The organism is Streptomyces sp. NPDC005648 (assembly GCF_040605395.1).
Taxonomy (GTDB): domain Bacteria; phylum Actinomycetota; class Actinomycetes; order Streptomycetales; family Streptomycetaceae; genus Streptomyces.
On the sequence record NZ_JBEXCS010000021.1, the window covers coordinates 1 to 56,401 of the forward strand.

Annotated in this window: 53 protein-coding genes and 2 pseudogenes (1 of these 55 cut by a window edge); 35 read left to right on the plus strand and 20 right to left on the minus strand. The window is 71.9% G+C overall.

Going from position 1 to position 56,401, the window contains the following annotated elements:
- Together ABZT17_RS14875 and ABZT17_RS14880 are read right to left on the minus strand one after the other, a co-directional pair.
- A pseudogene (locus ABZT17_RS14875) lies at positions 1-95 on the minus strand (MBL fold metallo-hydrolase); the annotation flags it as partial.
- Between the two features lie 550 nt (positions 96-645).
- Entirely contained in the window at positions 646-2,103 is a 1,458-nt protein-coding gene (locus ABZT17_RS14880) for an MFS transporter (RefSeq protein WP_356348374.1), read from the minus strand.
- Between the two features lie 456 nt (positions 2,104-2,559).
- Here ABZT17_RS14880 and ABZT17_RS14885 point away from each other — a divergent pair, with 456 nt between their 5' ends.
- From ABZT17_RS14885 to ABZT17_RS14925, 9 genes are all read left to right on the plus strand, one after another.
- Entirely contained in the window at positions 2,560-2,958 is a 399-nt protein-coding gene (locus ABZT17_RS14885) for a nuclear transport factor 2 family protein (protein ID WP_356348377.1), read from the plus strand.
- Between the two features lie 58 nt (positions 2,959-3,016).
- Complete coding sequence (locus tag ABZT17_RS14890; protein ID WP_356348380.1) at positions 3,017-3,424, plus strand: nuclear transport factor 2 family protein; 408 nt, start codon at positions 3,017-3,019, stop codon at positions 3,422-3,424.
- Positions 3,425-3,621: 197 nt separating this feature from the next.
- Positions 3,622-4,014, plus strand: coding sequence for a carboxymuconolactone decarboxylase family protein (locus tag ABZT17_RS14895; RefSeq protein WP_356348383.1), 393 nt, complete (start codon positions 3,622-3,624; stop codon positions 4,012-4,014).
- A gap of 58 nt (positions 4,015-4,072) precedes the next feature.
- A complete protein-coding gene (locus ABZT17_RS14900) occupies positions 4,073-4,813 on the plus strand; it encodes an SDR family NAD(P)-dependent oxidoreductase (protein ID WP_356348385.1) in 741 nt (246 codons plus the stop codon).
- 56 nt (positions 4,814-4,869) lie between these two features.
- Positions 4,870-6,066, plus strand: a complete 1,197-nt coding sequence (locus tag ABZT17_RS14905; RefSeq protein WP_356348388.1) for an FAD-dependent oxidoreductase — start codon at positions 4,870-4,872, stop codon at positions 6,064-6,066.
- Positions 6,067-6,107: 41 nt separating this feature from the next.
- Positions 6,108-6,302, plus strand: a complete 195-nt coding sequence (locus ABZT17_RS14910; protein WP_356348390.1) for a ferredoxin — start codon at positions 6,108-6,110, stop codon at positions 6,300-6,302.
- 45 nt (positions 6,303-6,347) lie between these two features.
- Complete coding sequence (locus ABZT17_RS14915) at positions 6,348-7,586, plus strand: cytochrome P450 (protein WP_356348392.1); 1,239 nt, start codon at positions 6,348-6,350, stop codon at positions 7,584-7,586.
- 119 nt (positions 7,587-7,705) lie between these two features.
- The gene (locus ABZT17_RS14920; RefSeq protein ID WP_356348394.1) at positions 7,706-8,638 is read left to right on the plus strand and encodes an SDR family NAD(P)-dependent oxidoreductase; all 933 of its coding nucleotides are present in this window, start codon (positions 7,706-7,708) and stop codon (positions 8,636-8,638) included.
- 531 nt (positions 8,639-9,169) lie between these two features.
- Positions 9,170-10,642, plus strand: coding sequence for an LCP family protein (locus ABZT17_RS14925; RefSeq protein ID WP_356348603.1), 1,473 nt, complete (start codon positions 9,170-9,172; stop codon positions 10,640-10,642).
- Between the two features lie 63 nt (positions 10,643-10,705).
- Here the strand turns inward: ABZT17_RS14925 and ABZT17_RS14930 are convergent, their stop codons facing one another.
- Complete coding sequence (locus tag ABZT17_RS14930; protein WP_356348397.1) at positions 10,706-12,022, minus strand: MFS transporter; 1,317 nt, start codon at positions 12,020-12,022, stop codon at positions 10,706-10,708.
- A 164-nt stretch (positions 12,023-12,186) separates the two neighbouring features.
- On the opposite strand from ABZT17_RS14930, the gene ABZT17_RS14935 reads away from it, so the two are divergent.
- On the plus strand, positions 12,187-12,546 hold the full coding sequence (locus tag ABZT17_RS14935; protein ID WP_356348399.1) for a metalloregulator ArsR/SmtB family transcription factor: 360 nt from the start codon (positions 12,187-12,189) through the stop codon (positions 12,544-12,546).
- A gap of 65 nt (positions 12,547-12,611) precedes the next feature.
- On the opposite strand, the gene ABZT17_RS14940 is transcribed toward ABZT17_RS14935, so the two are convergent.
- From ABZT17_RS14940 to ABZT17_RS14950, 3 genes are all read right to left on the minus strand, one after another.
- Positions 12,612-14,240, minus strand: a complete 1,629-nt coding sequence (locus tag ABZT17_RS14940; protein ID WP_356348401.1) for a CocE/NonD family hydrolase — start codon at positions 14,238-14,240, stop codon at positions 12,612-12,614.
- On the minus strand, positions 14,237-14,839 hold the full coding sequence (locus ABZT17_RS14945) for a TetR/AcrR family transcriptional regulator (protein WP_356348404.1): 603 nt from the start codon (positions 14,837-14,839) through the stop codon (positions 14,237-14,239). Before ABZT17_RS14945 ends, ABZT17_RS14940 begins: the two co-directional genes overlap by 4 nt.
- 73 nt (positions 14,840-14,912) lie before the next feature.
- Complete coding sequence (locus tag ABZT17_RS14950; protein ID WP_356348407.1) at positions 14,913-15,545, minus strand: TetR family transcriptional regulator; 633 nt, start codon at positions 15,543-15,545, stop codon at positions 14,913-14,915.
- Positions 15,546-15,609: 64 nt separating this feature from the next.
- Between ABZT17_RS14950 and ABZT17_RS14955 the strand changes: the two genes are divergently transcribed.
- From ABZT17_RS14955 to ABZT17_RS14970, 4 genes are all read left to right on the plus strand, one after another.
- Positions 15,610-16,485, plus strand: coding sequence for an ABC transporter ATP-binding protein (locus ABZT17_RS14955; RefSeq protein WP_356348409.1), 876 nt, complete (start codon positions 15,610-15,612; stop codon positions 16,483-16,485).
- Positions 16,472-17,233 (plus strand): ABC transporter permease, encoded by a 762-nt coding sequence (locus ABZT17_RS14960; RefSeq protein ID WP_356348412.1) that lies wholly within the window; start codon positions 16,472-16,474, stop codon positions 17,231-17,233. Before ABZT17_RS14955 ends, ABZT17_RS14960 begins: the two co-directional genes overlap by 14 nt.
- A gap of 314 nt (positions 17,234-17,547) precedes the next feature.
- On the plus strand, positions 17,548-18,651 hold the full coding sequence (locus tag ABZT17_RS14965; RefSeq protein WP_356348414.1) for a GNAT family N-acetyltransferase: 1,104 nt from the start codon (positions 17,548-17,550) through the stop codon (positions 18,649-18,651).
- Positions 18,652-18,754: 103 nt separating this feature from the next.
- Complete coding sequence (locus ABZT17_RS14970; RefSeq protein ID WP_356348416.1) at positions 18,755-19,738, plus strand: trypsin-like peptidase domain-containing protein; 984 nt, start codon at positions 18,755-18,757, stop codon at positions 19,736-19,738.
- A 21-nt stretch (positions 19,739-19,759) separates the two neighbouring features.
- On the opposite strand, the gene ABZT17_RS14975 is transcribed toward ABZT17_RS14970, so the two are convergent.
- Both ABZT17_RS14975 and ABZT17_RS14980 read right to left on the minus strand, forming a co-directional pair.
- Complete coding sequence (locus ABZT17_RS14975; RefSeq protein WP_356348418.1) at positions 19,760-20,329, minus strand: hypothetical protein; 570 nt, start codon at positions 20,327-20,329, stop codon at positions 19,760-19,762.
- Between the two features lie 115 nt (positions 20,330-20,444).
- Positions 20,445-22,271 carry a glycoside hydrolase family 15 protein gene (locus tag ABZT17_RS14980; protein ID WP_356348420.1) on the minus strand — a complete coding sequence of 609 codons (1,827 nt, stop codon included), beginning with the start codon at positions 22,269-22,271 and terminating at the stop codon, positions 20,445-20,447.
- Between the two features lie 219 nt (positions 22,272-22,490).
- Between ABZT17_RS14980 and ABZT17_RS14985 the strand changes: the two genes are divergently transcribed.
- Together ABZT17_RS14985 and ABZT17_RS14990 are read left to right on the plus strand one after the other, a co-directional pair.
- The gene (locus tag ABZT17_RS14985; protein ID WP_356348422.1) at positions 22,491-23,372 is read left to right on the plus strand and encodes an SIS domain-containing protein; all 882 of its coding nucleotides are present in this window, start codon (positions 22,491-22,493) and stop codon (positions 23,370-23,372) included.
- 65 nt (positions 23,373-23,437) lie between these two features.
- Positions 23,438-24,331, plus strand: a complete 894-nt coding sequence (locus ABZT17_RS14990; RefSeq protein WP_356348424.1) for a class II fructose-bisphosphate aldolase — start codon at positions 23,438-23,440, stop codon at positions 24,329-24,331.
- Here ABZT17_RS14990 and ABZT17_RS14995 read toward each other — a convergent pair whose 3' ends face one another.
- Positions 24,332-25,462 (minus strand): methyltransferase, encoded by a 1,131-nt coding sequence (locus tag ABZT17_RS14995; protein ID WP_356348426.1) that lies wholly within the window; start codon positions 25,460-25,462, stop codon positions 24,332-24,334.
- A gap of 342 nt (positions 25,463-25,804) precedes the next feature.
- Between ABZT17_RS14995 and ABZT17_RS15000 the strand changes: the two genes are divergently transcribed.
- The 6 genes from ABZT17_RS15000 to ABZT17_RS15025 are packed head-to-tail and all read left to right on the plus strand — an operon-like array spanning position 25,805 to position 31,198.
- Complete coding sequence (locus ABZT17_RS15000) at positions 25,805-26,872, plus strand: ThiF family adenylyltransferase (RefSeq protein WP_356348428.1); 1,068 nt, start codon at positions 25,805-25,807, stop codon at positions 26,870-26,872.
- The gene (locus ABZT17_RS15005; RefSeq protein WP_356348430.1) at positions 26,869-28,086 is read left to right on the plus strand and encodes a hypothetical protein; all 1,218 of its coding nucleotides are present in this window, start codon (positions 26,869-26,871) and stop codon (positions 28,084-28,086) included. The genes ABZT17_RS15000 and ABZT17_RS15005 overlap by 4 nt, the downstream gene beginning before the upstream one ends.
- A gap of 17 nt (positions 28,087-28,103) precedes the next feature.
- Entirely contained in the window at positions 28,104-28,715 is a 612-nt protein-coding gene (locus ABZT17_RS15010) for a DUF6879 family protein (protein WP_356348432.1), read from the plus strand.
- Between the two features lie 40 nt (positions 28,716-28,755).
- Positions 28,756-29,418, plus strand: a complete 663-nt coding sequence (locus tag ABZT17_RS15015) for an alpha-ketoglutarate-dependent dioxygenase AlkB (protein WP_356348434.1) — start codon at positions 28,756-28,758, stop codon at positions 29,416-29,418.
- Positions 29,419-29,454: 36 nt separating this feature from the next.
- On the plus strand, positions 29,455-30,693 hold the full coding sequence (locus tag ABZT17_RS15020) for an ROK family protein (RefSeq protein ID WP_356348436.1): 1,239 nt from the start codon (positions 29,455-29,457) through the stop codon (positions 30,691-30,693).
- A 49-nt stretch (positions 30,694-30,742) separates the two neighbouring features.
- Entirely contained in the window at positions 30,743-31,198 is a 456-nt protein-coding gene (locus tag ABZT17_RS15025) for an RpiB/LacA/LacB family sugar-phosphate isomerase (RefSeq protein ID WP_356348438.1), read from the plus strand.
- Between the two features lie 35 nt (positions 31,199-31,233).
- On the opposite strand, the gene ilvY is transcribed toward ABZT17_RS15025, so the two are convergent.
- Positions 31,234-32,082 carry an HTH-type transcriptional activator IlvY gene (gene ilvY, locus ABZT17_RS15030; protein WP_356348440.1) on the minus strand — a complete coding sequence of 283 codons (849 nt, stop codon included), beginning with the start codon at positions 32,080-32,082 and terminating at the stop codon, positions 31,234-31,236.
- Positions 32,083-32,287: 205 nt separating this feature from the next.
- Between ilvY and ABZT17_RS15035 the strand changes: the two genes are divergently transcribed.
- The 4 genes and pseudogenes from ABZT17_RS15035 to ABZT17_RS15050 form a co-directional block, all read left to right on the plus strand.
- A complete protein-coding gene (locus ABZT17_RS15035) occupies positions 32,288-33,712 on the plus strand; it encodes a ketol-acid reductoisomerase (RefSeq protein WP_356348605.1) in 1,425 nt (474 codons plus the stop codon).
- A 40-nt stretch (positions 33,713-33,752) separates the two neighbouring features.
- Positions 33,753-34,280 carry an SMI1/KNR4 family protein gene (locus ABZT17_RS15040; RefSeq protein WP_356348442.1) on the plus strand — a complete coding sequence of 176 codons (528 nt, stop codon included), beginning with the start codon at positions 33,753-33,755 and terminating at the stop codon, positions 34,278-34,280.
- A gap of 221 nt (positions 34,281-34,501) precedes the next feature.
- Entirely contained in the window at positions 34,502-34,792 is a 291-nt protein-coding gene (locus tag ABZT17_RS15045) for an SHOCT domain-containing protein (protein ID WP_356348444.1), read from the plus strand.
- A gap of 25 nt (positions 34,793-34,817) precedes the next feature.
- Positions 34,818-34,898, plus strand: a pseudogene (locus ABZT17_RS15050) (ABC transporter ATP-binding protein); the annotation flags it as partial.
- Positions 34,899-35,044: 146 nt separating this feature from the next.
- Here ABZT17_RS15050 and ABZT17_RS15055 read toward each other — a convergent pair.
- The gene (locus ABZT17_RS15055; protein WP_356348447.1) at positions 35,045-35,575 is read right to left on the minus strand and encodes an ATP-binding protein; all 531 of its coding nucleotides are present in this window, start codon (positions 35,573-35,575) and stop codon (positions 35,045-35,047) included.
- 218 nt (positions 35,576-35,793) lie between these two features.
- Entirely contained in the window at positions 35,794-36,117 is a 324-nt protein-coding gene (locus ABZT17_RS15060) for a hypothetical protein (RefSeq protein ID WP_356348449.1), read from the minus strand.
- Between the two features lie 326 nt (positions 36,118-36,443).
- On the opposite strand from ABZT17_RS15060, the gene ABZT17_RS15065 reads away from it, so the two are divergent.
- Positions 36,444-37,568 (plus strand): PLP-dependent cysteine synthase family protein, encoded by a 1,125-nt coding sequence (locus ABZT17_RS15065; RefSeq protein WP_356348451.1) that lies wholly within the window; start codon positions 36,444-36,446, stop codon positions 37,566-37,568.
- Positions 37,569-37,700: 132 nt separating this feature from the next.
- Here the strand turns inward: ABZT17_RS15065 and ABZT17_RS15070 are convergent, their stop codons facing one another.
- Together ABZT17_RS15070 and ABZT17_RS15075 are read right to left on the minus strand one after the other, a co-directional pair.
- Complete coding sequence (locus tag ABZT17_RS15070) at positions 37,701-38,183, minus strand: SRPBCC family protein (protein ID WP_356348453.1); 483 nt, start codon at positions 38,181-38,183, stop codon at positions 37,701-37,703.
- A 98-nt stretch (positions 38,184-38,281) separates the two neighbouring features.
- Positions 38,282-39,100 carry a DeoR/GlpR family DNA-binding transcription regulator gene (locus ABZT17_RS15075; protein WP_356348455.1) on the minus strand — a complete coding sequence of 273 codons (819 nt, stop codon included), beginning with the start codon at positions 39,098-39,100 and terminating at the stop codon, positions 38,282-38,284.
- A gap of 291 nt (positions 39,101-39,391) precedes the next feature.
- Between ABZT17_RS15075 and ABZT17_RS15080 the strand changes: the two genes are divergently transcribed.
- Entirely contained in the window at positions 39,392-41,734 is a 2,343-nt protein-coding gene (locus ABZT17_RS15080; RefSeq protein WP_356348458.1) for a hypothetical protein, read from the plus strand.
- On the opposite strand, the gene ABZT17_RS15085 is transcribed toward ABZT17_RS15080, so the two are convergent.
- The 4 genes from ABZT17_RS15085 to ABZT17_RS15100 form a co-directional block, all read right to left on the minus strand.
- Complete coding sequence (locus tag ABZT17_RS15085; RefSeq protein WP_356348461.1) at positions 41,704-44,145, minus strand: right-handed parallel beta-helix repeat-containing protein; 2,442 nt, start codon at positions 44,143-44,145, stop codon at positions 41,704-41,706. The genes ABZT17_RS15080 and ABZT17_RS15085 overlap by 31 nt on opposite strands.
- Positions 44,146-44,256: 111 nt before the next feature.
- Positions 44,257-44,862 carry a hypothetical protein gene (locus ABZT17_RS15090; RefSeq protein WP_356348463.1) on the minus strand — a complete coding sequence of 202 codons (606 nt, stop codon included), beginning with the start codon at positions 44,860-44,862 and terminating at the stop codon, positions 44,257-44,259.
- Between the two features lie 256 nt (positions 44,863-45,118).
- Positions 45,119-45,946 (minus strand): MOSC N-terminal beta barrel domain-containing protein, encoded by an 828-nt coding sequence (locus ABZT17_RS15095; protein ID WP_356348466.1) that lies wholly within the window; start codon positions 45,944-45,946, stop codon positions 45,119-45,121.
- 43 nt (positions 45,947-45,989) lie between these two features.
- Positions 45,990-46,418, minus strand: a complete 429-nt coding sequence (locus ABZT17_RS15100; RefSeq protein ID WP_356348468.1) for a DUF6643 family protein — start codon at positions 46,416-46,418, stop codon at positions 45,990-45,992.
- Positions 46,419-46,720: 302 nt separating this feature from the next.
- Here ABZT17_RS15100 and ABZT17_RS15105 point away from each other — a divergent pair, with 302 nt between their 5' ends.
- Positions 46,721-48,013 (plus strand): TerD family protein, encoded by a 1,293-nt coding sequence (locus tag ABZT17_RS15105; RefSeq protein WP_356348607.1) that lies wholly within the window; start codon positions 46,721-46,723, stop codon positions 48,011-48,013.
- Between the two features lie 43 nt (positions 48,014-48,056).
- On the opposite strand, the gene ABZT17_RS15110 is transcribed toward ABZT17_RS15105, so the two are convergent.
- Positions 48,057-49,256, minus strand: coding sequence for a glycosyltransferase (locus tag ABZT17_RS15110; RefSeq protein ID WP_356348471.1), 1,200 nt, complete (start codon positions 49,254-49,256; stop codon positions 48,057-48,059).
- A gap of 39 nt (positions 49,257-49,295) precedes the next feature.
- Between ABZT17_RS15110 and ABZT17_RS15115 the strand changes: the two genes are divergently transcribed.
- Together ABZT17_RS15115 and ABZT17_RS15120 are read left to right on the plus strand one after the other, a co-directional pair.
- The gene (locus ABZT17_RS15115; protein WP_356348473.1) at positions 49,296-50,081 is read left to right on the plus strand and encodes an aspartate/glutamate racemase family protein; all 786 of its coding nucleotides are present in this window, start codon (positions 49,296-49,298) and stop codon (positions 50,079-50,081) included.
- Between the two features lie 90 nt (positions 50,082-50,171).
- Positions 50,172-50,705, plus strand: a complete 534-nt coding sequence (locus tag ABZT17_RS15120; protein ID WP_356348475.1) for a hypothetical protein — start codon at positions 50,172-50,174, stop codon at positions 50,703-50,705.
- 9 nt (positions 50,706-50,714) lie between these two features.
- Here the strand turns inward: ABZT17_RS15120 and ABZT17_RS15125 are convergent, their stop codons facing one another.
- A complete protein-coding gene (locus ABZT17_RS15125) occupies positions 50,715-51,782 on the minus strand; it encodes an O-antigen ligase family protein (protein ID WP_356348478.1) in 1,068 nt (355 codons plus the stop codon).
- A 245-nt stretch (positions 51,783-52,027) separates the two neighbouring features.
- On the opposite strand from ABZT17_RS15125, the gene lnt reads away from it, so the two are divergent.
- The 4 genes from lnt to ABZT17_RS15145 all read left to right on the plus strand — a co-directional run.
- Positions 52,028-53,650 (plus strand): apolipoprotein N-acyltransferase, encoded by a 1,623-nt coding sequence (gene lnt, locus ABZT17_RS15130; protein ID WP_356348480.1) that lies wholly within the window; start codon positions 52,028-52,030, stop codon positions 53,648-53,650.
- Between the two features lie 10 nt (positions 53,651-53,660).
- Positions 53,661-54,140 carry an NUDIX domain-containing protein gene (locus ABZT17_RS15135; protein WP_356348482.1) on the plus strand — a complete coding sequence of 160 codons (480 nt, stop codon included), beginning with the start codon at positions 53,661-53,663 and terminating at the stop codon, positions 54,138-54,140.
- A gap of 55 nt (positions 54,141-54,195) precedes the next feature.
- Complete coding sequence (locus tag ABZT17_RS15140) at positions 54,196-54,996, plus strand: 3-hydroxybutyrate dehydrogenase (RefSeq protein ID WP_356348484.1); 801 nt, start codon at positions 54,196-54,198, stop codon at positions 54,994-54,996.
- 76 nt (positions 54,997-55,072) lie between these two features.
- Positions 55,073-56,401 carry the 5' portion of a GAF domain-containing protein gene (locus ABZT17_RS15145; protein ID WP_356348486.1) on the plus strand. 615 nt of this gene lie beyond the right edge of the window, so the window shows 1,329 of its 1,944 coding nt (coding positions 1-1,329); its start codon is at positions 55,073-55,075; the stop codon falls past the right edge of the window.

A 56,401-nucleotide genomic window follows, 5' to 3' on the forward strand; every position in this document is an offset into this window, starting at 1 on the left:
AGGGCCTCGGTCTCGCCGGTGACGAGGGTGGCGGTCTTGTTCTTGCTGCCGGCCGGGAAGTCCAGGTCCAGGACCTTGAAGGACAGAGTGCTCATCAGTGGCTCCTACACGCGATCGCGTTCAAGGAAGGGCGCCTCGCCCGCACGGAGCCGAACGCGTGGGTCGGCGTGCCTGGGCGGCGGCTATGTCTGATGAGACAGTATCTGAGGATTCAAGCAATCGCCCGTCGAGGTGGGAAGGTTCGCGTGGTCTTGGCGTGATGTTTAACGCGAGGCGATGCCTCGCGGGGACCCTGCAGCCGGCCACGCCAGCGTCCGCGCCCACGTCCGCGCCAGCACCCACGCCCGCGCCAGCGCCCACGTCCGCGCCCGCGGCCCGCCCGGGGCGGCGTTCGCGATCGGAGTGGCAAGGAAACCGTTGTGGCGATGCCCGCGACGGCCTCGGCCGCGGACAAGTGTGACTGGGTCGGCTCCCAGTTCTGGGACGTCGCACCGCACGGTTGCACCCTGGGCACAGATCCTCCCGGCCGACGGCCAGAGCGATGGCAGCACGATCAGGACAACCGTGAGGTAGCGGTAAGGGACGGGGTCAGCGCGCCGGTCCGCAGGGCTCGAACGAGTCCTGCGGACCGGGCGGTTGCGCTCGTCAGGCGGCCTGACCGACCTCCGCCTCGTCGAGACGCTCGGCCTTCGGGACCAGGGCGACGAACAGCGCGCCGACGACGACACAGCCGATGACCAGCCAGAGTCCGTTGGTGAACCCCTTGTCGAGATAGAACTGGGTGCCCTTCAGCACCATGCCGTGCTGCGCCATCACCACATAGGCCAGCTGGGAGACGATGATCTGGGCCACGCCCTGGGTGAGGTTCTGGGCGCCGTTGGCCAGGGCCTGCTCCTCGGGGCTGACGACCTCGATGACCATGATGGGTACGACGGCGACGACGATGCCCGTGCCGAGGCCGGCGACCACGCCCCAGGAGATGATCTGGGCGGCGGTGTCGTGGTACTGGGTCGCGATGCCGTATCCGATGGCCGCGAGCGCGGCGCCGACGGCCAGCAGGAGCCGGCTGTCCGCGCGGCGGGCGATCACACCGGTGCCCACGGCGCCCACGATGATCATCGCGCTGATCGGGCTGGTGACGATGGCGTTGTGCGTCCCGGACCAGCCCAGTCCGTCGGAGACATGAGGGATCTTCGGCATCAGGATGAGCAGCTGGATCACGATGCCGACGGCGCTGAGCGAACCGGCCGTGACCGCGGTGGCCAGCAGGGCGGACCACACCGTGCGCCGCCGTGTCATGGCCAGCGGGAACAGCGGCTCGGCGACCCGGCGCTCGACGAGCACGAAGGCGATGAGCACGATCACCGCGCCGACGACGAAGCCGATGAACTTGCCGCTGCCCCAGCCCCAGTCGGAGCCTTCTCCAACGGCGTAGATGAGAAGGGTGACGCCGCCGCCGAGAAGGATTCCGCCCGCCCAGTCCATCCGGCCGCCCCGCTCACGGACCGGGCTCTCGGGGACGAGGGTCAGCACCAGGAGGAAGCTGACGGCCGTGCTGACCGCCATGAACCACAGGATGCCGCGGAAGCCGTGGTTGTCGAGGAGCCATCCGGACAGGAAGGGCCCGCCGAAGGCGACGAGACCCACGCCGCCGGCCATGATGCCGTTGGCGAGTCCGACCCAGCGGCGGGGGAAGACGTCGCGGGTGATGGCGTAGGCGAGCGGAGTGGCGGCGATATAGACGCCGGCGATGCCACGTCCGATCAGCAGGGTGCGGTAGTCCGTCGCCACCGCGGCGACCAGGTCGCCCACGAGGCCCAGCCCGGTGGCCACGAGCAGGGCGCGCTTCTTGCCGAAGAGAGCAGCTCCCTTCACCACGAAGGGCAGGAAGAAGGTGCCCGTCAGCAGGGTCATCAGGGTGAACCAGGCGATCTGCGTGGTCTGGAAGTGGATCGCGATGGCGGCCTGTGTGGTGCCGGACAGCGCCGCGATGAGCGAAACCAGCTGAACCGTCCACAACAGGGCGGCGACGATGACCCCGTTGCGCGCGGTGGAGCGGGATCTCTCCGGTGTCTGCGCCGGTGTGATCTGTGTCTGGGACATGGAAGGGCCTTCCGTGCTTGAGCGGAGGTCCGGGGGAGCGGCTCTGGTCCGGGCGGCCCGAGGACCGTGCGGCGCAGGATCGTCCCTGCGGAGGGTGAGGTGCCGAATGATGCGGAGTCAGTGGCGCGGGGTGCCGCGCGGTCCAGGCTCGGGCGGGTGTCGCCCGGGGTGTCAGCGGTGATCCACAGGGAACATCTGGGTCTCTCCCGGCAGCAGCGATGCGGCTGCGGGTAAAGTAGACCTATCGGTCGGTACAATCAATGGATCGGTCAGAAAACGCGTGCCCCCCCTGGTGGGGGCGGTGCGGAGGCGGCGCGCCGGGACGGCGGCGCCGGATGATATTTGCAATGTACCGATCGGTCAACAAAGTGGATTGTGCGGTTTCGGGGGCTTCATCTTGGTCGCACTTCAGCAATAGACTGACCGGTCGAAACACCTGAACCTCTTGGAGGGGCCATGAGCGAATCCACACAGGCGTGGGTCGCGGCGGGTGTGCGCGCCGTGATCGGTACGCACACCCAGGCGCAGGACGCCGGCCGCACCGACGACATCGTCGCGCTGTACACACCCGACGCGGTTCTGGAACTTCCCGGCACCGACCCCCTCCAGGGGCACGACGCGCTGCGCGCCGCCTTCAAGGGCTGGGAGCCGACCCAGCCGCAGCTGCACGTGGTGACCAACACGGTCGTGACGTCCACCGGCCCCGACGAGGCGAGGGCCGTCAGCGACGTGCTCTTCCTGCAGCGCGGGGACGAGGGCTGGGCGCCGCAGCTGGTCGGCCACTACGACGACAGCTTCCGCCGGGTGGGCGGTTCCTGGCTGATCCAGCACCGCAAGACGGAGTACCAGGTTTAGCCGCGCACCTGCCCTTTCCGCCGTTTCACCCTTCCGAGAGTTTCGACCGAGGAGAGAGATGAGTACGAGTTCCGCCGACACCGAGGCGTCGGTAGCCGCCGGGGTCCAGGCCGCCGTCGCCGCCTACGCGCAGGCGCTGGACGCCGATCGCACCGACGACCTCGCCGACCTCTTCGTCCCCGACGGCGTGGCCGAGATAGCCGGTGTGGCCACCTTCGAGGGCCGCGACGCGATCCGTGAGGGGTACAAGGCCTTCGCCTCCCCCCAGCCGCAGCTGCATCTGGTGGCCAACACGGTGGTCACCTCGTACACCGAGGACGAGGCCACGGCGGTCAGCAACCTGGCGTTCATCCAGCGCGGCGAGACGGGCTGGGGGGTGCAGCTGGTCGGGCGCTATGACGACACGCTGCGTCAGGTCGACGGGGTCTGGAAGTTCTCGCGCAGGGTCACGACCTTCCTGCCGTAGCGCGTGCCGCGGTCACGACGCCCGTACCGCCACCGGCGGTGCGGGCGTTCGCGCGACGATCGCGGATTGCGGGACCGGTCGATTCGGTCCGTGTGTATGAATCTCGGCACGTATGAATCTCGGCACGAAAGATTGATTGTACCGACCGTCTGGTCTAACTTTCGCTCAGAGACGACACTGCGCAACGGGAGTCAGTCATGAGCGACAAAGGCGTCGAGGAAACCACCGATCTGCGGGCCGCGGGCTGGAAGGCCATGAGAGCCGCACTGCCCGGGGTGTTCCCCGAGGACGACGTCGACCTGCGGGACGGGCGGTTCGGGGAGGATCTCGTCGACATCGGTCTCACCAGTGTCTGGGGCGCCCTGTGGGGCCGAGAGGGCCTCGCGCCCCGCGACCGCAGCCTGGTCACGCTCGGCGTTCTCATCGCCCTCGGTGCGGAGACCGAGCTGAAGACCCACGTGCGTATCGCACTGACCAACGGGCTGACCAAGGAAGAGGTCGCCGAGGTCATCTACCACTCCGCCGGATACGCCGGCTTCCCGCGGGCGGTCGGCGCCCGCACCGCCGCCCGCGAAGCACTGGAGGGCTGACCGCCCCCTCCGGGGCGTCGGCCGAACAGACCCACACCGAGCACCACGAGGAGCACACATGTCACTGCAGGGAAAGGTCGCGGTCGTCACGGGCGGCGCGCGCGGCATCGGAGCCGGGATCGCGACCGTGCTCGCGGCCAAGGGAGCCGCCGTGGCCGTATGGGACCTCAACGCCGAGGGCGCCGAGAAGACCGCGGCCGAGATCCAGGCGGCGGGCGGCAGGGCCGTCGCCGTCGCCGGTGACGCCGCCGAAGCGACCGCCGTGGCCCGCGCCGCGGCCCGCACCCGCGAGGAGCTCGGACCGGTCTCCATCCTGGTCAACAACGCGGGTACGACCGCCTACGAGCCCTTCACCGGCATCAGCGAGGCCTCGTGGGACCGCATGATCGCGATCAACCTCAAGGGCCCGTTCCTGGTCACCCAGGAGCTGATCCCCGACATGGTCGAGGCGGGCTGGGGCCGCATCGTCAACATCTCCTCGTCCTCCGCCCAGACCGGCGCCCCCGCCATGGCCCACTACGCCTCCTCCAAGGGCGGCGTCATCGCCCTCACCCGGGCCCTGGCGGTCGAGTACATCGCGCAGGGGATCACCGTCAACCACGTACCGCCGGGCTTCATCGACACCCCGCTGGTGCGCCAGGGCCCCATCGACGTGGAGGCCGCCGCCGCCACCATGCCGATGAAGCGGGCCGGCACACCCGAGGACGTGGCACACGCGGTGGCCTACCTCGCCTCGGAGGAGGCGGGCTATGTGACCGGCCAGACCTTCGGCGTCAACGGCGGGCGCTACGTCTACTGACCCCGCCCTCCCCACCGCACACCGCACACCGCACCAACGCTGCACTGGAGCCACGAATGAGCATCGAGGACGACACCGGGGCCCCCGCCCACGTCCTGGTAGTGGGCGCCTCCGCGTCCGGACTGACCACCGCGGAGGCACTGCGCCGCAAGGGCTACGCGGGCCGGATCACCGTGCTCGGCGACGAACCGCACGCCCCGTACGACCGGCCCCCGCTGTCCAAGCAGGTGCTCTCCGGGGCCTGGGAGCCCCACCGCGCGGCCCTGCGGCCACAGGACGTGCTCGACGCCCTGGACGCCGGGTTCGTGCTCGGTGACCCGGCCGTCTCCCTGGACACGGCGACCCGTACGGTCCGCACCGAGTCCGGGCGCGAGCTGCGGGCCGACGCGATCGTGATCGCCACAGGTGTACGGCCGCGCACCCTCCCCGGACAGGACGGCCTGTCCGGCGTGCACGTGCTGCGCACCCTCGACGACTCCCTCGCCCTGCGCGAGGACCTCCTCGGCGCCTCCCGCGTCGTGGTCGTCGGCGAAGGGGTCCTCGGCTCCGAGATCGCCGCCACCGCCCGCACCCTCGGCCTCGACGTCACCCTCACCGGCCCGCTGGACGCGCCGATGGCACTCCAGGTCGGCCCGCTGGTCTCCGGGGTCCTCGGCGAGCTGCACACCGAGCGCGGTGTACGGCTGCGGCTGGGCACCGGTGTCGAGGGGTTCACCTCCGAGGCCGGGCGGGTCACCGGCGTACGGCTGCGCACGGGCGAGGAGCTGCCGGCCGATGTCGTGGTCGTCGCGATCGGCGCGGTCCCGGCGACGGAATGGCTCTCGGGCAGCGGCCTCGAACTCGACAACGGCGTGGTCTGCGACTCCCGTTGCCGCGCCGAGGAGGGCATCTACGCCGTCGGTGACGTGGCCCGCTGGCACCACGAGCACCTCGGCCGGCTCCTGCGCCTGGAGAACCGGACCAACGTCACCGAGCAGGCCATGGCGGTCGCGGCCAACATCCTCGGCGACGAGCGGCCGTACGCGCCGGTGCCGTACTTCTGGACCGATCAGTACGACGCCAAGCTCCAGGTCCACGGCTTCCTGCCCGCCGACGCCGAAGTGGACGTCGTGGAGGGCGAGTTGGCGGCCCGGCGGTTCGTCGCCCGGTACCGCAGCGAGGGCCGGGTCACCGGCGTCCTCGGCTGGAACATGCCCAAGCAGACACGGCTGCGCCGCCAGGAGATCGTCGACGCCCTCGCCGTCGCCCCCTGAACCACCCCCGTCCCCCACCGCAACACCCCAGGAGAAGAACCATGAAGGTCGTCGTCGACGAAGAGAAGTGCGTGGCCGCCGGGCAGTGCGTGGCCGCCGCCATGGACGTGTTCGACCAGCGCGAGGACGACGGCATCGTCGTCCTGCTCGACGAGAACCCGCCGGCCGAACTGGCCGACGACGTGCGCAACGCCGCCGCCGTGTGCCCCGCCCTGGCCATCCGCATCGAGGAATAGCCCCGCGAACCGCGCCGCCCCCACCCATCCACCGGAGGACCCAGAATGGCCGAGGCAGGCACTCAGCAGGCCGCCGACGAGGCGTTGTACTTCTACCAGGACGACCGGGACGCCAAGTGCCCGTTCGCGCCGCCGCCCGGGCTGCGCGCCCTGAACGAGACCGCTCCCGTCACCCGGGCCCGGATCTGGGACGGCAGCACCCCGTGGCTCGTGACGGGACACGCGGCACAGCGCGCCATCCTGTCCGACCCCCGGGTCAGCTCGGACGACAAGCGGCCGGGGTTCCCCTACCCCAACCAGGCCATGTCCGAGACCGCCCACGACCACCCGTTGACGATCTTCAACGCGGACGGCGCCGACCACACCCGCATCCGCCGCATGATGACCCGCCCGTTCACCCGCCCCCGCATGGAGGCGCTGCGGCCGGACATCCAGCGGTTCACCGACGAGCTCATCGACAGGATGCTGGCCGGCCCGAAGCCGGTGGACCTGGTGCAGGCGCTGTCGCTGCCGCTGCCGTCGCTGATGATCTGCGCGCTGCTCGGAGTGCCGTACGAGGACCACGAGTTCTTCCAGGAGCACGCCTCCTTCGCCACCCGCAGCGACAAGACGGCTGACGACGACCGGCGCGCGCAGGAGGCGCTCGGCGGCTATCTCGCCGGGCTGATCCAGAAGAAGACGGCCGAGCCGGCCGAGGACGTCCTCTCGGACTTCGCCGCGCGGGTCAGGGACGGGGACCTCACCCTCCCTCAGGCGGTCCTGCTCTCCATGATCCTTCTGATCGCCGGTCACGAGACCAGCGCCAACATGATCACACTGGGTACGGCCCTGCTCCTGGAGAACCCCGAACAGATCGCGCGGCTGCGGGAGATCGAGGACACCCGCGAGGCCGCGGGCGCCGTCGAGGAGATCCTGCGCTATCTCACCGTGGCCACCTTCGGCCAACGGCGCATCGCCGCCGAGGACTTCGAGTTCGAGGGCGTGCAGATCAAGGCCGGCGACGGCATCGTCGTACCGCTGCCCGCCGGCAACTGGGACCCGGAGGCCTTCCCCGAGCCGGAGAAGCTCGACCTCACCCGCAAGGCGTCCCACCACCACGCCTTCGGCTGGGGCATCCACCAGTGCCTCGGCCAGCAGCTCGCCAGGATCGAGCTCCAGGTCGTCTACGGCACCCTCTACCGGCGTGTCCCGACCCTGCGCCTCGCCGTCGACCGCGACGAGCTCGCCTTCCGGCCCGCCGACGCGCTGGCCTTCGGCATCGGCGCACTCCCGGTGACCTGGTAGCCCCCCTTCCGCATTCCCCCTTCCCCCTTCCCCTTCCCGCTTCCATCGGTCCGCGGGACCCCTCGGTACGGGCGGGGCCCGCACCCGCATCCGCAATCGCAGTACAACAGGAGTCAGGCATGAGTGAGTTGAGCTTCGAAGGACGTGTCGCGGTCGTCACCGGCGCGGGCCGGGGGATCGGCCGGGCCCATGCCCGCCTGCTGGCGGCGCGCGGCGCGAAGGTGGTCGTCAACGACCTGGGCGGCTCGATGGAGGGCGACGGCTCGGACGCTGGCCCCGCCCAGAAGGTCGTCGACGAGATCACCGCGGCGGGCGGTGAGGCCGTCGCCGACACCCATGACGTCTCCACACCGGTCGGCGGACAGGCCATCATCGACACCGCGCTCGGTCACTTCGGACGGATCGACGTCCTCGTCAACAACGCCGGCATCATCCGGTGGGCCGGCCTCCCCGAGGTCGACGCGGACAACCTCGAACGCCACCTCGCCGTACACCTGCTGGGCTCCTTCAACACGCTGCGCGCCGCCTGGCCGCACTTCGTCGAGCAGAACTACGGCCGGGTCGTCCTGACGACGTCGAGCGGTGTGCTGGGACTGCCCAACAACCTGTCGTACGCGGCGGCCAAGGGCGGCACGATCGGACTCGCCCGCAGCGCCAAGCTGGCGGGCGAGCCGCACGGCATCAAGGTCAACCTGATCGCGCCCGCGGCCATGACCCGCATGGGCGGCGGCCCCGAGGAGGAGCCCACGGAGGCGGTGGCAGGCCAGCCGTACATGCCCTCGGACGCCGTGGCGCCGATGGTCGCCTGCCTCGCGCACGAGAGCTGCCCGGTCAGCGGGGAGATCTACACGGCCGGCGCGGGCCGGTTCGCCCGTCTCTTCATCGCCTCGACCGAGGGATACGTCCACCAGGACGGCCCGGTCACCGCAGAGGACGTGGCGGCCAACTGGGACGCCATCAACGAGGAGAAGGGCTACTACGTGCCCTCCGACCTGATGGACTGGTCGGGCAGGTTCCTCCAGCACCAGTTCAGCTCGCTCGGCGACGCGTAGGCGGCCGGCGGCGACGCGGGAGCAGGGGCCGGGCGGGCGGCGCGCGGCGCCTGCTCCCTTCACGCCCCGCGGACACGGAGAGGAACCGCCCGGTGATGGAGCGTACAACCGTCGCTCGCCACGCCCCGCGCGCTCCCGAACGCGTGGGTGTGGATGTGACGGCGCACACCGGCGGGCTCAGCAACGGTTGCTATATTGCGCAATCATCCAACCCGTGGGGTGCGCCCTGACGTGCGGGGCGGTGGACCGCCGCCCGGCTCTCGCGCCGGCGGTTGGCGTCGGCGCGAGCGTAGGGAGTGGGAGTTGAGCGACCCCTGGGGTGATGCCCACGGCCGTGCGGCCACACGTAACCGCTCGGCCGGTGTTCCGCGTCAGCGTGAGGTCGACGACGCACCGCCCGGCCCGGCGTACCAGGGCCGCGCCGCCGCCCGGCGGGCCGCACAGTCCCGGGGACGTCGGGCGGGCCGCCGCGCCAAGCCCGTGGCCCGGCGCAAGCGCCTGGTCCGCATAGCCCTGTTCACGGTGTCGGGGATGGTCCTGGTCACCGCGGGGGCCGGGGCATGGCTCTACGAGCACCTCAACGGCAACATCAAGAGCGTCGCGATCGACGACGGCGCCGGCGGCAAGGAGAAGGCGGACGCCTTCGGACGGACCCCGATCAACGTTCTCGTCATCGGCTCGGACGGCCGGAACAACGCGGCCGACTGCAAGCTGGGCGGCGGCTGCGGCTCGGCGAGCTCGACCGTCGGGCACAACGCGGACGTGGAGATGGTGGTGCATGTCTCCGCCGACCGCTCCAACGCCACCGTCATGAGCATCCCGCGCGACACCATGACCGACGTACCCGCCTGCAAGGACCCCGACAGCTCCCAGTCCACGGTCGGCTACTACGGGCAGATCAACAGCGCGCTCCAGTACGGCCCGGCGTGTCAGGTGAAGACCGTCCACCAGCTCACCGGCATCCCCATCGACCACTTCGTGATGCTCGACTTCTCCGGTGTGGTGAAGATGTCCGACGCGGTGGGCGGCGTCTCGGTCTGCGTCAGCGACAACGTCTACGACACCTACTCCCATCTGAAGCTGTCCAAGGGCACCCACACCCTCAAGGGTGACGCGGCGCTGGAGTTCGTCCGCTCCCGGCACGGCTTCGGCGACGGCAGCGACCTCGGCCGTACCGTCTCCCAGCATCTGTTCCTGTCCGCGATGATCCGCAAGTTCAAGAGCGCGGGCACGCTGGCCGACCCGGCCAAGGTCTACTCGCTCGCCGACGCGGCCACCAAGGCGCTGACCGTCGACGACGGTCTGGGCAGCGTCGGCAAACTGGTCGGCCTGGCGACCGACCTGAACAAGGTGCCGTCCAAGCGCATGACCTTCACCACGATGCAGACCGGCGCCGACCCGACCAACGCCAACCGGGTCGTCCCCGCGGCCGCCGCGAAGTCGCTCTTCGCGGCCATCGTCAACGACCAGTCCCTGAGCGACGACGGCAAGAAGAAAACATCCGCCTCGCCCTCCGCGACCGCGGCGGCCACCGTGCCGGCCTCCGAGGTCACCGCGCAGGTCGAGAACGGCACCACCACCAGTGGCCGCGCCTCGGTGATCGCCAACGCGCTCATCGCCAAGGGCTTCGGCTCCGGCACCAGCACGGGCAACGCGCCCCAGCAGTCGTCGAAGACGACGATCACCTACGGTCCCGGCCAGAAGGCCCAGGCCCAGACCCTCGCCTCCGCCCTGGGCGTGCCCGCCTCGCACCTCACCCAGGGCACCACGGCAGGCGTGGTCCTGGTCATCGGCGGCGACTGGACCACCGGCACCTCCTACAGCTCCTCGTCCGCCCCCGCGGACACCCACGCGGCCGTCTCCGACGCCCACGCCCAGACCGCCGACAAGGCCAAGACCTGCGCCAAGGTCAGCCCCTACAAGACGGTGGAGATCAACGGCGTACCGATGACCCCGACCCAGGCCTACGCGGCGGCCTCCAACAAGAAGGACTCCGCACCGTAGGGGGTGGCCCGCGACGCACCGCCCCGGCCGGCGGGCCGCCGCGCCACCGGCTCCGCTGCCGCGTCAGGCGGGTGTGGTGAGGTCGTGGGGTGCTGGGGTGGGGGACGGGTGCCGTGGTTCGGGGCGGGTTCGGGCGTGTCCGACGGGCGTGGCCGGCTTCCCGGCCGGCAGCAGTCGTACGGCCGGCTCGCGCGCCGGCCACAGTCGGGTAGCCGCCACCCCCGCGCCCAGGGCGATCGTGCCGAGGGTGGCCACGGCCGTCCGGAGTCCGGCCTCCGCGCCGAGCCAGCCCGCCAGCGGGTACGTCAGCAGCCAGCAGCCGTGGGAGAGGGAGAACTGGGCCGCGAAGGCCGCCGCGCGTTCCTCGGGAGGCGCCGATCGGCGGATCAGGCGGCCGGTGGGGGTGAGCACCATGGAGCATGCGGCACCGAACGCCGCCCACACCACCAGTAGCGCCGGCCACCGCCAACTCCCGTGCCGCGCGGCCGTGATGGCGGCGAGGCCGGCGAAGACGACGCCGAGCAGGAGGGCGCCGCGAAGCATCACGGTCCGGTCGGGAACCCTCTCCAGCACACGGGGCAGAACAAGGGCCACGGTCATCGACCCGGCGCCGTACGCGCCGAGCGCGAGCGGCACCGCGTCCGGGGACAGACCCAGGAAGTGGCGGACGTAGACGACGGAGTTGACCGTCACCATCGCGCTCGCGGCGGCGACCGCGAGGTCGAGGGCGAGCAGGGCGCGCAGTCGGGGGTCGGTGAAGAAGAGGCGGGTGCCGGCCGTCACCGTGGTCCGTGGTGCTCGGGAGGCCGTGGGGCTCGGCAGCAGGACGGAGACGACCAGTGTCGCCGAGGCGAGGAAGCCCAACACCGTACCGGTGAACAGCCAGTTGTAGGTGATGACGGACAACAGGGCGGCGGCCAGGGCGGGCGAGAACAGGCTCTCCAGGTCGTAGGCGAGCCGCGACATGGACAGCGCCCGCGTGTAGTCGCTCTCCTCGGGCAGCACCTCGGGGATCACGGCCTGGAAGGTCGGCGTGAACGCGGCCGAGGCGGACTGGAGCAGGAACACCAGCACGTACACCTGCCACACCTGGTCCACGAACGGCAGCATCAGCGCGACCCCGGCCCGGGTCAGATCGGCGGCCACCATCAGGGTGCGGCGCGGCAGCCGGCCGGCGAGCGCGCCGATCGCCGGGGCGATCAGGACGTAGGCCGCCATCTTGATCGCGAGCGCGGTGCCGAGCACCGAACCGGCGTCGGCGCCCGCGATGTCGTACGCCAGCAGCCCCAGGGCCACCGTCGCGAGGCCGGTGCCGACGAGGGCGATGACCTGGGCGGCGAAGAGATGGCGGTAGGTGCGGTTGCGCAGGACGGCGAGCATGCGGCGGCTCCTGGGCGCGGGGGCGTGTGCCGACGGTTCCGGACGCCCAGTGTAGCCATCATGTGCGCATCTGCGCACATGATGGCCGGAGGACTTCCGGCGGCAGTCCCTGTCCGTCTCCCGCCCGTGCGTCCGCCGGGCTCCGCTGCCTCTACGCTGTTCCCATGTCCGGACGCGAGCCCATGTCACCTGCAGCGAGTGCGCATCTACGAGCCCCGGACAGCGCCCGACTGGCCGAGGCGACCGGAGTGTTCGCGATGCTCTCCGACGTCACCCGGCTCCATCTGCTGTGGCTGCTGGCGCAGGGCGAGTCGGACGTCGGCACGCTCACCGAGCGCACCGACGCCTCGCGCACGGCGGTCAGCCAGCACCTCGCCAAGCTACGGCTGGCCGGCCTCGTGGACACGCGCCGGGAGGGCCGCCACATCCACTACCGCCTCAGCGACGGACATCTGCGTCGCCTGGTCCTGGAGGCGCTCAGCCACGCGGACCACCGGGTGAGCGGCCAGGCCCCGCACGACTGACGCGGCCCTTCGACGGGGTCACGGAGTCGGTCGACACCGCCCCTGCCCGGAGTTCGGGACGAAGGTCAGCTGTCCTGTCCGCGTAGGGGAAGGGTGATCGCGGACGGGTGGGTCGGATCGTGGAAGACCCGCTGGTCGGCGGCGCGGAGGGTGGTGGCCGTGGCACGCGGCTCGCCGGTGCCGGGGTTGCGGTTGAAGCGGGGGAACGCGCCGCTGGAGACCTGGACGCGGATGCGGTGGCCGCGCCGGAAGAGATACGCGGTCGCCCACAGCCGTACCTGCGCGGCGGTGATCCCGTCGGCGTCGGTGAGGCCGGTCAGACCGTCGCAGACATTGGTGGACCGGCCCTCGGCGTCGACGTCGCACAGCCGGACGAAGACATCGGCGTACGGCAGTTCGGAGCGGAAGAAGATCTCCGCCGAGACCTCGCCGATCACCTCGACGTCCGTCTCCAGCACGGCGGTCGTGTAGGTCAGGACGTCGGCGCGGGCCTCCAGCTCGGTGTTGTCGACGCGCCCCGACTTCACACCGACGGCCATCCGGACGCCGCCGACGGCCGGAGTGGGGTCGGCCGGGTCGTAGCGGTAGCCGTCCGGGGCCGACTCGGGGGGCGCCTCGGCCGAGAGGGCGCCGTCCGGCTGGAGGTACAGACGCCGCGGCGCGTATCCGGGCGGTGGCCAGGAAGGGAAGTCGCGCCACCGCTCCTCGCCCATGACGTACAGGCGGACCGGGGCGCGGTCGGCCGGCTGCTCACCGCGGGCGAGGGCGAGGCCGAAGTCGAGGGTCTCCGCGGCCGTGGTCGGGCTGGTGACTGCGGAGAGGTGTGCCCAGGGGCCGACCGTGAGACGGATCGGCGAGCGGCCGGCCTCCTGGAGCGTGCGGAAGTCACGCAGTTGGCCCGGCAGGAAGATGTCGTACCAGCCGCCGATCGCGCTCACCGGGACGGTGATGTCGGCGACGTGGTGGCTGTGGTCGAGCGCCCGCCAGAACGGACTGTCGGCGTCGTGGTCGAGGACGTTCTGGAAGTAGGGGGAACGCCGGCCGAGGACCTCGGTGTCGGCCCGGTGGAGCGGCAGGGTGTACCAGGCCCGGCGCTCCTTGCGTGTCCGCAGCAGCTGACGCACCAGGGCGAACCTGCCCTCCTGCTCGGCCACTTGGAGCCCCCAGCCGAAGGTCGCCTCCAGCCCGAACGCCTCCGTGCGCAGGAAGTCCAGCGTGAACGCCGACTCCGACACGCCCGGCAGGATCGCCTTCACCTCGGACGGTACGGCGTCGGCGACCGCCCACTGCGCGAAACCGAGGTAGCTGCCGCCGCACAGCACCACGCCCGACCCGCACCAGGGCTGCTTCACCAGCCAGTCCAGGGTGTCGAGGCCGTCCTCGCGCTCGTGGCGCAGCGGGTCGAACGGGCCGCCGGAGCCGAAGGTGCCCCGGGTGCTCTGCAGGACGACCTGGAAACCGCGCTCGGCGAGCGGCCGGGCGAGCTGCGCGGCGAGCATGCCGGTCCTGCCGTACGGGCTGCGGACCAGTGCCGTGGGCAGACCGTCGCCGCCGGCCGCCGGGGTCCAGCGGTCGGCCAGCAGGACGGCGCCGTCGCGCATCGGAACCGGCAGGTCGTGTTCGACGGCCAGATCCCGGGTGGTCGGCGGCGGCAGGCGCAGCATGCGCTGCATGAGGTGGCTGGTCGGCTTCATCGGGTCTCTCCTTCGTCCGCGGGGGCGGGGGTGCCGGTGACGACCGCCGTGAGGCGGAGCAGGCGTCGCGCCAACGCCTCCGGGTCCAGGGGGTCGTCGCCGTCGATCAGCCAGTCGTTGACGACCGCGCCGGTGCCGCCCGCGACGAACGCCGCCAGGTCGTGGGCGACGTCCTCGTCCACGACCCCGAACCGCCGGCGCAGGAATGTGTCGTTGACGCCGCCGAACAGGCCGGTCAGCGTCCGGGTCATGGCGAAGGCGCACGACCCGGTGAGCATCGCGCGGTAGAAGGCGCGACGCCCGGCGAAGTGCCGGGCCATCGCCGACGCCCAGGCGCGTGGGTCGTCGTCCTCCATCCCTTCGAACAGCTCCCGTCGGACCAGGTCGGCCGCGGCCTCGACGAGCAGGGTGTCCCGGTCGCCGAACTGCAGATAGACCAGCTGCCGGCTGACCCCCGCGGCTTCGGCGAGGTCCTTGACGGACAGGGCGGTGCTGCCGCGCTCCGACACCAGACGGACGGCGGCGCCCATCAGGGCGGCGCGGGAGCGCAGGACACGGGGGTCCTGGCTGGCGGGTTCGGTGACGGAGCCGGGGTGCATGCCGCGATCGTAGACACCTGTTAATTAGTTGACAAGTGTCAAAGAGAGGTCGGACGGGCGGAGAAGCCGGCCGTCAGGTCTCCCGGCCGGCGGCCGCCCGCACCATGCGGCGGATGTCCGCCAGGTCGGCCTCGAACTCGGCGGTGAGGTCGAGCGGCAGATCCAGCCAGGGAGCGAGCCTGCTGTGCCCGGGGAGTTCGCTGTCCGGGAGTTGGCCGCGCCGCGCGCGCGGGTCGAGGGGGCCGGGGGCGAAGCGGCCCGAGGCCTCCGAGGCGGCGAATCCGATCACGAAGGTGCTGATCAGCCGTTCGAGCCGGGGGACTTCGGCCTCGGGGACCCCGGCCTCGATGAGCGCGGTGTAGATGATGTCCACCGCTCGGACGGCGTCGGGAGTGACGGCGGGTCGTGAGAACAGCAGGTGTGCGGCCCAGGGGTGGCGCTGGGTGACGGCGCGGCAGGCGTGCGCGAGGCCGCCCAGTCGCTCGTCCCAGGGCTGGTCCCCGGCACCGTCCGCCGGCAGCAGGGCGGAGAGCAGGCGACCGACCATGCCGTCCAGCAGTGCCGACTTGTCCTTGACGTGGCGATACAGCGCCATGGGCGTCACACCGACCTTCTCGGCCAGGGCGCGCATCGACACCGCTTCCAGGCCGCGCTCGTCGGCGATCGCCAGTGCCGCGTCCAGAATCTCTTCCCGTCTCCCGCTCATGGGTCTACAGTGTATACGTATACGGCGTAGACGTGGACGCCGTACACCTGAGAGGAGGCGGGGCATGCTCGTCGCGGAGGGACTGGTGAAGCGCTACGGCGGTCGCCGGGCGCTGGACGGGTTCGAACTGGCCGTGGAGCCAGGCGAGATCGTCGGCCTGATCGGGCACAACGGCGCCGGGAAGACCACCTTCGTCGAGGTCGTCACCGGCCTGGTCCGGCCCGACGCGGGACGCGTGCGGATCGGCCCGTACGACGCGCTGCGGGAGGGCCGCGGGGCCCGGCGGTTGCTCGGGGTGGCCCCGCAGGAACTGGCCCTGTACGGCAGCGCCACCGTGCGGGAGAACCTGCGGGTGTTCGCGGGCCTGGCCGGCCTCGGTGGGCGGCGCCGGGACGCGGAGATCACCCGGGTGCTGGAGGAACTGCGGCTCACGGAAGTCGGCGACCGCCGGGCCGGCGTCCTGTCGGGCGGCCAGCGGCGCCGGGTCCAGGCGGCCACCGCCCTGGTCGGCTCACCATCGCTGCTGCTGCTCGACGAGCCGACCGCCGGCGCGGACCCGGAGACCCGCGCGGCCCTCCTGGCGACCGTCAAGGCCCGTGCCGAGGCGGGCGCGGCCGTCGTCTACACCACCCACTACCTGCCCGAACTCGTCGACCTCGACGCCACGTTGGCGCTCGCCCGCGCCGGACGCGTCATCGCGCGGGGCACCCAGGAGGAACTCACCCGGCATCTGCCGGGCGAACTGAGGCTCACCTTCGCCGACCCCGCCGAACCCGACCTGCGCATGCCGACCGCGGATCCCGGCGCCGACCTGGCCGCCCTGCTCGCCGCCGGCCGGACGCCCGTCTCCGTCGACGTCCGCCGGCCCGGCCTGGATGACCTCTTCCGCGACCTGGAGACCTCCGCGGCCGACGAGGAGGCCGACGATGCCGCCGCGTGACTCGCTCGCCCGTATCGGCGTCCTGGTGCGCCACAACGCCCTGCTGATGCTGCGCGAGCCCGGTCCGCTGTTGAGCCGGATGGTTCTGCCGCTCGTCTTCATCACCCTGTTGCGCCCGCTGTATCTGGCCGCCCAGGGCCGGGAGGCCGGCACCCGGCAGGCCGTCGTCGGCACACTGGTCACCTTCTCGCTGCTCGCTCTCAGCATCTCCGGCGGCGCCATCCTCACCGAACGCCTCGGCCGCACCTGGGACCGGTTGCGCGGCACGCCCCTGCACCCCGTGGAGCTGCTCCTCGGCAAGGCGATCCCCGTCTTCGCGGCCCTGCTCGCCCAGCAACTGCTGATCGTCGGCTTCGGCGCGGGCGTCCTCGGACTGACCGTGTCCCACCCGTTTCTGCTGTTCGGGGTGCTGCTGGCCTGGACCTGCACCCTGCTCGCGCTCGGCGCGCTCATCGGGGTGCTGGTGCGCACCATGGGCGAGCTCTCCGCGTCCTTCGACATCGGGGGCATGCTGCTCAGCAGCGTCGGGGGCGCCCTCGTCCCGCTCGCGGTGCTGCCGGCCTGGGTCTCGGACGTGGCCCCCGTCTCGCCGGGCTACTGGGCCGTGAGCGGTCTGCGCGCGGCCCTCGAGGGCGACACGCACACCGCGACGGCCGCCGTCGGCACCCTCCTCGCGGCGGCCCTGCTCTGCGGCGGCCTGGCCTCGCTCCGCCTCCAGGGGCGGGGCGGGCGGCTGGTGACGCTCTGAACACCCGCCCGGAGTGGCTCGTCGCCGACTATCGTTGCCGTAGGCACTCTTGACAACATGCGTACTGTTTCGCGACGTTTGATCCCTGCCGGACAGTTCGGAACCTGAGGGGTCAATCGCGGAACGACCGTGTACACAGCGCCGAATCGGCTGATACTCAAAGAAGTGGTAGGACGCGGACAGCGCGTCATGGGGGGACGTCACGGGGGAGCGGTCGCCGATGCGATCCATGAGCAGGGGGTCACACGCCCTTCCGGCCTGCGCTGCGGCCGGTGCGTTCCTCGCGGAGCCTGTGGAAGGGCGGTTGATCTGAAGTGGATGTCACGATCCACAGAGTCGACGAACTGAACGCCACGCTCCGCGGGGCGTGGCACCGCGCGATGGACGAGTCGCCGGAGTACTCCAACCCTTTCCTGGCACCGGAGTTCGCGCTCGGCATCGGAAGATACCGCGCCGGCACGCGCATCGCGGTCCTGCGTGAGGCCGGAACACCGGTCGGCTTCCTCCCGTACGAGCGCAACGCGTTCGGTGTCGGCAAGGCCATCGGACTCGGCCTGTCGGACTGTCAGGCGCTCGTGCACCGCCCCGGGGTGACCTGGGACGCCCAGGAGCTGCTGAAGGCCTGCGGACTCTCCATCTTCGAGTTCGATCATCTCGTCGCCGAACAGAGACCGTTCGGCAGATATGTGACCGGCACCTTCGCCTCCCCGGTCGTCGACCTCAAACCCGACGAGAGCGGCTATGCCCAGTGGCTGCGGGGCGCCTACCCCGGGCATGCCAAGACCACGCTGAAGAAGGAGCGCCGCCTCGGCCGCGACATAGGCGAGGTGCGGTTCGAGTTCGACGAGCGCGACCCGCGGATGCTGCGGCGGCTCATGCAGTGGAAGTCCGCCCAGTACCGCAGGACCGGCCGGATGGACCGGTTCGCCCGGCCCTGGATCGTCGACCTGGTCGACCACCTCTTCCAGGTCCGCGAGGACCACTTCACCGGGGTCCTCTCCGTCCTCTACGCCGGTGAGCGCCCCGTCGCCGCGCACTTCGGCCCGCGCTCGCGCACCGTGCTCGCGGCCTGGTTCACTGCCTACGACCCCGAACTCCACTACTACTCACCGGGGTTGATGATGCATCTGCGCACCGCCGAGGCGGCCGCCCGCAACGGCGTGACGCTCATGGACCTGGGACGGGGCGACAAGGAGTACAAGGACTGGCTGAAGACCCGCGAGCTGCGTGTGGCCGAGGGCTTCGCCAGCCGCCCGCACCCGGTGGCGACGGCCCACCGGCTGTGGCGCAGACCGGTGCGAGGCCTGCGGAACACCGTCAACGCCCACCCCGAGCTGCGTGCCCCCGCCGACCGCCTCCTCAGGACGGTCGGCACCCTGCGCACCCGGTCGGGCACCTCGGGATCACGCACACACTGACCGCACCGGGCCCGCGTCAGCCGACAGCGAAGTCCGGTCCGCTTGCCGAAGCAAGGGTGTAAGCATGTAATCCAAGCCCTTGGGCAAGTGGAAAGGTCGACTCGTGGCCGAGACACTTTCCGGGCCCGACCGCTCCCGCGAGGAGCAGGCCGCGCTCGACTCCTACTCCCGGATCATCACCGCCGTCGCCGCCGAACTCACCCCCAAGGTGGCGTCCCTGAACGTCGCGCACCGCCGCGCTCGCGGCCGCTTCGTGGTCGGCACCGGCTCCGCGGTCGTCTTCACCGATGACGGCTTCCTGCTCACCAACGCCCATGTCGTCGGGCATTCCGACGCCGGTACGGCGGCCTTCGCGGACGGCACCACCACGCCCTTCCACGTCATCGGCGCCGACCCGCTCTCCGACCTCGCGGTGGTCCGCGCCGACGGACCGACCCCGCCCCCGGCCCGGCTCGGCGAGGCCGACGCGCTCAAGGTGGGCCAGCTCGTGGTCGCGGTGGGCAACCCGCTCGGCCTCGCCGGCAGCGTCACCGCCGGAGTGGTCAGCGCCCTCGGCCGATCCCTGCCGGCCAGCGCGGGGCGGGCGACCCGGGTCATCGACGACGTCGTCCAGACCGACGCCACCCTTCACCCGGGAAGCTCCGGCGGCGCGCTCGCCACCGCCGACGGCAGGGTCGTCGGCATCAACACCGCCATCGCCGACGTCGGCCTCGGACTCGCCATCCCCGTCAACGACACCAGCCGGAAGATCATCGCCGCCCTGCTGTCCAGCGGCCGGGTCCGCCGCGCCTATCTGGGCGTGGCCGGCACACCCGCCCCGCTGCCACCGTCGCTGCAGGCCCGCACCGGCCACCGCGTCGGGCTGCGGGTCGTGGAGGTCGTCCCCGCGTCCCCCGCCGCGCGGGCGGGCCTGCGCGACGGCGACCTGCTGCTCACCGCCGACGGCGAGCCGGTGGACAGCGCGCAGGCGCTGCAACGCCTGATGCTGGAGGACGCGATCGGCCGCCCCCTGGCCCTGACCGCCCTGCGCGGGGACGCGCTGGTGGACGTCATCGCCGTACCGGCGGAACTGGTCGCGGACGACTGAGGGCGGCGGCCGGGTTCGGCGTCAGGGTGCGCCCGTCCAGTTGTGGGCCACGTCCACGATCACCTGGCCGTCCACCCGCAGCACCCGGAACGGCAGCCGCGTCCGGACGCCCAGCCCGAGCTGGGTGTGGCCCTCGAAGCTCGCACCGAAGCGGGTGTCCCGGAAGGCGCGGTATCCGGTCAGGTCGACGCCGGGCAAGGGGTGGCCGGAGCGCGCCGGGTACGTGGACTTGCCCGTCCTGACGTCGTAGCTGGGCGCGGTGACCCGTACTTCGAGGACCGCTCCGCCGCCGACGGGTATGAGCCGTCCCGAGCCGTCCTGGTAGAGGTGTTTGACGTACCGGACCGAGTAGCCGAGGTGGCTCTTGGCCGCACCGGGGATGTCGATCACCATCCGGTCGTAGCACGTGTGGCGGCCGGTCCTGACGTTGCGCACGGATGTCGTCGTGCTCGCCGCATTCGTCTTGGCACTGCTGCCCCAGCCGGTCGGGCAGACGGTGGCCTGCGCGGCGTCGGCGGGGAGGGCGGTGGCGCCCAGTGCGGTGACCAGGATCGTGAGCGCTGCCCATGCTGTCCTGCTGCTTCGTCTCATCGTGTCTCCCGAAGCAAGTGTGGTGCTGGTATGGGCTGAGACATCCAGGATGGCGCAAAGGTTGCGTTTGCGGAGCGGTATCCGTCGATCTGCGGATATCCGTGATCCGCAGCGGTCAGCCGAGCGCCTTGTCCAGGTTGAACGCCGCGCTGATCAGCGCGAGATGGGTGAAGGCCTGCGGGAAGTTGCCCTGTTGCTCGCCGGTGTGGCTGATCTCCTCGGCGTACAGACCCAGGTGGTTGGCGTACGTCAGCATCTTCTCGAAGGCCAGACGGGCCTCGTCGATCCGGCCGGCGTGGACCATGGCCTCGACGTACCAGAACGAGCAGATGGAGAAGGTGCCTTCGTCGCCGCGCAGTCCGTCGGGGCTCGCCGTCGGGTCGTAGCGGTAGACCAGGGAGTCGGAGACCAGGTCGTGGGTGAGGGCGTCGAGGGTGGACAGCCACTTGGGGTCGGTCGGGGCGATGAACTTCGACAGCGGCATCATCAGGACCGCCGCGTCCAGCACGTCGCCGTCCTCGTGCTGGACGAAGGCCTGCCGCGTCTGCGACCAGCCCCGCTTCATGATCCGCCGGTAGATGGTGTCCCGGCTCTCCTGCCAGCGCGGCAGATCGGCGGGCAGTCCGCGGCGGCCCGCCATCCGGATGGCACGCTCGATGGCCACCCAGCACATCAGGCGGGAGTAGAGGAAGTTCTTTCGGCCGCCGCGCGTCTCCCAGATCCCCTCGTCCGGCTGGTCCCAGTGCTCGCACACCCAGTCGACCAGCGCGCACACGTCGTCCCACTGGTCGCTGGAGATCGGCTTGGCCCACTTGTCGTAGAGGTAGATCGAGTCGATCAGCGCGCCGTAGATGTCGAGTTGGAGCTGATCGGCGGCGGCGTTGCCGACCCGCACCGGCGCCGAGCCCTGATGCCCCTCCAGGTGGCCGAGTTCGGCCTCGGTGAGGTCGGTGCGGCCGTCGATGCCGTACATGATCTGCAGCGGGCCGGACGGCTTGCCGTCGCCCGGACTGATGTGCCGGGTCACGAACTTCATGAACGCCTCGGCCTCCTCGGTGAAGCCGAGTCGCAGCAGCGCGTAGACGCAGAAGGCGGCGTCGCGCACCCACACATAGCGGTAGTCCCAGTTGCGCTCGCCGCCCAGCTGTTCGGGCAGGCTCGTGGTCGGCGCGGCGACTATCGCGCCGGTGGGCGCGTAGGTGAGCAGCTTCAGAGTGAGGGCCGAGCGGTGCACCATCTCCCGCCAGCGGCCACGGTACTTGGAGGCGGACAGCCAGCGCCGCCAGTACGCCACCGTCGTGCCGAACTGCTCCTCCGCCTCCAGTTTCGCGCACCGCCGCGGCTCCAGGTCACCGCCGACCTGGTCCAGTGCGAACACCGCGGTCTCGCCCTCGGACAGCTTGAAGTCGGCCCGCGCGTCCAGCCCGTCGGCCTCCAGCGGCACGGTCGCCGTCAGCGCCAGCGACAGCGACTCGGACTCGAAGACCGCCGCCTCGCCGGCCATGCGCACGGTGTGCGGCCTGCTGCCGTAGTCGAAACGGGGTGCGACCCGGGTGCGGAAGGGGATGGAGCCGCGCACGCACACCACCCGCCGGATCAGCCGATGCCGCTCGGCCTCCACGGCCCCGCCGTTGACGGGCATGAAGTCCTGCACCTCGCCCACGCCGTCCTCGGTGAAGAAGCGGGTGATCAGGACGTTGGTGTCCGGGAAGTAGAACTGCTTCGTCCTGGCCGGTACCGCCGCCGCCAGCTCGAAGGACCCGCCCCGGTCCGCGTCCAGGATCGCCGCGAAGACGCTGGGCGCGTCGAAGGCCGGGCAGCAGTACCAGTCGATCGTGCCGTCGGTCCCTACCAGGGCCACGCTGCGCAGATCGCCGATCAGGCCGTGCTCGGCGATCGGCAGATACCGCGAGGCGGCCTCGCCGCCCACTCGTACGCCCATCGCAGCCTCCCGCGCCCGACACGCATCCCGCTCTCAGCGTAGGCCGATCCGGGGTCGGGAGCGCAGGGGTCGGGATGGGTGGCCGGCCACCCCACACCCCACCGCAGCTCACTTGCACCTCCCTTGCATCTCACTTGAGCTCGACTGCTTGATTATGCTCGAAAGATGGCTATATCTTGCAAGAACAAACAACAGTAGGGCGACAGGGGAGGGTGCGTCATGACGCACGTCGAGGACGAACTGGCCAGTCAGCCCGAGTGCTGGACACGCGCCGCCGCCGAGGCGCCGCGGCACCGCGCGGCCCTCCCGGCACCGGGGGAGCGGGTCGCGATCGTCGGGTGCGGCACCTCGTACTTCATGGCGCAGTCCGTCGCCGCGCTGCGCGAGCACGCGGGCCAGGGCGAGACGGACGCCTTCGCCGCCTCCGAGTTCCCCCACGGCCGCTCGTACGACCGTGTCCTCGCCCTCACCCGCTCCGGCACCACCACCGAAGTCCTGCAGCTCCTGGGCGAGTTGGGGAACGGCACCCGTACGACCGCCATCACCGCGGATCCCGGCACCCCTGTCATGGAGGCGGCGGACGACGTCGTCGTGCTCGGCTTCGCGGACGAACGGTCCGTGGTCCAGACCCGGTTCGCCACCACCGCGCTCACCCTGCTCCGTGCCCACCTGGGCCTGCACACCGACTCCGTGGTCGCCGACGCCCGCACGGCGACAGCCGCTCCGCTGCCCGAAGGGCTCGTCGGCTGCGGTCAGTTCACCTTCCTCGGCCGGGGCTGGACGGTGGGTCTGGCCAACGAGGCCGGACTGAAGATGCGCGAAGCCTCGCTCGCCTGGACCGAGGCCTACCCGGCGATGGAGTACCGGCACGGCCCCATCAGCATCACCACCCGCGGCACGGCCACCTGGATGCTCGGCGAGGCGCCCGAGGGACTGGCCGAACAGGTCCGCGCCACGGGCGGGTTGTGGATCGAGGGTGCGCTGGACCCGCTCGCCGAACTGGTCCGCGCCCAGCGCCTCGCGGTCGCCGTCGCGGCGGCCCGCGACCTCGACCCGGACCGACCCCGCCACCTCACCCGCTCGGTCATCCTCGCCCCCTGAGGCCTCTTAAGCCCCCGAGGCCCAGGTGAGGCCCTGTGTCCCCGGTCATTCGGTCAGGAGAAACCGTGCCCCTCGTCACCACCGCCGAGCTGGTCGACCGCGCCGTCGCCGGCCACTGCGCCGTCCCGTCCTTCAACATCATCACCCTGGAACACGTCGAGGCCGTCATCGCCGGCGCCGAGGCCGCGCGGGCCCCCGTGGTCCTCCAAGTCAGCGAGAACGCCGTCAAGTTCCGCTACGGCCGCCTCCTCCCGCTCGCCCGCGCCGCCGTCACCGCGGCCGAACGCGCCGCCGTCCCCGTCGCGTTGCACCTCGACCACGTCCAGAGCGACGACCTGCTGCGCCAGGCGCCGGCCGCCGGTTTCAGCTCCGTGATGTACGACGCGGCCCGGCTGCCGTACGCCGAGAACCTCGCCGCGACCCGCGCCGCCGCGGACTGGGCGCACTCTCAAGGGCTGTGGATCGAGGCGGAGTTGGGTCAGATCGGCGGCAAGGCGGGGCAGCTCCCGCTCGACGCGCACGCCCCCGGCGCCCGCACCGACCCCGCCGAGGCACGCGCCTTCGTCACCGACTCCCGCGTGGACGCCCTGGCCGTCGCCATCGGCAGCACCCACGCGATGACGACCCGCACCGCCACCCTCGACCACGGTCTGCTCAAACGCCTGGCCGCCACCCTGGACGTCCCGCTCGTGCTGCACGGCTCCTCGGGCGTACCGGACGACGAACTGGTCGCGGCGGTCGCGGGCGGCATCGCCAAGGTGAACGTCGGCACCGCCCTCAACATCGCCATGACCAGCGCGATCCGCGAGTTCCTGGCGGCGCATCCCGAAGCGGTCGACTCCCGCAAGTACCTGAGCGTGGGGCGGGAGGCGATGGCGGCGGCGGTGACGGCGATCATCCGGACACTGACCACCCGCCCACCCGCACCCGCCCCACATCACCTCGGTGATCACGGCTGATCACCTCTTGACGGCCTTCAGCACCACGAACTTCGGGTCGCTCGCGACCAGTTGACTGTTGCCGAACAGCCGTCGCAGCTTGACGTGGTAGCCGAGGTGGCGGTTGCCGACCACCCACAGCTCACCGCCCGGCCGCAGCACCCGCTTGGCCCCCGTGAACATCCGCCACGCCGTCTCGTCCGTCATGGCCTGGTGCGAGTGGAACGGCGGATTGTTGAGCACCAGGTCGACGCTCCCGGCCGGCACCCCGGCCAGCCCGTCCCCGACCCGGAACTCGGCATGCCCCGGTACCCCGTTGGCCTTGTACGTGGCCTCGGCCGAGGCCACCGCCTGGAACGACTCGTCCACGAACAGCACCTCGGCGGCGGGGTCGGCGACCGCCACCGCCGTACCGACGACCCCGTTGCCGCACCCCAGATCCACCACCCGCCGGGCGTGCCCGCCCGGCAGATGCCGCAGGAAGAAGCGCGTACCGATGTCGAGCCGGTCGGCGCAGAACACGCCCGCGTGATTGACCACCGTCCGTCCCGACACCGCCCCGATGCCGTCGGGCAGCGCATAGCTGTACGGCCACGGACTGGCGGGCCGCTCCAGCGCCGGATCGGGTACGCAGAAGATCAGCCGCGCCTTCTTCACCGCGAGCGAGGTACGGGTCGGCCCGAGAATCCGCTCGAACAGCTCCAACGTCGAGGTGTGGATCTCCTTGACCATCCCGGTCCCGACGACGACGGTCCCCCCGTGCACCGCCGGAGCCAGCCGCGTCAGCTGGTCCTCCAGCAGCGCCAGGCTCTTCGGCACCCGCACCAGCAGCACGTCGATCCGCTCCGGCGGTGGATCCTGCGTGGTCAGCAACCCGACGGCGCCGGCCTCGACACCGTTGCGCCCGAGGTTGCCCTTGGTGGCCTCCTGCGCCAGGAACGAGTCGGTGATCTGCACCGGCCCATGCCCGGCCAACGCGGTCACCAGCGCCCCCCACCGGTCCCCGACCACCACGACCGAGCCCGACAGCGGCACTCCCTCCTCGGCCAGATACCCGAGCAGATACTCGTCGGAGGCATCCCAGGCCCGCAGCCGCTCACGCGGGTCCTCGGGAAACCGGGCAAGCTCCAGCTCACCCCACGGCGTCGTCATACGATCGTTCATCGTCCGCCAAGGCTAGCGGAGCAGCAGCTCAGACCACGTCGGGTTACTCGCGACCGTCCGGGCGCAGCGGCCCCGGAATCCTGCCGCCGGTTGCGCGGAGGTCCGAGGCCGCGTTCGTCTCGTCGCTCAGTTGCTCGTGCCCTGGCTCAGGTCGGTGGTCTCCTTCTTGTCGAGCGGCCGAATGGTGATCTTCTTCATCATGGGTGCCTCCGGTGAAGGACGGGGGATGCCTGAGTGACGGAATCTGTTTTAAGGGAGTGGATCGCGACGTCGTCGTGGCGCCCCCGGGTGAAGCCGGAGCACCACCCGTATCTCACTCTTGATGGCCACGTGCGCATCGGAAGCGTCGTCCACGGAATTGGTGCAGAGATCGAGGATCCGGACGGCTGGGTATGGGCCCTGACCCAGGCTCTGGACGGCACCCGCACCGCGCCCGAGATCGCCGACACGGTCGCCGTGGCCCATCCTGGCCTTGCCGCCGCCGACGTTCTGGGCGCCATGGCCGATCTCGCGGAGGCAGGTTTCCTTGAAGACGCGTCTGCTCCGATGGCCGACGGGTTCTCCGGACGCGGCAGAGAACGCTACGGCCGCGGGGTCGCCCTGCTGCGTTGGATGGACCGCTCGCCCCGTATCGACAGCTGGGAGTTACAGCTCAGGCTGGCACACGCGCGGGTCCTGCTCGTCGGCCTCGGAGGCGCAGGAGGCCTCGCGGCCCAGGGCCTTGTCGCCTCCGGCGTGGGACACCTGCACTGCGTGGACCCGGACGTCGTGGAACTCTCCAACCTCAACAGGCAGGTCATCTACCGGGAACGCGACATCGGCCGCCCCAAGATCGACGCCGCCCTGGAGTCCCTGCGCGCCCTGAACTCCGACGTCGAGGTCACCGGAACTCGTACGGAGATCGGCGCCGTCGAGGACTTGGAGGCGCTCCTGCGACGGGGGTCGGAGGACGGCCGCCACGATTTGCTGGTGCTGAGCGCCGATCGGCCCTCGGGGATCCGCCATTGGGCGAACCGCGCCTGTCTCAGCACGGGCACACCCTGGGTGGAAGGCGGCTACCGGGGGCCCTGCGTCTCGGTCGGTGTGTACGCTCCCGGCCGCGGCGCCTGCTTCGAGTGTCATCGCGACCAGGATGCCGACTCCCGGGATCTGAGGCTCGCGCCGGGCCAGGATCCGGAGTCCGTCTCGCCGAGGATGGACTGGGGTCCCGTCAACGCGGCCACCGCCATCCTCTCGGCGGGCCTGCTGGTGCACGCCGCGCTGAACGCGCTCACCGGCGTGCCGGCGGTCGAACCGGGGTTCCGGTACGGCATGAACCTGATGCTGCCGGGCGAGCCGGAGACCAACCGGTATCCCCGTCGTCCGGCCTGCCCGGCCTGTGGCGGGAGCGCCTCGTGAGCGATGTCGGGGGAGCGGCGACCGTGCTGGGCCCGGTCTCCCGGGTCAGACTGCACGACCTGATCCGGCGGCCTGACGGAGCGGAGTGGATCGTCGGACGGCGCGAGACACGGACGTTCGTGGCCGTTCCCGAAGAGGGCATCAAGGTGATCCAGTTGTTGGAGCGGGGCCTGAGTGTCGGAGAGTGCAGTGAGCGACTGATGACCGAGACCGGTGAGGAAGTCGACGTGGCGGACTTCGTGCACGACCTCATCGCCCTGGGCTTCGTGGCCGAGACCGACGGACGTCCTGTGGATGCGGACACCGTACGTCCGCCGACCCTGCCCCGGTTGCGGGCCGAACACGTGCGCTTCCTGCTGAGCCCGTGGCTGCCGCTGCTGCCAGTCGTCCTGGTCATCGCTGCCCTGGTCACCCTGATCCGGCACCCCGAGCTCACGCCGAGTTACCACGACTTGCTGTGGAGCGACCGGGGAAGCGTCGTGATCCTCTCCGGCGCCGTGGTGGGCTGGTCCATCGTCCTGCTGCATGAGTTGGCGCACCTCGCCGTAGCCAGGGCCACGGGAGTGCCCGGCCGGATCGGGTTCGGGACTCGGCTGCAGTTCCTGGTTGTTCAGACGGACATCAGCGGCATCGAACTCTCGTCTCGCCGCCACCGCTTGACGGCCTATCTGGCCGGCATCGTGGTCAACCTCGTCGGTGCCGCGGGAGCGGTACTGCTCCTTCCAGTGACAGTCCCCGGCTCGGCCGTGCACCGGCTGCTCGCGGCGACCGTGCTCTGGGCCCTGCTGCCGCTCACCTTCCAGCTGATGGTGTTCATGCGCACTGACGTCTACTTCGTCCTTCAGGACCTGACCGGGTGCCGTGACCTGTACGGTGACGGCCGCGCCCACGCCCGTCACCTGGCGAGGCGCCTGCTGCGCCGGGAGGGCCCTGCCGCCGACCCCAGCAGGACGCTGCCGCCGACGGAGCGGCGTGCCGTACGGATCTACAGCACGGTCCTGGTCGTCGGAACCGCCCTCTGCCTTGCCGGTCTGGCGCTCTTCACCGTGCCGGCGGACGTCCGACTCGTAGTCCGGGCGGTGGCCGAACTGCGCGCGCCACACACCGGTCCCGACCTCGCCGACGCGCTCTTGACCCTGGGATCGCTGGCCGCTATCCACGTGCTGTGGCTCACCACACGCTGGCGCAACAGGCGCGCCCGTCGCCCGAGTTGACCGAAAGGTGACCCCGCATGTCCCATCTGCTTCCCGCTACCGGGGGCGCATACCTCGACCAGGACGCCTACATCGCCGACTTCAACCGCCGGTTCTGGCGCACCGACGCGGAGGGCTTCTGGAAACTGGAGCGGATGCAGAGTTACGACGAGGGGGACTTTCCCAGCTGGCTGGCGCTGCGCGACGGCGACTGGAGTGAATCTCTGCGCCTGATCGAAGAGCTGCGCCCCGAGTACGAGGAGTACTACGCCAAGATCGCCGCGGCGGGCTTCGCACTGCACCGGGTTCGTGTAGTCGAGAGGCCGATCATCCCTTATGTCCAGTGGGAATTGAATATCCTCAGCGTCAAGTACGAGTACGGGGAGCGCGTCAGTGTGCTGGACGCCATGGAGGTCGCGGGGGAGGAGACCGAGGATCCGCTGCCGGAACTGTGCGTGCTGGGCACTGAGGCCGTCTACGTCCTCGATTACTATTCTCGCAGCGAACCGAACGGCGCCGTCCTCCACACCGACCCCGCCACCGTGACCCGGGCCCGCACCCTCGTTCAGCGGCTCTATGCCGCCGGTGAGGGACTGGGCGGCTACTTCGCGCGCGAGGTGGCCGGGCTGGCGGCTCCTCGCGGTCTGTGACGGCCGTCGCCGGGGCGGCGGATGGAGCAGGATGGCGGGTATGGACGCCGAGCTGTTCCCGCGGAGTCGGGTGGAAGTCTCTCCCGGTGCCGTGCATGTGCCGGACTGGCTGGGTATGGACCGGCAGCGCGAGCTCCTGGAAGCATGCCGGGACTGGGCCCGGCCCCCTGCCGGCCTGCGGACCGTGCGCACGCCCGGTGGGGGCACGATGACCGCGAGGCAGGTGTGCCTGGGGTGGCACTGGTACCCGTACGCCTACGCCCGTACCGCCGTCGACGGTGACCGGGCGCCGGTGAAGCCGTTCCCGGCCTGGCTGGACGAGCTGGGGCGGCGGGCGGTGGGCGAGGCGTTCGGCGCGGCCGCACCCGGGCCGTCCACATCTTCGTACGACTACGACATCGCACTGATCAATTTCTACGACGGCGACGCGCGCATGGGCATGCACCGGGACGGCGACGAGCGGGCGGACGCGCCGGTGGTGTCGTTGAGCCTCGGGGACAGCTGTGTCTTCCGGTTCGGGAACACCGACAGCCGTGGCAAGCCCTACACGGACGTGGAACTGCGCAGCGGCGATCTGTTCGTGTTCGGTGGGCCCTCCCGGTTCGCGTACCACGGCGTGCCACGGGTGTACCCCGGCACCGCGCCGCCGCAGTTGGGGCTGTCCGGACGTCTGAACATCACGCTACGGGTCAGCGGGCTGTAGCTCGACGTGACCGCGGATCATGGGAGACTCGCCCTCATGAGCGGCGACGCGGACCCCCGGCCGGCGGGGGAAGGGACCACCTCGAGGACGCGGCTGGACCGGGGGCGCGGTGCCCTCGGACCCGCGTTGGAGCTCGTGCACACCGGACGGGCGCCCACGCGTGCCGTGCTCACCGCCGAGCTGGGCGTCACCAGGGCGACGGCCGGCGCGGTCGCCGCCGAGCTGGAGGCGCTCGGGCTGATCAGGGTCGACGCCCGGCCGGGAGCGGCGGCCGGTTCCCAGGGCAGGCCCTCGCACCGGCTCGCGGTCGCCGACGAGGGCCCGGTGGTCCTGGCCGCGCAGGTGCACGCCGACGGGTTCCGTGCCGCGCTGGTCGGCCTGGGCGGCCGGATCGTCGCCACCGCACCGGGCTGCGAGACCGTCGACGCCGACCCCGCCAAGGTCCTCGGCTCGGTCGTCGAGGCGGGCGCCGAACTGCTGCGCACGACGGGACGGCGCTGTGTGGGCGCGGGCCTGGCCGTGCCGTCCGCGGTCGCCGAACCCGACGGCCTCGCCCTCAACCCCCTGCACCTGGCCTGGCCCGCCGGCGCCCCGGTCCGCCGTATCTTCGCGGAGTGCGTGCGCTCGGCCGGGATCACCGGACCCGCCTTCGCGGGCAACGACGTCAACCTCGCCGCACTCGCCGAGCACCGGCACGGCGCCGGCCGCGGCTCCCGTGACCTGCTGTGCGTGGCCACCGGCCACCGGGGCGTGGGCGGCGCGCTGGTCCTGGACGGCCGTCTGCACACCGGCAGTTCGGGCCTCGCCCTCGAAGTCGGCCACCTCACCGTCAACCCCGAGGGCCGCCCCTGCCACTGCGGCAGCCGCGGCTGCCTGGACGTCGAGGCCGACCCGCTCGCCTTCCTCACGGCCGCCGGACGCGACCCGGGCCCCGAGGTCTCGCTCCTCCAGCAGGCCATCGACCTGATCCGCAACCACTACGACGACCCGTCCGTCCGCACGGCCACCGAGGCCCTCATCGACCGCCTCGGCCTCGGCCTCGCCGGCCTGGTGAACATCCTCAACCCCGACCGCATCATCCTCGGCGGCCTGCACCGCACCCTCCTCGACGCCGACCCCGAGCGCCTGCGCGCCGTCGTCGCCGACCGCAGTCTGTGGGGCCAGAGCGGGGGAGTGCCCATCCTGGCCTGCACCCTCGACCACAACAGCCTGGTGGGAGCGGCGGAACTGGCCTGGCAGCCGGTGCTGGACGACCCCCTCGGGGCACTCGCCTAGGGACCTGCTCCAGTCCCCGCCCCTGCGCCGCTGCGTTAGGCTCGCGAACATGCGGATCTCCGTCTCCTCCGACATGGACGAACCCGTGGCCCGCACGCTCGTGGCCGAGCTGCGCGCCCGTGGGCACGAGGTCGTGCCGCACGGCGCCCTGAACCCGGGGGACGACCCCCAGTGGGCCGTCTGCTCGGAGGCCGCGGCGCGCGAGGTCGCCGCCGGAAGGGCCGACCAGGCCGTCGTGTGCTGCTGGACCGGCACGGGGGCCTCCATCGCCGCGAACAAGGTGCCGGGTGTACGAGCGGCCCTGTGCACGGACGCCTACACGGCCGACGGAGCCCGCCGCTGGAACGACGCCAACGCGCTGGCGCTCAGCCTGCGCCTGACCTCCGAGCCCCTGCTGAAGGAGATCCTCGACGCCTGGTTCGCCGCCGAGGTCAGCGAGGACGCGGAGGACCGGGGGAATGTGATCCGCATCGAGCACCTCGACCTCGGCAGGACGGCACACTGACTCACCGGCCGACATGACCTGCCGGCCGCCCGGGCTCACCGGCACAGGCTCCACAGCGCCGCCACCGACGGCCGCCGCAGATCGGCCCGCCGCACACACAACCCGATCGTGAGGGGCTCCGGCGCCGGATCGGCGGGAACCACCGCCAGCCGGTCCCGCACCGCGCTGTGCTCCAGTACCAGCCGGGGCACCACGCCCGTCCCGCAGCCGAGGGCCACCAGGGTCAACAGCCCTTCGTGGCCGTCCGGTTCGCAGACCACCTCCGGCGTCGTGCCCCGGGCCCGGAACCAGCGGTCGGCCGCCTCACGGACCAGGCCCCGGTGGGGGAGGACGAACGGTCCGTCGAGCCCGGGGGCCCGGCGGTCCCGGGCGGTGACCAGGACCAGCTCGGTCACCGCCACGGTACGACTGACCAGCGGCTCCGGCAGCCGCGCCGGGATGCCCGCCACCGCCGCGTCGACCTCCCCCTCGTCCAGCCGGGCCAGCGCGGCGGCCGCGTCACCGGTGCGCAGATCGAGCCGGACCTGGGGATGGGCGCCGCGGAAAGGGGCCAACAGGTCGGGCAGCAGCGCCTGGCAGGCGGTCACCGTCGCGAACAGCGCGAGATGTCCGGTGAGTTGCGCCGGATCGGGGTGCTCGTCCCGATAGGAGCGCCACAACTCCAGTGCCTGGACGGCGTATTCACGGAACCGGTGTCCCTCCGCCGTCAGCGACACCCCGCGCGGACCGCGCTCGAACAACCGGTGCCCGAGATCCGCCTCCAGCCGCTGCACCGTGCGGGTCAGCGTCGCCGGGCTGACATGGCAGTCCAGGCTCGTCCGCCCGAAGTTCAGGGTCTGCGCCAGATGGAGAAAGAGCCGCAGCTCCCGATGGTCGTCCCGCACCGGTTCACCTGCTCCTTTCACTTCACGCAACATTCCGCTGCAGATGTTGCGCTTGCCGCAACGCTCCGTCGGAGCCTACAACTCGACCATGACCTCGACGAAGACCACCAGCACGTACACCTCTGGCACCTCTGGCACCTCTGGCACCTCTGGCACCTCTGGCGTCCCCACCACGTACACCTCCCGCGTCTTCCCCCTGGAGACCATGGACGTGCCCGGCGGCACGGAGGCCATCCTGCGCGGCGGCCGGCACCTCTTCCCGCTGCTGCCGCGGGCCTTCGCCGGCGTCCGCCGCGTCGGCGTGCTCGGCTGGGGCCCGCAGGGCCGCGCCCAGGCCCTCAACCTGCGCGACTCCCTGACCGGCACCGACATCCGGGTGACCGTCGGACTGCGCCCCGGCTCCACTTCGGTGCCCGACGCCCGGGCCCATGGCTTCACCGAGGAGGACGGCACGCTCGGCGACTGGCTCGCCGTCGCCGCCGACAGCGATCTGCTGATCCTGCTGATCGCGGACGCCGCTCTCGCCACCCACCACCGGGAGATCTTCGCGGTCCTCAAGCCCGGCGCGGTCATCGGCCTCTCGCACGGCTTCCTCCTCGGCCATCTGCGGGAAACCGGCGGCGAGTTCCCCTCCGGGCACGGCGTGATCGCCGTCTGTCCCAAGGGCATGGGCGACTCCGTGCGCAGGCTGTACCAGCAGGGCGAGGAGATCAACGGCGCCGGGATCAACAGCAGTCACGCCGTCCACGCCGACCCCGACGGCCGGGCGACGGACCTCGCGCTCGGCTGGTCGGTCGCGCTGGGATCGCCGTACACCTTCCGCACCACCCTCGACAGCGAGTACCTCTCCGACATCGTCGGTGAACGCGCCGTCCTGCTCGGCGCCGTCCACGGCATCGTCGAGAGCCTGTACACCCGCTTCCGCCTCGCCGGGGACGACGAGGTGACGGCCTACGAGCGGTCCTGCGAGACCCTCACCGGCCCGATCGCCCGCACCATCTCGCACACCGGCCTGCGCGCCGTGCGTGCCGGACTCGACGCCGGCAGCCGCGAGATCTTCGACCGCGCCTACACGGCCGCCTACGCGCCCGCGCGCGAGATCATCGCCGAGATCTACGACGAGGTCGCCGACGGCACCGAGCTGCGCAGCGTGATCCTCGCCGAACGACGCCTGGGCAGCCGCCCGATGAGCGAGATCGGGGGCTCGCCGATGTGGCGGGCGGGCGCTCGGGCACACGCCCGCCGAGGCGAACACGACGTGCCCGTCGACCCCTTCACGGCCGGCGTGTTCGTCGCCACCATGACCGCCCAGATCGACGAGTTCGCCGAGCGAGGCCACCCCTGGTCGGAGATCGTCAACGAGTCGGTCATCGAGGCGGTCGACTCGCTGCTTCCCTATATGCACGCCCGCAACGTGGCCCACATGGTCGACAACTGCTCCCGCACGGCCCGTCTGGGCGCGCGCCGCTGGGGCCCGCGCTTCCAGACGGCGTACGAGCAGATCGCCTACCCCGCGGCCGAACGCCCGGCGGACGAAGCCCTGTTGGCGGCCTTCGACACACACCCCGTGCACGAGGCCCTGTCGGCGGCGGCGAAACTGCGGCCGTCCGTGGACATTTCGGTCGGCTAGGCCCGAGCCCGTTGTCAGTGGGGGCGGATAGCCTGCGCGCATGATCGAGACGCAGGACGACGACCGCGCCTTTCCGCCCGCCCTGGCGGACGTGGCCCAGGTGGAGTTCGACTACGACGACGGCGAAGGCGTCGACTTCGAGCCGTACGACGCCTTCGACTCCGCCGAGGAGACCACCGACTGGCTGCGCAACTGGACCGGCAACCACGACCTCGACGGCGACGCCTACCGGGTCTTCGGCCAGGACGGCACCGGCGGTCTGGTCGCCCTCTGGCGCGTGCGCTCCGGGCGGCCGCTCGCCGACCAGCCCGTGGTGTTCCTGGGCTCGGAGGGCGAGCGCGGAGTGGTGGCCGCGAACCTGTCCGACTTCCTCTGGGTGCTGGCGGCCGGCCTGGGCCCGCTGGAGGTGGTGGAGTTCGGCAGCCGCGAGGCCCGCCCCAATCCCACCCTGACCGACCTCGCCGGGCGCCACGCCACCACCCCTCGCCGCCCCGCCGAAGAGATCATCGCGGAGGCGCAGTCCGAGTTCCCGAGCTTCTCGGACGACATCGACGCACTCTGCCGCTGAGCCGGCGAGCGGGGAGAGCAGTCCTCGGGACGCCGGCGTCGAAGGCGGCGGGGGAACCGGAGGCGCGCGCCGGCACCCAGTGACTCCCGTACTCCCCGGGAGGTACTCGCACTACCGCCGGCCGTACGACGACCCGGACCCCCTCCCGGAGGCACTCTCGAGTACCACAGCTCGAGTGGCACAGACAGACCACCTCTGGGAGATGAACCGAGATGACCGCGATGCAGACCCTCGCAGACTGGCACGGCGGCCCCGGCCCGTGGATCCTCTTCTTCCCGCTGATCTGGGCGGCCGTCGTGCTCGGCGTCGTCACCGTGGTGCGCCGCACCGCCTGGCGCGGCCGCCCCCGCGGACCGTGGCGGGCCATGGACGACCCCCGTCCGTCCGGCGACGCGCCCCTCGCCGTGCTCGGGCGCCGCTTCGCCTCCGGTGAGATCGACGAGGACGAGTACTGGCGCCGGCTGTCCGTCCTGGACGAGCAGTTCGGCCGCGCGAAGGGCGGTGCGGTGTGACGACCGCGACCACCCTGCGCACGGCACCGGGGTGAGGGCCCTGGACGGGGTGAGCGTCGACCTCCCGGCCGTCCGCTTCACCGCGATCACGGCGCCCTCGGGCTCGCTGGTGGCTCCCACGGCCGGCGCTCTGGCGGGCCTGCGCCCGGTACGGCGGGCCGCCCGCCCGGACGTCCTGCGCGCCATGGCCACCGGGTGACCCCCAGGGCAGGAAGGCCGACCGCCCCGCGGTCGCACGCCGTCACCGCCCGGTCAACCAGCGACGGCCGACCGGGCGGGAGCGTGTGCGGACCGATGGGCGTCGACGACGTGCTCGGCGTCGATGAACCGGCGCACCGGCTTCTCGGTGGCGTGACGCGGTGTGCGTCCGGGTACAGCGACGGACGGCACGGAGGTCGGCAGGGTGAACCACACGACCTTCCCGGCATCGCCCTCCGCCCGCACGCCCCAGCTCTCGCTCACCGCGGCCACCATGGCGAGCCCGCGCCCGCTGGTGGCGGAGGGTTCGACGTCCCGTACCTCCGGGAGGCGGGGGTCGTGGTCGTGCACGGAGACCGTGAGCCGGTCCAGCAGGACCTCGATCTCCACGGTGCACTGCTTGTCCGGCTGGGCATGCCGGTGGACGTTGGTCAGCAGCTCGGTCACACCGAGTGCGGCCCGGTCTATCAAGGGATCCAGATGCCAGTAGCGCAACTGCGCTGAAAGGATTCTGCGGACCTGGCCGATCCGCGACGGCAGGGCTTGGAGCTCCACCGTGCAGTGCCTGCTTGGGTGACTGATCACGGCTGCGACTCCCCGACTTGAGGTCCGGAAGAACACGGAGTTCGGATCCGGCAGCGGGGCCTGAAGAGAGAATGCTCGGCTGCCGTCGTGCCCGGCGGGCTGGTTCGCAGCGTTGTCGCCGGTAAACCCAGAGTGACGTGAGACCAGCGTGGCGCAGGGGACTCCATCGCGCAACTCGCGGTGAGCCGACGGTAGCCCTGCGTCATCCCGCCGGGTGGTCAGCCCCCGCGCCCGGCCGCCCTGCGCACGGCCTCGATGAACCGCCGTGCCGCCGGCGGCCCCGGCTCGCCCGGCGCCGGGTCGTGCTCGCCCAGCGTCAGCGTGTACCGCTTGCCGTTGAGATCCGCGAGCGCCCGGTCCTCGGCCGCGAACCACGGCTTGGAGGCCCGCACCGCCTGCACCGGCGCACTGTCGATCTCGCTGCCGTAGCTGGTGAGCAGTTGCAGTCTGCCGTCGCTGATACGGACCTGCCCGGCCCGGGTGAGTGAACGCAGCCGTTTCCCGATCCGCACGCCCGTCGCCTTGAACTCCGGCTCCGCCATGCCGCCCGCCCCCTCGTACGCGTTCCGTGCGCCGGCCCGCTCCCTCGTGGGTCCGGGCTCGGCGCAATCCGTGATCCAGTGTGCGCCCCCGTTCGGTGCAGTCTGCCCGCAGCCGACGTCGAGCACCAGTACGCACGGGCCGCTCGCACCGGGCGCCCGGAGCACTCGGACGAATGCGCCCCCACGCCGGCCGCCCCCTGCCCCCAGGCTGTGCTTTGAGGTGCTCAAAGTGGTGTTTATGCAGGTGAGAAGCGTGCGGAAGGTGTCTATGATCGATGCGTCGACAGCGCGACACGCCGTCGGCGCGAAGACTGAGGAGCATCGACGTGAGCACCACGCAGCAGCCACGGACCGGCGAGACCCTCGATGTCGATCGCAGCGACACGGTCTATCGCGGCTGGCTGAAAGACGCCGTCCGCAAGGTCCAGGCCGACGCCAACCGCTCGGCCGACACACATCTGCTCCGCTTCCCGCTGCCCGAGGCGTGGGGCATCGACCTGTACCTCAAGGACGAGTCGACGCACCCGACCGGAAGCCTCAAGCACCGCCTCGCCCGCTCGCTCTTCCTCTACGGGCTCTGCAATGGCTGGATCCGCCCGGGCCGCCCGGTGATCGAGGCGTCCAGCGGCTCGACGGCGGTCTCCGAGGCGTACTTCGCGAAGCTGATCGGCGTGCCGTTCATCGCCGTCATGCCGCGCACGACGAGCGCCGAGAAGTGCCGTCTCATCGAGTTCCACGGCGGGCAGTGCCATTTCGTGGACGACTCGCGGAAGATGTACGAGGAGTCGGCCCGTCTCGCGGCGGAGACCGGCGGCCACTACATGGACCAGTTCACCTACGCCGAACGGGCCACCGACTGGCGCGGCAACAACAACATCGCCGAGTCCATCTTCCGGCAGCTGGAGCTGGAGCGGTTCCCGGAGCCCGCGTGGATCGTCGCCACGGCCGGCACCGGAGGCACCTCGGCGACGATCGCCCGCTACGTCCACTACACCCAGCGGGACACCCGTATCTGTGTGGCCGATCCTGACAACTCCTGTTTCTTCGAGGGCTGGACCACCGGCGATCCGGACGTCACCTGCGACTGCGGCTCCCGTATCGAGGGCATCGGGCGCCCCCGTATGGAACCGAGCTTCGTGCCAGGCGCCGTCGACCGCATGATGAAGGTCCCCGACGCGGCGAGCGTCGCCGCCGTACGGGCCCTGGAGCGGGCCATCGGCCGCAAGGCGGGCGGTTCGACCGGCACCGGGCTGTGGAGCGCGCTGAAGATCGTCGCCGAGATGGTGGCCGAGGGGCGCCGGGGGAGTGTGGTGACGCTGCTGTGCGACCCGGGCGACCGCTATCTCGACAAGTACTACTCGGACGCGTGGCTGGCCGAGCGGGACCTGGACATCGCGCCGTACTCCGCCGTGATCGACACCCTGCTGGAGACGGGTGTCTGGCCGGGCTGAGCAGTGGGGGGACGGCCGGCCGAACGTCATCCGCGAGCCGGCCGGGCTTAGTCACCGCGAGGCGACCCGACCCGACTCGCTTTCGCTCGGCCGCGTCGCGCTCAGCCCTGTCGCGCCCTCCCCGTGGGCGCGCTACCCCTGTTTCTGTCGCGCCAGCCGCCGGTCCAACTCCGTGACCGCCTCCCGGAAGGCCCGCCCGAGCCCCGCCCGGCCCACCTTCACGGCGAGCCGGAACAGCGCGGTGCCGTCCGCGCCGAAGGTCCACTGCACACGGGTGCCGGTCCCGGCCGGGATCAGCCGCCACTCCTCGGCGAGCGCGCGGACGCCCGGCGCGTTGGTGACGTCGACCCGGTAGGCGTAGACCTCCGCCTCCTTCGCCGCGATGATCGTCTCCCGGAAGCGCCCCCCGCCGACCAGCCGGATGTCGCGCCCGGCCCCGTCGTCGATCGGCAGGGCCCGCTTCACGGCCGCGAACCACTCCGCCCAGCCCGCCACGTCGTCGTTGAGGGCGCGGAAGACCGCCTCGGGCGACGCGGAGATCTCCTGGGCGAAGACCAGACGTACGGGAGCGGTGTCGACGAAGTCGAGTCCGACGGGACGCAGACGGTGGGCCATGGACGCGAACCCCCTTGGCGGAGAAGGGTGGTTGACCGGGGCAACGTCACGATAGCTGGCGGCCCGTCAGATGTCAGTACCGCCTCCGCCCGGCAGGATCACTCCTCCGGCTCGCCCGCCACCACCAGGCGCCGCAGATGCTCAGAGATCTCCTCACGGGCCTCGTCCGGCAGCCCGGCATCCGTCACCAGGGTGTCGACCTGCTCCAGCGCCGCGAACGAACTCAGGCCCACCACACCCCACTTGGTGTGGTCGGCGACCACCACGACCCGCCGCGCCGACTGCACCAGGCGCCGGTTGGTCTCGGCCTCGGCGAGGTTGGGCGTGGAGAGGCCGGCCTCGGCCGATATCCCGTGGACCCCGAGGAACAGCACGTCGAAGTGGAGTGCCCCGATCGCCTGGTCGGCCACCGGCCCCACCAGTGAGTCGGACGGTGTGCGCACCCCGCCGGTCAGCACCACCGTGGCCGCGCCCTGGCGGGGACCAGAGGTCCGCTGCGCCGCGTGGAAGACGTCGGCCACCCGCACCGAATTGGTCACGACCGTCAGGTCCGGTACATCGAGGAGGTGGTGCGCCAGCGCGTAGGTCGTCGTACCGCCCGACAGCGCGATCGCCGTGCCCGGCGCGACCAGCTCGGCCGCGGTCCGGGCGATGTCCTCCTTGGCCGTGAGCTCCAGTCCGGACTTGGCCTCGAAACCGGGCTCGTGCGTGCTCGCCTCGACGACCGGCACCGCACCGCCGTGCACCTTCTCCAGCACGCCCTGCCGGGCCAGTGCGTCCAGATCGCGGCGCACGGTCATGTCCGACACGCCGAGCTTGCGCGTCAGCTCGTTCACGCGGACCCCGCCCCGGCGCCGTACCTCGTCCAGGATCAGGGCGCGCCGCTGCTCCGCGAGGAGGTTCTGATTCTCACTCACGTACGCTCCGGTCCTTTCGCCACCTGCAGTCCGACACGCCCTGCGCACCCTCTCCGACAAGGACATTCTTCCCCGGCCCCGGTGCGCGGACGTCCCATCCTCGCACGGGTTCGTGCCGGTGGCGCCACCGACCGTCACGACGCGCTCATGTCACCCGAGCCGCATGCGCTCCCCCGACGTCACACGTATCGGGGAGATTCCGTGAGAAGAGGTGTACGCGACGGGGCGGGACGGAGATCCTTGAGGCCGCACGGGCACAAGCCGAGGCTCGTCACGGGGGAAGTGCGAACAGTGGAACGCGCGCAGGAACGTGCCGCCGCCGACGGTCCCGGCCGGTGGTCCGAGGAGTCCGGGATCGCCCTGGAACTGCTGGTCCACGGGGTGGGCGGCACCACACCGCAGGAGATGCTCGACGATCCGCGCACCGTCCGGATCACCGGCGACGACACCGCGGCCGTCTTCCGGCGCGCCGACGACGTCGACGCCGAGAGCAGACCGCGGGAGTACCGCGACCGCCCGGTGCAGGAGGCGTACGTCTGGTGCAACCTCACCTCCGGCAACGGCGCACGCGCCCTCTGGCTCCTGCTGCTGCCGTTCATGGTCGTCAACCTCGCCCACTGGATGCGCCCCACCGCGCGTGGCCGTGAGCGCACGGTGCGTTTCTACGGACTGCTGGTCCGCCTCACCGGCCTGACCCTGACCGTCCTGCTGGTCGCGGCGGCCTGCGAGGTCGCCCTGGACCTGGCGGCCTGGCAGTGCGCGGGCACCCGCGCGTGCGCGGAGCGTCACTCCTGGCTGGGTTTTCTGTCGCCCGAGGTCTCGGACGACGGGTGGTGGAGCCGCCCCGGCCGCCGCCTCGCCGTCGCGGCCATGGTCCCCACCGCCCTCACCACGCTCCTCTGGTACCTCTCCCGACGTACCTGGAGCGCGTACGAGTCCACCCAGCCGCTCGCCCACCGCCGCGAGCCCGACGAGGACACCGGCCGCACCTCGCTCGGCCGCCCCGGGTTCTGGTACGGCCGCCGCCTGGTCGCCCGCCTGCGCGCCGCCCACACCGCGGCCGGCCTGCTGACGGTGGCCGCCGCCCTCACCTCCGCGGCGGCCCGCTTCGACCGCGCTCCCGGCGGCCCGGCCCTCCTGGACACCCTCGGCCGGCTCCTGCTCGCCGCGATCGCCGCCACCGCCGCCTTCGCGGTCGGGGTGGTCTGCCGCCGCGGCCGCACCGAGAACCGCCTCGACCACGGGCTCGACGAGCATCTCGTACGACGCCTGCCGCTGGCCGCGCTGGTCCTGCTGCTGCTCGCCGCCGGGTACGCCGGCTGGGCACGCCCCGGATGGCAGTCGGACGGCCGGCTGCTCGGCTGGGGCACCACCTTCGGCGGCCTGGCCCTGACCCAGGGCGCCCTCGTCATCGCCCTCGCGGTCGCCGCCCGCGTCCTGTACCGCACCCACCTCGACCCCAGGGCGGCCATGCGCGGCCTTGCCGGACCGGCCGTCGCGATGCTGGCCTGCGCGCTCGGCGGGGTGATGTCCGGCGGTGTCGCACAGCGGGTCTCCGACTGGCTGGACGGCACCGGCACCTCCATCGACGGTCCACCCGTGCTGCTGACCTGGCAGTCCTCCGTGATCCCCGTACTCCTCCTCGTCCTGCTGGTGCTGTGCGCCGTGCTCGGCCGCCGTGCCTGGCGACTGCGCCGCGCCCAACTCCGCGAGGTGGACCTCGACCACCCCGGCGAGCCCGGAGACATCGCCCGCACCCGCGCCATCGCCACCACCCGCGCGCTGGCCACCCTCACCGACCGCGCCCCGCTCCTGGTCGCCGTGACCTCGGTGACGACACTGCTGCTGGGCGCGGGCGCCGTCCTGGGAGCGCACTTCACCGAACAGGCCCCCGGCCCGGCCGCCCGGCACGCCCATGCCCTTGTACACGGCTCCGCGCAGACCGCGCAGGCGCTCGGGTCCTGGCTGATCGGCGTCGGCTTCCTGCTCTTCGTCACCTGGGGCCGGCGCGCCTACAAGGACGCCTCGGCCCGGCGCACCGTCGGCATCCTGTGGGACGTCGGCACCTTCTGGCCGCGCGCCGCCCACCCCTTCGCCCCGCCCTGCTACGCCGAACGCGCCGTCCCGGACCTCACCTGGCGCATGGCCACCTGGACCCGCGCCACCGCGGGCCGCCTGGTCATCTCCGGCCACTCCCAGGGCAGCGTCCTCGCCGCGGCGGCGGCCTGGCAGCTGGAGCCGTCGGTCCGCAAGCGGGTCGCCCTGCTGACCTACGGCTCCCCGCTGGAACGCCTCTACGGCCGCTGGTTCCCGGCCCACTTCGGCCCGGCCGCGCTCAGCTCCCTGCACCACGAGGTCGACTGCTGGCGCAACCTCCACCGGCTGACCGACCCGATCGGCGGCCCCGTCCGGCTGTCCGGCGACTGCGGCCCGGAGGTGGACCGGGGCCCGCTGAAGGACCCCCTCGCCTACGGCCGCACCGCACGGCATCCGCTGCCCGCGCCGATCCTGGGCCACTCCGACTACCAGGCCGACCCTGCCTTCGCCGAGGAGCGCGAACTGCTGCTGGCGCGGCTGCGCCCGGAGGTCCCGGCACCCCGCCCTCAGGGCGAGTCGGGCAGGTCCTCCGCGTAGAGCAGCGTCAGCACGTCCGTGCTCGGCTCGTCGACCTGGGCGACCCGGCCGGCGTGCCGCTCGACCATCGCCTCGAAGGTCTGGCGGGCGGTACGGCCGTTGCCGAACGCCGGGCCCTTGGGGATCGCCTTGAAGTACTTGACCAGGGCCTCGGCGGTACCGTCCGCCAGCCGGTACTCGTGCTCCTCGGCCTGCTGCTCGACGATCCGCAGCAGTTCCCCGGAGTCGTAGTCACTGAAGGTGATGGTCCGGGAGAAGCGGGAGGCGACGCCGGGGTTGACCGAAAGGAACCGCTCCATCTCGGCCGTGTAGCCCGCGACGATCACCACGACCGCGTCCCGGTGGTCCTCCATCAGCTTCACCAGCGTGTCGATGGCCTCCTTGCCGAAGTCCCGGCCCGAGTCCTCCGGCGACAGCGCGTACGCCTCGTCGATGAACAGCACTCCGCCGCGCGCCCTGTCGAAGGCCTCCTGGGTGCGGATCGCGGTCGAGCCGATGTGCTCGCCGACCAGGTCGACACGGGACACCTCGACGAGATGTCCCTTCTCCAGGACACCGAGGGAGGCGAGGATCTCGCCGTAGAGCCGGGCGACCGTCGTCTTGCCGGTGCCGGGGGAGCCGGTGAAGACCAGGTGCCGCTTGACGGAGGCCGCTTTGAGGCCGGCCTGCTGCCGACGCCGGCCCACCTCGATCATGTCGGTCAGCGCGCGGACCTCGCGCTTGACGCTCTCCAGGCCCACCAGCGCGTCGAGTTCACCGAGCACGGCCTTCGAGGTCCGCGTCGGCTGCTCCGGCTCGGCGGCGGGGGCGAGCGGATCCTGCTCGGTGTCGCGCCGGCCGGGGATGGCACCCAGCAGTCCGGGGGTCTGGTGCGCCGTCTGCACGGCGGTCTCCCGCTCCGCCGGCGGACGGACGCCCGAGCCGCTCTCGTCGCTGGTGCAGTCCTCCACCACCGGCCCGGTGCCGGGCGCCGCGTCCGGGCCGACCTCGGCGAACTCGTACCCGCCGCGCGCGCTCCGCTCCGTACGGCACTTCCGCAGCGTCGTACGGCAGCCGTCGATCACATGGAAGCCGTAGCCGCCGCTGCCGGTCACCCGGCAGTTCAGGAAGGTGCCCCGGCCACCCGCGGACACATAGAAGCCGGCCTCGGCGGGGGCGTCGACCGTGCACCGCTCGATGGTCGGGTCGGCGCCCTTGGTGACGATCACCCCGGTCTGGGTGCCGTCCACGGTGCAGTTGTTGAGGGTGCCGCCGCTGCCGTGGTCGCGGAACCAGGCGCCGGTCGCCGCGTCCCGGATACGGCAGTCGTCGAGCTGGGCGGTGGCGCCGTCGCTCACCGACACGGCCGTGTTGCGCACCTGGGAGAGGTCGCTGTCGACGACGTCGGCGCGCGAGCCGCGGTCCAGGACGAACAGCGCGTCCGGCACGTCGTGGACCCGGCAGGACTCCAGCACCGCGGTGGCGCCGTCGCTGACCCACACCGCCGGGTAGTCGCCGGTGCTGTCGAAGATCTCGCACTGGTTGGCGTCCACACGGGTGCCCGGGTCCCACACCGACAGGCCGTTGCGCCCGAACTGACGCACCGTCGTGCGGGTCAGCGTGAGCACCGAACGCGAGCGCAGGTCGACCGCGTTCTCCGGGATGTCGTGGATACGGCAGTCGGCGAGGGTCAGCACGGCGTCCGTGTCGAGCGTGATGCCGTCGGCGGTGGTGCGGTGCACATCGCAGTCGGTGAGGTGGGCGGTGGCGCGGCCGGTGACCTGGACACCGCTGCCGCGGACCTCGTACACCTCGCAACCCACCGCTTCCAGCGCCGAGTTCTCACCCGTCGCCGTCAGGCCCGAGCCCGAGGCGTGGTGGACGCGGCAGCGCTCCAGGCGCGGGTGGGCGCCGCCGCGGACCGCGACGCCGGCCTGGCCGGCCGCGACCACCTCGCACTCCTCGAACACCCCGCCCCCGCCGTCGAGTACGGCGATGCCGATGCCCGCCGGGTTGTCGACGGTGCAGCGGCGCACGGTCGGACGCGCTCCGCCGCGCACCTCGATCCCGGCCGCGGACCGCGTCACGATCCGTACGTCCAGCAGCTCCGGAGTGCCCTCCTCGACCAGCAGCGCGGGCGCCGCCGCGTCCTGGCCCTCCACATGCAGGTCCTGGACCACCGCCGAGGCCCGTACGGTCAGCGGAACCCCGTCCACGGGCGCGATCCGCACCGAGCCGGGGGAGCCCTCCGGGCCCCTGAGGGTCACCGCCCGCTGCACGACGAGGTTCTCCCGATAGGTGCCGGGTGCGACGGTGAGGACGTCACCGTCGGCCGCGGCCTCCAGGGCGGCGGCGAGCGACGCGTACTCACCTGTGCGGCGCCGCCAGCGCGATGTGCCGGTGTGCGTCACCTGGACCGTGCCCTGTGCCATGGCGTTGCTGTGCCCCCACCTCGTAGTACGCGGGTTCGTGCTGCCGAGGAACCTCGGTCGGTCCACCGTAGCGTGCGCGCGGGGGGTGGGTTGACCAGAGCCGGAAGGCCGTCAGCTGCCGGTGCCGGTCCGGCCCCAGTCCGGGCCCGCGCGGTCCCAGGCCTGGTCCCAACGGGCGTACCGGCGACGGACCATGCGCCAGAGGATCGTTCTCCGCACGCCCTCCACGGCGCCCGCGGTGAGCATCGCTGCGCCGAGTCCGGCCAGCACCGCGTGCGTCGTCGCCGTCGCGGAGTCCAGCGGACGGGCCACCAGGCGGCCGTGGGAGTCGGTCCATATCGTGAAGTGGTCGCCCTGGTGCGGGGATTTGAGGGCCGCCAGGGCCGTGGCATGGTGCGCGGTGCCGTCCGGGGCGGTCCAGTCGGCGATCACCCGGCTGCGCAGATCCCGCGCGGCGGACGTCTCGGGGTCGGTCTCCAGTGGGGAGCGGTCCAGCTTGCGCACCACGGTGGCCGTCACCAGATGGCGGGCCGCGCGCTGCTCCCGGACCGACTGCTGCAGGGCGCCCTGGGCGACGCGGCCGACGAGGGCGCCGACTACGGGAGCGGCGACGAGGATGAGCAGCAGGGCGGCCAGCGCCACCCAGGCCTCGGCCAGATCGCTTGCGCGGCGCAGCGGATTGTGCCGCCAGCGCCAGAGTCCGCCGATTGCTCGCACCGTCCCGCACCCCCTTCCCGCTCCGTGATAACCCCTGGCGGAGTCGTCCACGCGCGGGCCCGGCCGAAGAGAGAGCGAAATCACCTGCGACGGGCCTCTCATGAACTTCTCACGGACCCAACGCTCGGGCCCCGGGCGCTGGTTCCCGCCCCGGGGCTCTTGACCGGATCTTTCTCCGGGACCGGTCGCAGGACACTCGGCCGGAGTCGCATCGCGGGGCCGTCGACCGCAGTCACTCCGGATCCGTCGGCCGCGGTCACTCCAGGATCGTCACCGGGTCGCCGACCCGGATGGTGCCCCGGCCGAGCGGCACCAGGTTCTGGCCGAAGACCAGCCTGCCGTCGATGTGCCGATGACGCCCGAGGGTGTCCAGGGGCTCCTTGCCCCGCGCGCCGGAGAGCTGGTCGGTGGTCGTCACGACGCAGCGCCCGCACATCTTGGCGACCCGGAAGGCGACCTCGCCGACGGTGATCCGGGACCAGCCGTCCTCCGCCCAGGGGGCGGTGCCGGCCACGACCACGTTCGGCCGGAAACGGTTCATCGGCAGGGGCCCCTCGGCCGGATGGGCGCCTTGGGCGATCAGGGAGTTGAGGGCGTCGAGCGAGGCGACCGAGGTGACCAGCAGCGGAAAGCCGTCCGCGAAGGTCACCGTCTCGCCCGGCCGGGCGAACTCGGGATCGACGGGCCGACGCGTGGCCGGATCGTCCATGTACACGAGCCGTGTGCCGGCGCCGAGGTAGTCGCTGCACCATGCGTGGGCGGCGGGGTCCGCCGCGAGCACGCCCTCCACCTTGTCGCGGAAGATCTCCACCACGACCGTGTCCCCCGGGGGCGGAACCGGGACGCTCAGGGAGTCCGTTCCCGGCGCGGACAGACGAACACCGCCGCCGGGCAGAAGCTCGGCGACGGCCGGCGCGAGGCGTGGTTGCTGACGCTGTGTGACGACCTTTCCCCCGTCGTCGATCAGCACCCAGCGCCGGTCCCCGGCCAGCCCCCAGGGCTCCACGACGGCCTCCCGAAGCGCGACGCTCCGGAACGCCTTGACCGGATGGACGTGAATCGACTGCAGCAGTGCTCTCCCCATGGAGCCATCGTGCCAGGTGGCGTCGGCAACCGGAGAGGAGGGATCAGTAGCCGCGGTACTGCTGCTGGTTGTACGGATCCTGGTAGGGAGCCGGAGCGGGGCGGGGAGTCGCCGGACGCATCGCCTCGTAGCCGCCCGCCATCGGACGCTGCGGCTGCTGGGGTTGCTGCGGACCCGGGTAGCCCCGCGGCGCGGTGGCCTGCTGCGGGATGTACGCCGCGGGCGCCTGCTGCAGCGGCGAGGGCTGCTGCGCCTGCGGATAGCCGTAGGAGGACTGGGAGGGGCCCGCCGGAAGGGCGGGCAGGGCCGACGGCAGCGCCGGCAGATTGCTCACCGGCATGTCGTAGGCGGCGGGGACCCGGATCGGAGCGATCTGGGGGGTGCCCCGCTCGGCGACGAGCCTGTCGTAGATCGGGGTGTCCGGGAAGGCGGAGTAGTAGCCACCGCCATAAGTGGAGCGGGGGGAGGTCATGGCACATAAGTTAAGCCCACGATGTGCTGGTTGGGGAGACCGATAAGAGGGTTGTTTTCCGTGTCGGCAGTGGCGTGGGATCCCCAATGCGAGCGAACTCGGCAAAATAGGGCGGCGAGCAAGGTTGTGATCCTGTAAAGCCCGAGTTCCGGGAGGGTTACCGGCGGGTTGGTGGACCGCTCGGGTGTGCCTCGCATGGGAGTTCGCACTCCTGAGGAATAGGTTGTGGGAGTGCAGAACCCTAAGGGCGGTTGCCGGGGCACTGGCAGGCCCGCTGACACGTGAGGGGGGCGGACATGTCAATGCCGAAAGGATCGAATACTCCGGTGCCGACGACGGCGCTGCGGGTGGAATTGGGCTGGCGTTCCGGGCCCGGTGTGCCCGACGCGGACGCCTCGGCGCTCCTGCTGGTGGGCGGCAAGGTCCGCTCGGACGGCGACTTCGTCTTCTACAACCAGCCGGCCCACTCCTCCGGCGCGGTCCGCCACGAGGGCAAACGGGTCGACGGCGGCCGGATCACCGACACCCTGCTGGTCGACCTCGCGCGCGTGGAGCCCGCGATCGAGACGGTCGTGCTCGCCGCCTCCGCCGACGGCGGCACGTTCGGACAGGTCCCGGATCTCTATGTCGAGGTCCGCGACGCCGTGCGCAACACCGTGGCCGCGCGGTTCGACAGCACCGGCGCGAGTGTGGAAACCGCTTTCGTGCTCGGTGAGTTCTACCGACGGCAGGGCGCCTGGAAATTCCGTGCCGTGGGCCAGGGCTACGGCAGCGGACTCGAGGGCCTCGCCACGGACTTCGGCATCACGGTGGACGAACCCCGGCGTGCCGCGCCGACGCCCCCGCCCGTGGCGCCCCCGGTGACCGTGCCCCCGCCCGTCGCGCCGCCCGTGACGATGCCCCCACCGGCCGGACCTCCCGCTCCCTTCCAGCCCCCGCCGCCTGCCACCGCCCCCGTCCGTCTGTCCAAGATCACGCTCACCAAGGCGGCCCCGGCGGTCTCCCTCACCAAACAGGGCGGCACCTCGGGCGCGATGCGGGTGAACCTCAACTGGCAGATCCGCAAGCAGTTCTCGGGATGGGGCAGCAAGGGAGGCCGTGCCGTCGCCCGGCACGCCGACCTCGACCTGGACCTGTGCGCCCTGTACGAACTGGGCGACGGCAGCAAGGGAGTCGTACAGGCACTCGGCAACGCGTTCGGCTCGCTGCAGCGCCCGCCGTACATCCACCTCGACGGCGACGACCGGACCGGCGCCGTGTCGAGCGGCGAGAACCTCACCATCAACCTCGACCACAAGCAGGCCTTCCGGCGGATCCTCGTCTTCGTGACCATCTACGAAGGCGCCCGTTCCTTCGCCGACCTGCATGCCACGGTCACCCTCCAGCCGCAGTACGGCGCAGCGATCGACTTCTCCCTCGACGAGTGCACGGTCCCCTCCACCGTCTGCGCCCTCGCCCTGATCACCAACACCGGCGACGACCTGGTGGTCCAGCGCGAGGCCCGCTACCTGGTGCCCGAGCGCGGGGTCAGCCCGCAGCGGACCGTGGACCACGCGTACGCATGGGGCATGAACTGGACGCCCGGCAAGAAGTGAGGGCTGCCGCGGAAGGCCTTCCGCGCGGGCGGCCGCCCGTCCCCTAGGAAGGCTGTTCGTCCGTGACCGTGTCCGGGCGGGCGTAGGTGCGGCCCTTCCAGGCCGCGCCGCGCCCGCGGCAGTGCTGGACCGCCGAGTCGACCGTCATGAGGAGATAGAGGAACGCGGTGAACGGCAGCAGGGGCGCGAGCCAGAGGGGCTGGAGGTAGTAGCGGAGCATCGGGACGTACGTGCCCGTCATCACCAGCCATGCCAGTGCGCCGAGGACGGCGGTCGCGGCGTCCCCGGTCGACGCGCCGGCGACGAGGGCCGCGGGCGGCACCAGGTACACCAGCGCCAGGCCGACGACCGTGCCGAGCAGCAGCAGGGGGTTGTGGCGCAACTGCGCGTACGCGCTGCGCGACACCATCCGCCACAGGTCGTGCAGCCGCGGATACGGCCGCACGCTGTCCACCTTCTCGGCCAGCCCCAGCCAGATGTGCCCGCCGCCGCCCTTCACCGTCCTCGCGAGCGCCACGTCGTCGATGACGGACTGCCGGATGGCCTCTGGGATCCGGGCCCGTTCGGCCGTCTCGGCGCGCAACAGGACACAGCCGCCCGCCGCGGCAGCCGTCCGTGCCCCCTCGCGGCCGATCCGGCGGAAGGGATAGAGCTGCGCGAAGAAGTAGACGAAGGCCGGCACGACGAGCTTCTCCCACCGGCTCTCCACCCGTAGCCGGGCCATCTGCGAGACGACGTCGAAGCCGCCCGTGCGCGCCGCCGCCACCAACTCCCGCAGGCTGTCCGGTTCGTGCGCGATGTCGGCGTCCGTCAGCAGCAGGAACTCGGGTCCACGCGCGCGTGCCAGGGCGATGCCGTGCCGTACGGCCCACAGCTTGCCGGTCCAGCCGGGCGGCGGCTCGCCGGGGGAGCCGACGGTGAGGGGGAGTCCGCCACGGGCGTGGGCCAGCGCGCGGGCGAGCTCACCGGTGCCGTCCGAACTGCCGTCGTCCACCAGGAAGATCTCCGCCTGCCCGGGGTAGTCCTGGGCGAGCAGGGAGGGCAGGCTCGCGGGGAGTACGGCGGCCTCGTCGCGCGCCGGGACGACGATGCCCACCGCGGGCCAGTCCTCGGGGTCCCGGCGGCGCGGGAGCCTGACGTCCGTGCGCCAGAAGAAGCCCTGGCAGAGCAGCAGCCACAGCCAGGCGGCGAGGGATACGGCGGCGGTCCACGCGATGGCGCTCACCCGCGCAGTGTGCCCCACGCGACCGGCCCGGAAGGGCTCATCGTCTATCGTGGCCGGGTGAAGATCGCGCTCATGGACTCCGGAATCGGTCTGCTTCCCGCCGCCGCCGTGGCGCGCCGTCTGCGGCCCGACGCGGATCTCGTGCTGTCCTGGGACCCCGACGGAATGCCCTGGGGTCCGCGCACACCGCAGGACATCACCGAGCGCGCCCTGGACGTCGCCGGGGCCGCCGCCGCGCACCACCCCGACGTCCTGATCGTCGCCTGCAACACCGCGTCCGTGCACTCCCTGCCCGCGCTGCGTGCCCGTTTCGAGCCCGAGCTGCCGATCATCGGCACCGTGCCCGCGATCAAGCCGGCGGCCGCGGGCGGCGGCCCCGTCGCCATCTGGGCGACCCCCGCCACCACGGGCAGCCCCTATCAGCGCGGTCTCATCGCCGAGTTCGCCGCAGGCGTGGACGTCACCGAAGTGCCCTGTCCCGGCCTCGCCGACGCCGTCCATCACGCCGACGAGGCGGCGATCGAGGCAGCCGTCGCCGCGGCCGCCGCGCTCACCCCCGGCGACATCACGACCCTCGTCCTCGGCTGCACCAACTACGAACTGGTCGCCGAGCGCATCCGGTCCGCCGTGCAGCGGCCCGGCCGGCCGCCGCTCATCCTGCACGGCACCGCGGGCGCCGTGGTCGCGCAGGGACTGCGCAGGATCGGCGCGCAGCCCACCCCCGACGCCCCCGCCGACGGCGGCCTCACGGTGCTGCTCAGCGGGCGCACCGGCGAGCTGCCCGAGACCGCGCTGACGTATGAGGAGGGACGTTTCCTCAAGGCGGTCACCCCCGCCCGGTGACCGACGGTGGCGCGCCGGACGCACCTGGTCGGCCCAGTGACTCTCCGCGACCGGGTACCCCCGCTGCGAAACCTGAGTAGTCTCATGGGTATGAGGGACCACCCCCACGACGAGCGCGCCCAGCACCCCGACATCTGGACCGGACGCGCCACCAACCGGGCCCAGTGGCTGCTGGCACTCGGCGGCGCGGCCTTCCTGGCGCTCGGCATCGAGCTGGCCGTCGACTCGGCCTGGACCTCGGGCGTCGCCCCGCTGGTCATGTCCGTCGTGGGCTGCATCGCCGCCGGGCTGCTGGTCATCTTCGGCACCCTCGCCTTCGTGCACGTCGACCTGAAGCTCGACAAGGAGTCCCTCGAGGTGCGGTGCGGCCACATCGGTGTGCCGCGTCGCCGTATCCCCCTCGACCATGTGGCCGGCGCCGAGTTCGCCCCCCACGTCACCCCGCGCCAGTGGGGCGGCTGGGGTTACCGCTGGCGGCCCGAGAAGGGCACCGCGGTCGTCGTACGCCGTGGAGAGGGTGTCGTCCTGCGGCTCTGGGACGGCCACACGTTCACGATCACGGTGGACAACGCGGAAGCCGCCGTACGGGTCATCAGGGACCGGCTGCGGCCGAGCTCGCACTGATCCGCGGCGTCACGGGGTCAGCCGGTCGCCGCGCGGCCGTACCCGCGTCTCCGGCTCGGGCGACTCCTCGGCGAGCGGCCGGGCGGTGGCGAGACCGGCCAGCAGCCCCGCGCCGACCGAGACCGCGGTGAAGCTCAGCGCGTTGCCGACCGAGGCGATGACCGCGAGTCCCGTGAGGGCCGCTCCGGCGGTCAGCACCACCGGGGTGGGGCGCGGGGAGCGCCACAGTGTGTACAGCACCCAGCAGAAGGTCGCTCCCAGCAGCGCCACACCCACCACGCCCTCCTCGGCCGCCTGCTGCAGCAGCGCCGAGTGCGGCTTGCCGTCGGAGAGCAGCGTGTGGGCGGTCGTCGTGCTCAGCTCCCCGAACCGTCCCGGGCCCACGCCCAGGGCGGGATGGTGGTGCGCCATGCCCAGGGCGTCCTGCCACAGCTGGACGCGGTGCTGGGTGAGCTGGCCCTCCAGCGACTCGGTGAGCCCGTCGGGCAGCGCGTTCCCGGCGATCGCCCAGGTCAGGCCGGTCGCCACGGCCGCGGTCAGGGCCAGCCCGGTCAGCCCCAGCGCCCGGCTGCGCATCCGGCCCGCGGCCGACGAACACAGCAGTACGGCGGCGCAGGTGAGGAACGCGCTGGTCGATCCGAGCACCGTCGACGCCACCGTGATCCCGACCGCCAGGGTGCTCAGCGCGATCCGCAGGACCGGTGATCCCGCCGTCCACGCGGCGCAGCACGCGGCGCCGACGCAGAGCGTGAGCAGGCCCGCCGTGGCTCCGGCGGGCCCGAGGGGCGCGTCGATCTGCGGACCCGGAGCCAGTCGTGGCACGGCCACCGCCAGGCCCAGCCCGGCCAGGGCCCCGGCGCAGGGCGCGGCGACCGGCAGCAGCGCCCCGCAGATCCGGCCGGCGGAATAGCCGGCGGCCACGGCCAGCACCGCGAGCAGCACGCCCTCCGGACGCCCCTCCTGGAGGGTCGCCGTGATCAGCGACCAGGTGGCGCAGGCGCCCAGGACCACGACGCCCGCCGCGTCCGAAACGTTTCGTCTCTCGCTGTCCTCCCCAGGACCCGCGTCGGACGTCATCCCCGTGGAACCCACCCCGCCCCCCGAACCCGACCGATCCCCCCGACCTCGCACGATCCGCCCGTCGAGGCCGTGACCGGCTCGGACGACTGTGGCTGGGCACACCGTAACCGCTGATGGAGATTTTGTGGATGAGTTGCGCCGAGTTGTGCAGGAACGATGCGGCGGCCGGGGCTCACGGCACCCCTGTGCTGCCATCCGGACCGCGCTGTCCGCGCCAAGGTCACCCGCCGTACACTCCCACAGTGACCGTCACCGCAACCCCCGTGGACGAGTCGGCCCCGCGACAGCCGCAGACCGCGCCCGCAGCGCGGGCGGCGCGCCTGGTACGCCTCGTTCCGGCCCTCGCCGCCGCGCTCTGCGGAGTGCTCCTCTACGTCAGTTTCCCGCCGCGCACCGTGTGGTGGCTGGCCCTGCCCGCCTTCGCCGGTTTCGGCTGGCTGCTGCGCGGCCGCAGCTGGAAGGCGGGCCTCGGCCTCGGCTACCTCTTCGGCCTCGGTTTCCTGCTGCCGCTGCTGGTGTGGACCGGAGTGGAGGTCGGCCCGGTGCCGTGGATCGCCCTGGTGGCGATCGAGGCGATCTTCGTCGCGCTGGTGGGCGCCGGTGTCGCCGTGGTGTCCAGGCTGCCCGCCTGGCCGGTGTGGGCGGCAGCGATATGGATCGCGGGCGAGGCGGCACGCGCGCGTGTGCCGTTCAACGGCTTCCCCTGGGGCAAGATCGCCTTCGGCCAGGCCGACGGGGTGTTCCTGCCGCTCGCCGCGGTGGGCGGGACACCGGTACTGGGCTTCGCCGTCGTCCTGTGCGGTTTCGGTCTGTGCGAGGTCGTACGGCTGGTCGTCGAGGGGCGGCGCACCCGGGTCGTGCGGCGCTCGGCCGCCGCGGTGGCGCTGCTGAGCGTGGCCGTGCCGGTGGTCGGCGCGGTGGCCGCGCAGCCGCTGGTCAGTGACAAGGCCGAGGACGGCTACGCCACCGTCGCGGCCATCCAGGGCAATGTGCCCCGCTCCGGGCTGGAGTTCAACGAGCAGCGGCGGGCCGTCCTCGACTACCACGCGCGCGAGACGAAGAAGCTGGCCGCCGACGTCAAGGCGGGCAAGACCCCCAGGCCCGACTTCGTGCTGTGGCCGGAGAACTCCTCCGACGTCGACCCCTTCGCCAATGCCGACGCCTACGCCGTCATCGACAGCGCGGCCAAGGCGATCGGCGTGCCCATCTCGGTCGGCGGTGTCGTCGAGCGGGACGGCAAGCTGTGGAACGAGCAGATCCTCTGGGATCCCGAGAAGGGGCCCACGGACACCTACGACAAGCGGCAGATCCAGCCCTTCGGCGAGTACCTGCCGCTGCGCTCGCTCATCGGCGCGATCAACAGCAACTGGACCTCGATGGTCCGCCAGGACTTCAGCCGGGGCACCAAGCCCGGCGTGTTCACCATGGACCACGCCAAGGTCGGCCTGGTCACCTGCTACGAGGCCGCCTTCGACTGGGCCGTGCGCTCCGAGGTCACCGACGGCGCCCAGATCATCTCCGTGCCCAGCAACAACGCCACCTTCGACCGCAGCGAGATGACCTACCAGCAGCTGGCCATGTCCCGTATCCGCGCCGTCGAGCACAGCCGGACCGTCACCGTGCCGGTCACCAGCGGCGTCAGCGCGATCATCATGCCGGACGGACGGATCACCCAGAAGACCGGCATGTTCGTGCCGGCCTACCTGGTCCAGAAGGTGCCGCTGCGGTCGTCCGAGACGCCCGCCACCAAGCTGGGCATCCTGCCGGAGATGGCGCTGGTGCTGGTGGCGGCGGCCGGTCTGGGCTGGGCGATCGGTGCGGGAGTGCGCGGGCGGCGCACCGAGGGGGCGGACACCGCCAGCTAGGGTCGGGATCATGGCTACCCCTGACTTCATCCGTGATCTGCGGTCCTCCATCGGCCATCAGTTGCTGTGGCTCCCGGGCATCAGCGCCGTCGTCCTCGACGACGGGGGCAGAGTGCTGCTCAACCGCCGCTCCGACAACGGGAAGTGGTCGCTCATCGGCGGTATCCCGGAGCCGGGCGAGCAGCCCGCCGCGTGCGCCGTGCGCGAGGTCCAGGAGGAGACGGGAGTGCACTGTGTCGTCGAGCGCGTGCTCGTCGTCCAGGCGTTGAGGGCCGTCACGTACGAGAACGGGGACACCTGTCAGTACATGGACATCTCGCTGCTCTGCCGGGCCGTCGGTGGCGAAGCCCGGGTGAACGACGACGAGTCGCTCGAGGTCGGCTGGTTCGAGGTGGACGCCCTACCGGAACTGAACGAGTTCGCGCTGCTCCGGATCAAGCAGGCCCTGTCGGAGGGCCCCACATGGTTTGACCCTATGACTATCGGCTGAAGTGTGGGGCGCCACCATATGTGGCGCGGTTGAGGGCGCTGCCTATGGTCGACATATGACCCCGCCCAGCGCCCTGCCCTCCCCCCACGACTCCGCTCTCGACCTCGGCGGGCGCACCGCCCTCGTCACCGGTGCCGCCGGCGGCATCGGCCGCGCGTGCGCGCTGCGGCTGGCGGCCGCCGGGGCAAAGGTGCGAGCGGTGGACCGGGATGCCGCGGGCCTGGAGACCCTGGCCGAACAGGCCCGGGGCCTGGCGGGTGGCGTCGAGTCGCTCGTGCTGGACCTCACCGATCTCGACGCCGCCGAACAGGCGGCGGCCGGTACCGACGTCCTCGTCAACAACGCCGGCCTCCAACTGGTGCGCCCCATCGAGGAGTTCCCGCCCGACGTCTTCCACACCGTGCTCACGGTCATGCTGGAGGCACCCTTCCGGCTCATCCGCGGAGCCCTGCCGCACATGTACGGCCGCCGGTGGGGCCGGATCGTCAACATCTCCTCCGTGCACGGGCTGCGCGCCTCTCCCTACAAGTCGGCCTATGTGGCCGCCAAACACGGTCTGGAGGGGCTGTCCAAGACGGCCGCCCTCGAAGGCGCCGCCCACAACGTCACCTCGAACTGTGTGAACCCCGGCTATGTGCGCACCCCCCTGGTCGAGCGCCAGCTGGCCGATCAGGCGCGGGCGCACGGCATTCCCGAGGAGCGCGTCCTCACGGAGGTGCTGCTGCAGGACAGCGCGGTCAAACGGCTCGTCGAGCCGGAAGAGGTCGCCGAGGCCGTGGCCTATCTGTGCGGCCCCCACGCCTCCTTCGTGACCGGCACCTCGCTCACCCTGGACGGCGGCTGGACCGCCCACTGAGCGAACGTCTGTTCGGGTCGAGGGAAGTTGTCCACAGGACAGACGGGCCGGCCGGACGATGGGGAATCCTGTGAACATGTCTCGCGATCACCTGCAGTCCGCCGAGCGCCCCGACACCGTGGCGCCGTCCGCCACGCCCACCGGCGCGGAGACGCCGTTCCTGGAACTGCTGGCCAGAGGCGCGTCGGTGGACGCCTACGAGCAGCCGGTGCTGCTGGCCCGCGCCGAGGGGCGCTCCGCCGAGGCGATCGCCGCGCTGGAGCGGGCCAAGGCGGTCGCGCTGCGGGTGCGCGCGGAGCTGGAGGGGCGGCGCCGGCGGGAGGCCGAGCTGTCCGCGCTCTTCGAGACGGCTCATGACCTGGCCGGACTGCGGGACCTGGACGCCGTACTGCGGGCGATCGTCCAGCGCGCCCGCTCGCTGCTGGGCACGGACGTCGCCTACCTCAGCCTGAACGACCCCGAGCGCGGCGACACCTACATGCGCGTGACCGAGGGCTCGGTCGCCGCCCGCTTCCAGCAGCTGCGACTCGGGATGGGGGAGGGGCTCGGCGGCCTGGTGGCGCAGACGGCCCGCCCCTATGTCACCGACGACTACTTCAAGGACGACCGCTTCCAGCACACGCACACCATCGACACCGGAGTGCGGGACGAGGGACTGGTCGCCATCCTCGGAGTGCCTCTGACGCTGGGGCACCACGTGATCGGTGTCCTCTTCGCCGCCGACCGCCGCGCGCGGGTCTTCGAGCGGGAGCAGATCGCGCTGCTGGGCTCGTTCGCCGCGCTCGCCGCGGCCGCCATCGACACCGCGAACCTGCTGACCGAGACCCGCTCGGCCCTCGCCGGCCTGGAGCGGGCCAACGAGATCATCCGGGACCGCAGCGGTGTCATCGAGCGCGCCTCGGACATCCACGACCGGCTCGCGGAACTGGTGCTGCGCGGCGGCGGAGTGCACGACGTGGCCGCCGCCGTCTCCCAGGTCCTCGACGGCACGGTCGAGTTCACCGAGGCCGCGGTCACCCCGACCGCGGCCCTGGAGGCCTCCCGTGCCGACGGACACGCCGTGCGGCACGAGGACGGCTGGATCGCCGCCGTGGCCGCCGGCGGGGAACTGTTCGGCGCGCTCGTCCTGCGCGGCCACCCCGGTCTGGACCCCGTCGACCAGCGCACGCTGGAGCGCGCGGCGATGGTCACCTCGCTGCTGCTCCTCGCCAGACGCTCCGCCGCCGAGGCCGAACAGCGTGTCCGCGGCGAACTGCTGGACGACCTCCTCGACGCCCGCGACCGGGATCCGCGCCTGCTGCGCGAACGGGCGTCCCGGCTGGACGCCGACCTCGACGCCCTGCATGTCGTGCTCGCCGCCCGCCTCGACGGCCCCGCCGCCGACGCCGACCAGGAGGCGGCCTCC

Coding starts and splice junctions, on each gene's coding strand:
- ABZT17_RS14975 (WP_356348418.1), bottom strand. CDS start 20,329: ATGAGACGAAGCAGCAGGACAGCATGGGCAGCGCTCACGATCCTGGTC.
- ABZT17_RS15095 (WP_356348466.1), bottom strand. CDS start 45,946: ATGGGGAGAGCACTGCTGCAGTCGATTCACGTCCATCCGGTCAAGGCG.
- ABZT17_RS14915 (WP_356348392.1), top strand. CDS start 6,348: ATGGCCGAGGCAGGCACTCAGCAGGCCGCCGACGAGGCGTTGTACTTC.
- ABZT17_RS14935 (WP_356348399.1), top strand. CDS start 12,187: ATGTCCGGACGCGAGCCCATGTCACCTGCAGCGAGTGCGCATCTACGA.
- ABZT17_RS14910 (WP_356348390.1), top strand. CDS start 6,108: ATGAAGGTCGTCGTCGACGAAGAGAAGTGCGTGGCCGCCGGGCAGTGC.
- ABZT17_RS14895 (WP_356348383.1), top strand. CDS start 3,622: ATGAGCGACAAAGGCGTCGAGGAAACCACCGATCTGCGGGCCGCGGGC.
- ABZT17_RS15135 (WP_356348482.1), top strand. CDS start 53,661: ATGGCTACCCCTGACTTCATCCGTGATCTGCGGTCCTCCATCGGCCAT.
- ABZT17_RS15045 (WP_356348444.1), top strand. CDS start 34,502: ATGCAGACCCTCGCAGACTGGCACGGCGGCCCCGGCCCGTGGATCCTC.
- ABZT17_RS15020 (WP_356348436.1), top strand. CDS start 29,455: ATGAGCGGCGACGCGGACCCCCGGCCGGCGGGGGAAGGGACCACCTCG.
- ABZT17_RS15010 (WP_356348432.1), top strand. CDS start 28,104: ATGTCCCATCTGCTTCCCGCTACCGGGGGCGCATACCTCGACCAGGAC.
- ABZT17_RS15100 (WP_356348468.1), bottom strand. CDS start 46,418: ATGACCTCCCCCCGCTCCACTTATGGCGGTGGCTACTACTCCGCCTTC.
- ABZT17_RS14985 (WP_356348422.1), top strand. CDS start 22,491: ATGACGCACGTCGAGGACGAACTGGCCAGTCAGCCCGAGTGCTGGACA.
- ABZT17_RS14960 (WP_356348412.1), top strand. CDS start 16,472: ATGCCGCCGCGTGACTCGCTCGCCCGTATCGGCGTCCTGGTGCGCCAC.
- ABZT17_RS15125 (WP_356348478.1), bottom strand. CDS start 51,782: ATGACGTCCGACGCGGGTCCTGGGGAGGACAGCGAGAGACGAAACGTT.
- ABZT17_RS14930 (WP_356348397.1), bottom strand. CDS start 12,022: ATGCTCGCCGTCCTGCGCAACCGCACCTACCGCCATCTCTTCGCCGCC.
- ABZT17_RS14900 (WP_356348385.1), top strand. CDS start 4,073: ATGTCACTGCAGGGAAAGGTCGCGGTCGTCACGGGCGGCGCGCGCGGC.
- ABZT17_RS15040 (WP_356348442.1), top strand. CDS start 33,753: ATGATCGAGACGCAGGACGACGACCGCGCCTTTCCGCCCGCCCTGGCG.
- ABZT17_RS15025 (WP_356348438.1), top strand. CDS start 30,743: ATGCGGATCTCCGTCTCCTCCGACATGGACGAACCCGTGGCCCGCACG.
- ABZT17_RS14920 (WP_356348394.1), top strand. CDS start 7,706: ATGAGTGAGTTGAGCTTCGAAGGACGTGTCGCGGTCGTCACCGGCGCG.
- ABZT17_RS15015 (WP_356348434.1), top strand. CDS start 28,756: ATGGACGCCGAGCTGTTCCCGCGGAGTCGGGTGGAAGTCTCTCCCGGT.
- ABZT17_RS15120 (WP_356348475.1), top strand. CDS start 50,172: ATGAGGGACCACCCCCACGACGAGCGCGCCCAGCACCCCGACATCTGG.
- ABZT17_RS15085 (WP_356348461.1), bottom strand. CDS start 44,145: ATGGCACAGGGCACGGTCCAGGTGACGCACACCGGCACATCGCGCTGG.
- ABZT17_RS14905 (WP_356348388.1), top strand. CDS start 4,870: ATGAGCATCGAGGACGACACCGGGGCCCCCGCCCACGTCCTGGTAGTG.
- ABZT17_RS15105 (WP_356348607.1), top strand. CDS start 46,721: ATGCCGAAAGGATCGAATACTCCGGTGCCGACGACGGCGCTGCGGGTG.
- ABZT17_RS14890 (WP_356348380.1), top strand. CDS start 3,017: ATGAGTACGAGTTCCGCCGACACCGAGGCGTCGGTAGCCGCCGGGGTC.
- ABZT17_RS15070 (WP_356348453.1), bottom strand. CDS start 38,183: ATGGCCCACCGTCTGCGTCCCGTCGGACTCGACTTCGTCGACACCGCT.
- ABZT17_RS14955 (WP_356348409.1), top strand. CDS start 15,610: ATGCTCGTCGCGGAGGGACTGGTGAAGCGCTACGGCGGTCGCCGGGCG.
- ABZT17_RS14925 (WP_356348603.1), top strand. CDS start 9,170: ATGGTCCTGGTCACCGCGGGGGCCGGGGCATGGCTCTACGAGCACCTC.
- ABZT17_RS14880 (WP_356348374.1), bottom strand. CDS start 2,103: ATGTCCCAGACACAGATCACACCGGCGCAGACACCGGAGAGATCCCGC.
- ABZT17_RS15035 (WP_356348605.1), top strand. CDS start 32,288: ATGGACGTGCCCGGCGGCACGGAGGCCATCCTGCGCGGCGGCCGGCAC.
- ABZT17_RS14940 (WP_356348401.1), bottom strand. CDS start 14,240: ATGAAGCCGACCAGCCACCTCATGCAGCGCATGCTGCGCCTGCCGCCG.
- ABZT17_RS15060 (WP_356348449.1), bottom strand. CDS start 36,117: ATGGCGGAGCCGGAGTTCAAGGCGACGGGCGTGCGGATCGGGAAACGG.
- ABZT17_RS14995 (WP_356348426.1), bottom strand. CDS start 25,462: ATGACGACGCCGTGGGGTGAGCTGGAGCTTGCCCGGTTTCCCGAGGAC.
- ABZT17_RS15140 (WP_356348484.1), top strand. CDS start 54,196: ATGACCCCGCCCAGCGCCCTGCCCTCCCCCCACGACTCCGCTCTCGAC.
- ABZT17_RS14950 (WP_356348407.1), bottom strand. CDS start 15,545: ATGAGCGGGAGACGGGAAGAGATTCTGGACGCGGCACTGGCGATCGCC.
- ABZT17_RS14885 (WP_356348377.1), top strand. CDS start 2,560: ATGAGCGAATCCACACAGGCGTGGGTCGCGGCGGGTGTGCGCGCCGTG.
- ABZT17_RS14945 (WP_356348404.1), bottom strand. CDS start 14,839: ATGCACCCCGGCTCCGTCACCGAACCCGCCAGCCAGGACCCCCGTGTC.
- ABZT17_RS14980 (WP_356348420.1), bottom strand. CDS start 22,271: ATGGGCGTACGAGTGGGCGGCGAGGCCGCCTCGCGGTATCTGCCGATC.